The organism is Streptomyces sp. VTCC 41912, from assembly GCF_045799175.1.
Lineage (GTDB): Bacteria > Actinomycetota > Actinomycetes > Streptomycetales > Streptomycetaceae > Streptomyces > Streptomyces albulus_C.
Map to the genome: position 1 here is coordinate 279,242 of NZ_JBJMAB010000004.1, position 55,128 is coordinate 334,369.

The 55,128-nt window shown below is 73.5% G+C and carries 56 protein-coding genes and 1 pseudogene (2 of these 57 only partly in view); 31 read left to right on the plus strand and 26 right to left on the minus strand.

What is annotated here, in order from left to right:
• The 11 genes from ACJ6WD_RS08530 to ACJ6WD_RS08580 form a co-directional block, all read left to right on the plus strand.
• Positions 1-778 carry the final stretch of an amino acid adenylation domain-containing protein gene (locus ACJ6WD_RS08530; protein ID WP_407615423.1) on the plus strand. It extends 2,321 nt beyond the left edge of the window, so 778 of the gene's 3,099 nt are visible here — the last part of the coding sequence; its start codon lies off the left edge, out of view; its stop codon occupies positions 776-778.
• On the plus strand, positions 775-1,095 hold the full coding sequence (locus ACJ6WD_RS08535; RefSeq protein WP_233655593.1) for a hypothetical protein: 321 nt from the start codon (positions 775-777) through the stop codon (positions 1,093-1,095). Before ACJ6WD_RS08530 ends, ACJ6WD_RS08535 begins: the two co-directional genes overlap by 4 nt.
• A gap of 20 nt (positions 1,096-1,115) precedes the next feature.
• Positions 1,116-2,315, plus strand: coding sequence for a lactate 2-monooxygenase (locus ACJ6WD_RS08540; RefSeq protein WP_407615424.1), 1,200 nt, complete (start codon positions 1,116-1,118; stop codon positions 2,313-2,315).
• Positions 2,312-4,285, plus strand: a complete 1,974-nt coding sequence (locus ACJ6WD_RS08545) for a CocE/NonD family hydrolase (RefSeq protein ID WP_407615425.1) — start codon at positions 2,312-2,314, stop codon at positions 4,283-4,285. Before ACJ6WD_RS08540 ends, ACJ6WD_RS08545 begins: the two co-directional genes overlap by 4 nt.
• 68 nt (positions 4,286-4,353) lie before the next feature.
• Positions 4,354-5,316, plus strand: coding sequence for a GNAT family N-acetyltransferase (locus ACJ6WD_RS08550; protein WP_376446008.1), 963 nt, complete (start codon positions 4,354-4,356; stop codon positions 5,314-5,316).
• 238 nt (positions 5,317-5,554) lie between these two features.
• Entirely contained in the window at positions 5,555-5,998 is a 444-nt protein-coding gene (locus ACJ6WD_RS08555; RefSeq protein ID WP_233655589.1) for a hypothetical protein, read from the plus strand.
• A 108-nt stretch (positions 5,999-6,106) separates the two neighbouring features.
• Complete coding sequence (locus ACJ6WD_RS08560; protein WP_233655588.1) at positions 6,107-6,463, plus strand: hypothetical protein; 357 nt, start codon at positions 6,107-6,109, stop codon at positions 6,461-6,463.
• Positions 6,464-6,745: 282 nt separating this feature from the next.
• Positions 6,746-8,599: a protein kinase domain-containing protein gene (locus ACJ6WD_RS08565; protein WP_407615426.1), complete on the plus strand. Its 1,854-nt coding sequence runs from the start codon at positions 6,746-6,748 to the stop codon at positions 8,597-8,599.
• A gap of 278 nt (positions 8,600-8,877) precedes the next feature.
• The gene (locus tag ACJ6WD_RS08570) at positions 8,878-11,373 is read left to right on the plus strand and encodes a hypothetical protein (RefSeq protein ID WP_407615427.1); all 2,496 of its coding nucleotides are present in this window, start codon (positions 8,878-8,880) and stop codon (positions 11,371-11,373) included.
• Between the two features lie 152 nt (positions 11,374-11,525).
• Entirely contained in the window at positions 11,526-11,897 is a 372-nt protein-coding gene (locus ACJ6WD_RS08575) for a VOC family protein (protein ID WP_275467125.1), read from the plus strand.
• A 194-nt stretch (positions 11,898-12,091) separates the two neighbouring features.
• Positions 12,092-12,181 (plus strand): K(+)-transporting ATPase subunit F, encoded by a 90-nt coding sequence (locus ACJ6WD_RS08580; protein WP_233655584.1) that lies wholly within the window; start codon positions 12,092-12,094, stop codon positions 12,179-12,181.
• Positions 12,182-12,202: 21 nt separating this feature from the next.
• Here the strand turns inward: ACJ6WD_RS08580 and ACJ6WD_RS08585 are convergent, their stop codons facing one another.
• The 5 genes from ACJ6WD_RS08585 to ACJ6WD_RS08605 form a co-directional block, all read right to left on the minus strand.
• The gene (locus ACJ6WD_RS08585) at positions 12,203-13,771 is read right to left on the minus strand and encodes a Na+/H+ antiporter (RefSeq protein WP_233655583.1); all 1,569 of its coding nucleotides are present in this window, start codon (positions 13,769-13,771) and stop codon (positions 12,203-12,205) included.
• Positions 13,772-13,941: 170 nt separating this feature from the next.
• A complete protein-coding gene (locus ACJ6WD_RS08590) occupies positions 13,942-14,367 on the minus strand; it encodes a DUF3592 domain-containing protein (protein WP_331248286.1) in 426 nt (141 codons plus the stop codon).
• Between the two features lie 86 nt (positions 14,368-14,453).
• Positions 14,454-16,994: an ATP-binding protein gene (locus ACJ6WD_RS08595; RefSeq protein ID WP_233655581.1), complete on the minus strand. Its 2,541-nt coding sequence runs from the start codon at positions 16,992-16,994 to the stop codon at positions 14,454-14,456.
• A 199-nt stretch (positions 16,995-17,193) separates the two neighbouring features.
• Complete coding sequence (locus ACJ6WD_RS08600; RefSeq protein ID WP_233655580.1) at positions 17,194-17,424, minus strand: hypothetical protein; 231 nt, start codon at positions 17,422-17,424, stop codon at positions 17,194-17,196.
• Positions 17,421-18,218 (minus strand): hypothetical protein, encoded by a 798-nt coding sequence (locus ACJ6WD_RS08605; RefSeq protein ID WP_376437053.1) that lies wholly within the window; start codon positions 18,216-18,218, stop codon positions 17,421-17,423. Before ACJ6WD_RS08605 ends, ACJ6WD_RS08600 begins: the two co-directional genes overlap by 4 nt.
• A 197-nt stretch (positions 18,219-18,415) precedes the next feature.
• Here ACJ6WD_RS08605 and ACJ6WD_RS08610 point away from each other — a divergent pair, with 197 nt between their 5' ends.
• Positions 18,416-19,162: a DUF4118 domain-containing protein gene (locus tag ACJ6WD_RS08610; protein WP_233655578.1), complete on the plus strand. Its 747-nt coding sequence runs from the start codon at positions 18,416-18,418 to the stop codon at positions 19,160-19,162.
• Here ACJ6WD_RS08610 and kdpC read toward each other — a convergent pair.
• The 6 genes from kdpC to ACJ6WD_RS08640 form a co-directional block, all read right to left on the minus strand.
• Positions 19,143-19,811 (minus strand): potassium-transporting ATPase subunit KdpC, encoded by a 669-nt coding sequence (gene kdpC, locus ACJ6WD_RS08615; RefSeq protein WP_331248284.1) that lies wholly within the window; start codon positions 19,809-19,811, stop codon positions 19,143-19,145. The genes ACJ6WD_RS08610 and kdpC overlap by 20 nt on opposite strands.
• Before the next feature lie 27 nt (positions 19,812-19,838).
• A complete protein-coding gene (kdpB, locus tag ACJ6WD_RS08620; protein WP_407615428.1) occupies positions 19,839-21,968 on the minus strand; it encodes a potassium-transporting ATPase subunit KdpB in 2,130 nt (709 codons plus the stop codon).
• Complete coding sequence (gene kdpA, locus ACJ6WD_RS08625) at positions 21,968-23,632, minus strand: potassium-transporting ATPase subunit KdpA (RefSeq protein ID WP_407615429.1); 1,665 nt, start codon at positions 23,630-23,632, stop codon at positions 21,968-21,970. Before kdpA ends, kdpB begins: the two co-directional genes overlap by 1 nt.
• 12 nt (positions 23,633-23,644) lie before the next feature.
• Entirely contained in the window at positions 23,645-23,734 is a 90-nt protein-coding gene (gene kdpF, locus ACJ6WD_RS08630) for a K(+)-transporting ATPase subunit F (RefSeq protein WP_233655575.1), read from the minus strand.
• Positions 23,731-23,880, minus strand: coding sequence for a hypothetical protein (locus ACJ6WD_RS08635; RefSeq protein WP_233655574.1), 150 nt, complete (start codon positions 23,878-23,880; stop codon positions 23,731-23,733). The genes kdpF and ACJ6WD_RS08635 overlap by 4 nt, the downstream gene beginning before the upstream one ends.
• 88 nt (positions 23,881-23,968) lie before the next feature.
• A complete protein-coding gene (locus ACJ6WD_RS08640; RefSeq protein ID WP_374206733.1) occupies positions 23,969-24,454 on the minus strand; it encodes a DUF2000 family protein in 486 nt (161 codons plus the stop codon).
• On the opposite strand from ACJ6WD_RS08640, the gene ACJ6WD_RS08645 reads away from it, so the two are divergent.
• Positions 24,453-25,289 carry an AraC family transcriptional regulator gene (locus ACJ6WD_RS08645; RefSeq protein WP_407615430.1) on the plus strand — a complete coding sequence of 279 codons (837 nt, stop codon included), beginning with the start codon at positions 24,453-24,455 and terminating at the stop codon, positions 25,287-25,289. The genes ACJ6WD_RS08640 and ACJ6WD_RS08645 overlap by 2 nt on opposite strands.
• Positions 25,290-25,307: 18 nt before the next feature.
• Here ACJ6WD_RS08645 and ACJ6WD_RS08650 read toward each other — a convergent pair whose 3' ends face one another.
• The 3 genes from ACJ6WD_RS08650 to ACJ6WD_RS08660 are packed head-to-tail and all read right to left on the minus strand — an operon-like array spanning position 25,308 to position 28,959.
• Complete coding sequence (locus tag ACJ6WD_RS08650; protein ID WP_233655572.1) at positions 25,308-25,697, minus strand: hypothetical protein; 390 nt, start codon at positions 25,695-25,697, stop codon at positions 25,308-25,310.
• 53 nt (positions 25,698-25,750) lie between these two features.
• A complete protein-coding gene (locus ACJ6WD_RS08655; RefSeq protein WP_407615431.1) occupies positions 25,751-27,904 on the minus strand; it encodes an HAD-IIB family hydrolase in 2,154 nt (717 codons plus the stop codon).
• A 56-nt stretch (positions 27,905-27,960) separates the two neighbouring features.
• Complete coding sequence (locus ACJ6WD_RS08660) at positions 27,961-28,959, minus strand: carbohydrate kinase family protein (RefSeq protein WP_376440071.1); 999 nt, start codon at positions 28,957-28,959, stop codon at positions 27,961-27,963.
• A gap of 161 nt (positions 28,960-29,120) precedes the next feature.
• On the opposite strand from ACJ6WD_RS08660, the gene ACJ6WD_RS08665 reads away from it, so the two are divergent.
• Together ACJ6WD_RS08665 and ACJ6WD_RS08670 are read left to right on the plus strand one after the other, a co-directional pair.
• Positions 29,121-29,315: a CsbD family protein gene (locus tag ACJ6WD_RS08665; RefSeq protein WP_233655569.1), complete on the plus strand. Its 195-nt coding sequence runs from the start codon at positions 29,121-29,123 to the stop codon at positions 29,313-29,315.
• A gap of 201 nt (positions 29,316-29,516) precedes the next feature.
• The gene (locus tag ACJ6WD_RS08670; RefSeq protein WP_233655568.1) at positions 29,517-30,014 is read left to right on the plus strand and encodes a hypothetical protein; all 498 of its coding nucleotides are present in this window, start codon (positions 29,517-29,519) and stop codon (positions 30,012-30,014) included.
• 55 nt (positions 30,015-30,069) lie between these two features.
• Here ACJ6WD_RS08670 and ACJ6WD_RS08675 read toward each other — a convergent pair whose 3' ends face one another.
• Positions 30,070-31,014, minus strand: coding sequence for an MBL fold metallo-hydrolase (locus tag ACJ6WD_RS08675; RefSeq protein WP_407615432.1), 945 nt, complete (start codon positions 31,012-31,014; stop codon positions 30,070-30,072).
• A gap of 197 nt (positions 31,015-31,211) precedes the next feature.
• Here ACJ6WD_RS08675 and ACJ6WD_RS08680 point away from each other — a divergent pair, with 197 nt between their 5' ends.
• The 5 genes from ACJ6WD_RS08680 (at position 31,212) to ACJ6WD_RS08700 (ending at position 36,059) form a co-directional block, all read left to right on the plus strand.
• Positions 31,212-31,427 carry a hypothetical protein gene (locus ACJ6WD_RS08680; RefSeq protein ID WP_038516431.1) on the plus strand — a complete coding sequence of 72 codons (216 nt, stop codon included), beginning with the start codon at positions 31,212-31,214 and terminating at the stop codon, positions 31,425-31,427.
• Positions 31,414-32,805, plus strand: a complete 1,392-nt coding sequence (locus ACJ6WD_RS08685) for an amidase (protein ID WP_331248271.1) — start codon at positions 31,414-31,416, stop codon at positions 32,803-32,805. The genes ACJ6WD_RS08680 and ACJ6WD_RS08685 overlap by 14 nt, the downstream gene beginning before the upstream one ends.
• Positions 32,806-32,881: 76 nt before the next feature.
• Complete coding sequence (locus ACJ6WD_RS08690; RefSeq protein ID WP_376437239.1) at positions 32,882-33,457, plus strand: TetR/AcrR family transcriptional regulator; 576 nt, start codon at positions 32,882-32,884, stop codon at positions 33,455-33,457.
• Positions 33,458-33,820: 363 nt separating this feature from the next.
• Positions 33,821-34,852 carry a zinc-dependent alcohol dehydrogenase family protein gene (locus ACJ6WD_RS08695; RefSeq protein ID WP_331248269.1) on the plus strand — a complete coding sequence of 344 codons (1,032 nt, stop codon included), beginning with the start codon at positions 33,821-33,823 and terminating at the stop codon, positions 34,850-34,852.
• An 838-nt stretch (positions 34,853-35,690) separates the two neighbouring features.
• Complete coding sequence (locus ACJ6WD_RS08700) at positions 35,691-36,059, plus strand: hypothetical protein (RefSeq protein WP_376437014.1); 369 nt, start codon at positions 35,691-35,693, stop codon at positions 36,057-36,059.
• Positions 36,060-36,267: 208 nt separating this feature from the next.
• Here ACJ6WD_RS08700 and ACJ6WD_RS08705 read toward each other — a convergent pair whose 3' ends face one another.
• Positions 36,268-36,720, minus strand: a complete 453-nt coding sequence (locus ACJ6WD_RS08705) for a MarR family winged helix-turn-helix transcriptional regulator (RefSeq protein ID WP_407615433.1) — start codon at positions 36,718-36,720, stop codon at positions 36,268-36,270.
• Positions 36,721-36,928: 208 nt separating this feature from the next.
• Between ACJ6WD_RS08705 and ACJ6WD_RS08710 the strand changes: the two genes are divergently transcribed.
• Positions 36,929-38,143: an FAD-dependent oxidoreductase gene (locus ACJ6WD_RS08710; RefSeq protein ID WP_407615434.1), complete on the plus strand. Its 1,215-nt coding sequence runs from the start codon at positions 36,929-36,931 to the stop codon at positions 38,141-38,143.
• Between the two features lie 71 nt (positions 38,144-38,214).
• Here ACJ6WD_RS08710 and ACJ6WD_RS08715 read toward each other — a convergent pair whose 3' ends face one another.
• The 4 genes and pseudogenes from ACJ6WD_RS08715 to ACJ6WD_RS08730 form a co-directional block, all read right to left on the minus strand.
• A complete protein-coding gene (locus tag ACJ6WD_RS08715; RefSeq protein WP_407615435.1) occupies positions 38,215-38,835 on the minus strand; it encodes a TetR/AcrR family transcriptional regulator in 621 nt (206 codons plus the stop codon).
• 66 nt (positions 38,836-38,901) lie between these two features.
• Positions 38,902-39,390, minus strand: a complete 489-nt coding sequence (locus ACJ6WD_RS08720; RefSeq protein WP_376440086.1) for an NUDIX domain-containing protein — start codon at positions 39,388-39,390, stop codon at positions 38,902-38,904.
• 33 nt (positions 39,391-39,423) lie between these two features.
• Positions 39,424-39,791: pseudogene (locus ACJ6WD_RS08725) on the minus strand (VOC family protein).
• A gap of 141 nt (positions 39,792-39,932) precedes the next feature.
• Positions 39,933-40,091 (minus strand): hypothetical protein, encoded by a 159-nt coding sequence (locus tag ACJ6WD_RS08730; RefSeq protein WP_233655561.1) that lies wholly within the window; start codon positions 40,089-40,091, stop codon positions 39,933-39,935.
• 609 nt (positions 40,092-40,700) lie between these two features.
• On the opposite strand from ACJ6WD_RS08730, the gene ACJ6WD_RS08735 reads away from it, so the two are divergent.
• Positions 40,701-40,937: a hypothetical protein gene (locus tag ACJ6WD_RS08735; RefSeq protein WP_376440089.1), complete on the plus strand. Its 237-nt coding sequence runs from the start codon at positions 40,701-40,703 to the stop codon at positions 40,935-40,937.
• Between the two features lie 75 nt (positions 40,938-41,012).
• Here the strand turns inward: ACJ6WD_RS08735 and ACJ6WD_RS08740 are convergent, their stop codons facing one another.
• On the minus strand, positions 41,013-41,360 hold the full coding sequence (locus tag ACJ6WD_RS08740; protein ID WP_407615436.1) for an ArsR/SmtB family transcription factor: 348 nt from the start codon (positions 41,358-41,360) through the stop codon (positions 41,013-41,015).
• A gap of 180 nt (positions 41,361-41,540) precedes the next feature.
• Here ACJ6WD_RS08740 and ACJ6WD_RS08745 point away from each other — a divergent pair, with 180 nt between their 5' ends.
• The 6 genes from ACJ6WD_RS08745 to ACJ6WD_RS08770 all read left to right on the plus strand — a co-directional run bounded on the left by ACJ6WD_RS08745 (position 41,541) and on the right by ACJ6WD_RS08770 (position 47,332).
• Positions 41,541-42,539, plus strand: a complete 999-nt coding sequence (locus ACJ6WD_RS08745) for a zinc-dependent alcohol dehydrogenase family protein (RefSeq protein ID WP_407615437.1) — start codon at positions 41,541-41,543, stop codon at positions 42,537-42,539.
• Between the two features lie 133 nt (positions 42,540-42,672).
• Positions 42,673-43,497, plus strand: a complete 825-nt coding sequence (locus ACJ6WD_RS08750) for an LLM class F420-dependent oxidoreductase (protein WP_407615438.1) — start codon at positions 42,673-42,675, stop codon at positions 43,495-43,497.
• Positions 43,498-43,537: 40 nt separating this feature from the next.
• Positions 43,538-43,969, plus strand: coding sequence for a TIGR03668 family PPOX class F420-dependent oxidoreductase (locus tag ACJ6WD_RS08755; RefSeq protein ID WP_407615439.1), 432 nt, complete (start codon positions 43,538-43,540; stop codon positions 43,967-43,969).
• Positions 43,970-44,363: 394 nt separating this feature from the next.
• Positions 44,364-45,134, plus strand: coding sequence for a (5-formylfuran-3-yl)methyl phosphate synthase (locus ACJ6WD_RS08760; RefSeq protein WP_407615440.1), 771 nt, complete (start codon positions 44,364-44,366; stop codon positions 45,132-45,134).
• A gap of 54 nt (positions 45,135-45,188) precedes the next feature.
• A complete protein-coding gene (locus ACJ6WD_RS08765) occupies positions 45,189-46,292 on the plus strand; it encodes an NAD(P)-dependent alcohol dehydrogenase (RefSeq protein ID WP_331248292.1) in 1,104 nt (367 codons plus the stop codon).
• Positions 46,293-46,423: 131 nt separating this feature from the next.
• Entirely contained in the window at positions 46,424-47,332 is a 909-nt protein-coding gene (locus ACJ6WD_RS08770; protein ID WP_407615441.1) for a class I SAM-dependent methyltransferase, read from the plus strand.
• A 451-nt stretch (positions 47,333-47,783) separates the two neighbouring features.
• On the opposite strand, the gene ACJ6WD_RS08775 is transcribed toward ACJ6WD_RS08770, so the two are convergent.
• The 4 genes from ACJ6WD_RS08775 to ACJ6WD_RS08790 all read right to left on the minus strand — a co-directional run bounded on the left by ACJ6WD_RS08775 (position 47,784) and on the right by ACJ6WD_RS08790 (position 51,525).
• Complete coding sequence (locus ACJ6WD_RS08775) at positions 47,784-48,644, minus strand: response regulator (RefSeq protein ID WP_376440103.1); 861 nt, start codon at positions 48,642-48,644, stop codon at positions 47,784-47,786.
• Entirely contained in the window at positions 48,641-49,870 is a 1,230-nt protein-coding gene (locus ACJ6WD_RS08780; RefSeq protein ID WP_407615442.1) for a sensor histidine kinase, read from the minus strand. The genes ACJ6WD_RS08775 and ACJ6WD_RS08780 overlap by 4 nt, the downstream gene beginning before the upstream one ends.
• Positions 49,871-49,986: 116 nt before the next feature.
• Positions 49,987-50,523 carry an AAA family ATPase gene (locus ACJ6WD_RS08785; RefSeq protein WP_233655551.1) on the minus strand — a complete coding sequence of 179 codons (537 nt, stop codon included), beginning with the start codon at positions 50,521-50,523 and terminating at the stop codon, positions 49,987-49,989.
• A gap of 117 nt (positions 50,524-50,640) precedes the next feature.
• On the minus strand, positions 50,641-51,525 hold the full coding sequence (locus ACJ6WD_RS08790) for a helix-turn-helix domain-containing protein (protein WP_407615443.1): 885 nt from the start codon (positions 51,523-51,525) through the stop codon (positions 50,641-50,643).
• A gap of 126 nt (positions 51,526-51,651) precedes the next feature.
• On the opposite strand from ACJ6WD_RS08790, the gene ACJ6WD_RS08795 reads away from it, so the two are divergent.
• Positions 51,652-52,491: an SDR family oxidoreductase gene (locus ACJ6WD_RS08795; RefSeq protein ID WP_407615444.1), complete on the plus strand. Its 840-nt coding sequence runs from the start codon at positions 51,652-51,654 to the stop codon at positions 52,489-52,491.
• Positions 52,492-52,838: 347 nt separating this feature from the next.
• Positions 52,839-53,471, plus strand: a complete 633-nt coding sequence (locus ACJ6WD_RS08800; protein WP_233655548.1) for a DUF1524 domain-containing protein — start codon at positions 52,839-52,841, stop codon at positions 53,469-53,471.
• Between the two features lie 134 nt (positions 53,472-53,605).
• Here the strand turns inward: ACJ6WD_RS08800 and ACJ6WD_RS08805 are convergent, their stop codons facing one another.
• Entirely contained in the window at positions 53,606-54,520 is a 915-nt protein-coding gene (locus ACJ6WD_RS08805) for an SDR family oxidoreductase (RefSeq protein ID WP_407615445.1), read from the minus strand.
• Positions 54,521-54,643: 123 nt separating this feature from the next.
• On the opposite strand from ACJ6WD_RS08805, the gene ACJ6WD_RS08810 reads away from it, so the two are divergent.
• Positions 54,644-55,128, plus strand: the 5' portion of a protein-coding gene (locus tag ACJ6WD_RS08810; protein ID WP_233655546.1) for a TetR/AcrR family transcriptional regulator. The gene runs 82 nt beyond the window's last position; only the first 485 of its 567 coding nucleotides appear in the window; it begins with the start codon at positions 54,644-54,646; the stop codon falls past the right edge of the window.

Genomic DNA, 55,128 nt, shown 5'->3' on the forward strand with positions numbered 1-55,128 from the left:
CGCGCCGCCGCCCGCGCTGGCTGCCGTCCTCGCCGGCGCCCGGGCCCAGGTGAACGGGGCCGCGCTGGCCGAGCAGCGGGCCTTCTGGCGCGCGGAGTTGACCGGCGTGCCGCCGCTCACCGTCCCGGAATCGGCCGCCGCCGACGAGGCACCCGGGGCCGCCTTCCGGATTCCGGCCGCCGACTGGGCCGCGCTGGAGGCCCGCGCCCACGGCTGGGGCAGCACCCGCTTCGCGGTCGCGCTGGCCGCCTACGCCGAGGCGCTCGCCGCCGTCTCCGGCGACCGCGACCTGGCGATCGGCGCCCCGCTCGCCAAGCGCTACCACCCCGACACCGCCGACGCCGTCGGCTGCCTCATCGACGTCGTCTGCTTCCGGATGCGCCCGGCCGGCGACGGCACGGCGGACCGGGTGCCCGCCCTCCTGGCCGGCGTGCACGCGGCGCTGGCCGCGCAGGACGTGCCGTTCGAGGAGGTCGTGCGGCTGGCCGCCGACCCGGCCCGGGACCGCTCCCGGCACCCGCTGTTCCAGACCCTGTTCGCGGTGCAGAGCGCCCCGCCCCAGCACCTCGCGCTCGACGGCTGCCGGACGGCCTTCGTCGGGCCCCGGTCCGACCGCGCCCTGCACGAACTGGAGGTGGAGGTGTGGCCGGAGGACGACGGCGGCGCGGAAGTGCTGCTCGGACACCAACCGGGCACCCCCGCCCGGTTCGTCGCCGAGGTGGCCGCGGCCTACCGGCGACTGCTCCGGGAACTGGCCGGCGGGGCGGACCCCACATGAGCGAGCGCCCCGCCCCCGCGCGCCGCGAAGCCGCCGACCAGGACCCCGAGCGGCACGGCGAGCGCCTGCGCGAGTTGGACCGCGACATCATCAGGCTGATCCAGCTGCGCGTCCGCGAGGACCGGCTGCTCCAGGGCGCCCGCCGCACGGCCGGCCTCCCGCGCACCGACCTGGCACGGGAGAACGCCGTACTGCGCGGCTACCGCGAGGCACTGGGGCCGGCCGGTGCCCAACTGGCCCTGCTTCTGATCGGCATGACCCGCCGCCCGGACCAGACCGCGGGCGGCCGGGAGGAACGCACGTCACACGAACCCTGACGCCACATGGAGGAGCACGCATGGCAGAGTCCCGCACCGGATTCGCGGACTACCAGTTCGAGATCTACCTGAGGGGGCTTCAGGACCAGGTCCCGCCGTTCACCACGGACCTGTCGGCCCTGGAGGAGGTGGCCCGCGACCGGATGGGCCCCCAGCCCCACGGGTACGTCGCCGGAGCGGCCGGTACCGGGGCCACCGCCCGCGCCAACCGCGCCGCGTTCGACGGCCACCGCCTCGTTCCGCGCATGCTCCGCGACGCCACCGAACGCGACCTGCGCACCACCGTGCTCGGCAGCGAACTGGCCGCCCCGGTACTGCTGGCCCCCATCGGGGTGCAGACCGTCGTGCACCCGGACGGCGAGTTGGCCACCGCCCGGGCGGCGCAGGCCACGGGCGTCCCGATGGTGTTGAGCACCGCCTCCTCGCACACCATCGAGGAGGCCGCCCGGGCCAACGGAGACGGCCAGCGCTGGTTCCAGCTGTACTGGCCGCACGACGACGAGGTGACCGCCAGCATCCTGGCGCGGGCCCGCGCCGCGGGTTACACCACCCTCGTCGTCACGCTGGACACCTGGCAGTTGGCGTGGCGCCCGCGCGACCTGGACCAGGCGTACCTGCCGTTCATCCGCGGCAACGGCGTGGCCATCCCGTTGTCCGACCCGGTCTTCCGCTCCCGGCTCGACCGCCCGGCCGAGGAGGACCCGCAGGCGGCGGCCCTGCAATGGCTGCCGATCTTCAGCGGCAAGGCGCACACCTGGGACGAACTGGGCTTCCTCCGCGAGCACTGGGACGGCCCGATCGTCCTCAAGGGCATCGTGCACCCGCAGGACGCCCGCCGGGCCGTGGCCGCGGGCATGGACGGCGTGCTGGTCTCCAACCACGGCGGGCGCCAGGTCGACGGCGCGGTCGCCGCCCTCGACGCGCTCGTCGACGTGGTGGCCGAGGTCGGCGACGAGACGGAGGTGCTCTTCGACTCCGGCGTCCGCAGCGGCGCGGACGTCGTCAAGGCGCTGGCGCTTGGCGCCCGGGCCGTCCTGCTCGGCCGCCCCTACGTCTACGGGCTGGGCCTCGGCGGGGCCGACGGCGTCCAGCACGTCGTGCGCAGCCTGCTCGCCGACCTCGACCTGACGATGGGCCTCGTCGGCTGCACCCGGGTGGCGGAGATCGGCCCGGACCTGCTGCACCGGCCCGCCCCGGCGACCGGGGGGAGCCGACGGTGAAGCGCCGCTTAACCCGCTCCCGCCGGCCGGCGGCGACCGCCACCGCCGCCCTCGCGCTGGCCCTGACCCCGCTGCTCCTCGCCGCCCCCGCCGCCCCGGCCGACGCCGCCCGCTCCGCGAGCCGCACCACCACCGGCGCGCCCGCCGCCGCGACCACGACCGGCCAGTGGCCCCCGTCTACCGGCCGGGGCCCGTGCCCGGTCCGCAAGACCACCGACGTCGGCGCCACCATGCGGGACGGCACCGTCCTGCGCGCGGACGTCTACCGGCCGGTCACCGGCGACAAGGTCCCGGTCATCCTGATGCGGACCCAGTACGGCAAGGCCGAAGCCGAGGTGCAGCCGTCGAGTTACCAGTCGCCGGAGTGGTTCGCCTCGCACTGCTACCTCGTGGTGATCCAGGACGTCCGCGGCCAGTACGCGTCGGACGGCGACTTCTACGAGTTCGCCAACGAGGGCCACGACGGCTACGACAGCGTGGAGTGGGCCGCCCGGCTGCCCGGCTCCAACGGCCGGGTGGGCATGTACGGCTCCTCCTATGTCGGGGCCACCCAGTGGCTCGCCGCCCAGGAGCGCCCGCCGCACCTGAAGACCATCGTGCCGGCGCTGACCTCCGACGACTACTACGAGGGCTGGAACTACGAGGGCGGCGCGTTCCGGCTGAACTTCGTCATCCCGTGGGCGATGCGCAAGATCGTCCCGTCGGCCGCCGCCAACCGGGGCGACCGGGCCACCTACGACCAGGTCAACCGGGACTACCAGGACGTGAGCAAGTGGCTGGCCACCGCCCCGTACGACGCCTTCCGGCCCTTCCACCCCGGTGACCCGAAGGTCGCCCCGTACTTCTTCGACTGGATCAAGCACCCCACGTACGACGACTACTGGCGCCGATGGGCCCCCAAGGAGCACTACGGCAAGGTCGACATCCCCGTCCTGAACTACGCGGGCTGGTACGACGCCTTCCTGGACGGCTCGGTGAAGAACTACCAGGGGATGGTGGCGCGGGCCGGCTCGCCCGGCGCCCGGGACAACCAGCGGCTGGTCATCGGCCCCTGGGACCACACCGGCTGGGGCCGCCCCACCAGCGCCCCCGCACCCCTGCTCAAGGCGATCGGGCCGGCCGGGAACAGCCCGATCGACGAGATGATGCTCGCCTGGTGGGACCACCACCTCAAGGGCAGGGACAACGGCGTCGGACGGCGCGGCGTCGACTACTTCGTGATGGGCGCCAACCGGTGGCGCACGTCCCCCGCCTGGCCGCTGCCGCAGACCCGGTGGCAGGACTACTACCTGGGCAGCACCGGCCACGCGGCGGGCAACACCCAGGACGGCACGCTCTCCACCGCGCCACCGAACTCCGGCGCGCCGGCCGACCACTACACCTACGACCCGCGCAACCCGGTGCCGAGCGTCGGCGGCCACTCCTGCTGCACCGCGGCGATCAGCACCCAGGGCCCGTACGACCAACAGCAGATCGAGCAGCGCCCGGACGTCGCCGTCTACACGGGCGCGCCGTTGACGCGGGACACCGAGGTCACCGGACCGATCACCGTCACGCTGTACGCCGCGACGTCGGCCCCGGACACCGACTGGACCGCCAAACTCGTCGACGTGCACCCCGACGGCACCGCCGTCAACCTCAACAGCGGCATCGTGCGCGCCAGTTACCGCGCCTCGACGAGCGACCCGCAACCCGTCGTCCCGGGCAAGGTGTACGCGTACACGATCAAGGTGTGGCCGACCAGCAACCTGTTCCGCAAGGGCCACCGCATCCGGCTCGACATCTCCTCCAGCGACTACCCGCAGTTCGACCCGAACCCCAGCACCGGCAGCTGGCTGGGCCGGTCCACGGCCCGCCGGACCGCGCACCAGACATTGCTGCACGACGCGGCGTACCCCTCCAAGGTCACGCTGCCGGTGATCCCGGACGGCGGCGCGGCCGTGGGCAGCACCACGCCGCCGCAAAAGTAGAGTCGGCGCCGACCGCGCCGCCGCAGACGGAACCCACGACGACGACCGCACCGACGGAAAGGCAGGGCATGTACCACGTACGCCGGGCCCGCACGGCCGACCACTCCACGCTCGTGGAGTGCGTCCAGAAGTGGTGGGGCGATTCCCGCACCCCCGAACAGGCGCGGGAGCTGTCGCTCCTGCTCCCGCGGCTGTTCCTCCAGCACTTCGCCGGGACCAGTCTGATCCTGGAGGACGAGACCGGGATCCGGGCGTTCCTGGTCGGCTTCCACTCCGCCGACGACGGGCACCGGGCGTACGTCCACTTCGTCGGCGTGGACCCGCAGTTGCGCCAGCAGGGCATCGCCCGCCGGCTCTACACCCGCTTCTTCGAGCGGGCCGCCGCGGCCGGCCGCACCGAGGTGTCCGCCATCACCTCACCGCACAACACCGGCTCCATCGCCTTCCACAAGGCCATGGGGTTCGAGCTGGACCCCGGTGACCACGAGGTCGACGGTGTGCCCGTGCACCGCGACTACGACGGGCCCGAGCAGCACCGGGTGGTCTTCCGCAAGAAGCTCGACGCTCCGACCGCGGCGGTCCTGGAGCCGTTCACGACCCGCGCGGCGAAGCCGGAGGACTTCGACGCCCTCGTCGGTGTGGTCGACGACTGGTGGGGCCGCCCCGCCTCCCGCGACCTGACGCGGGTCTTCGTCAGCCACTTCTTCGAGACCAGCCTGATCGCCGAGCGGGACGGCGAACTGGCCGGATTCGTCATCGGATTCCTCTCCCCGTCCAAGCCCGAGGAGGCGTACATCCACTTCACCGGCGTCGCCCCCGCATGGCGCCGCACCGGCCTCGGCCGCCACCTCTACGAACGCTTCTTCGAGCGGGCGCGTGCCGACGGCCGCACCCTCGTCAAGGCGATCACCTCGCCCCAGAACGCCCGCTCCATCGCCTTCCACAACGCCATGGGCTTCACCAACTCCGCCCCGATCGCGGACTACGACGGCCCCGAGCTGGACCGGGTCACCTTCACCCGCCCGCTCTGAACGAGCGTTCCGGGCCCGCCGGGCCCCGCCGAGCAGCACCTGTGACGTGCCGCTCCGCGGGGCCCGGCGGCGCGTTCCGGACGGGAGCGGCGCAGCGGCGGTTCCCTCCCGTTGGCATGGGGTCACACATACGACCCATAGCCGGAACGAGTGGAATAACGGATACTTTCCCCTCTCTCCCGAATGTCCCGATCTCTCCCAGGGGATCCCTTCCCCGGAAGAGCGTTGGGAGATCCGCATGCGTGACACCGCCAGCACCGGCCGCTCAGCGGCGACCGGCGGCTGCCGCATGCTCCTCCTCCTGGCGCTGCTGGCCCTGCTCTTCACCGCCCTGGCCGCCGGCTACGCCGACGCCACGGCGTCCGGAGCCGGCGCCTGTCCCACGCGGATCAGCGCCCCGGCTCCCGAGGACGCCGCGGAGCGGACCTGCGACACCACGGGCCACGTACTGGCGCCGTCGCGGGGCGACGCGCACCACCCGCCGGGCAACGGCTTCCGGCGGTTGTGCCACGCCACCGCCTGCCATCTGCGCCCGCACGTCCCGACCGGAGCGAACGGCAAGGCCCTGCGGGAATCGTCGGCCGCGGAGTGTCTGGACGCGCCGGGCCAGGCCGGCCCTTGGGCCGTGCTCCCGGCCGCAGCCACCGGCCTGCCCACGCGGATGACCGTGCTGCGCTGCTGAGCGGACCTGGTCGCGCACCCCACCCCGACCTCCCCGCAATGCGGCGGACGGGGCACGCGCGGCCCGTCGCACCAGCATCCACGCCATCCGCACCGCAGGAGTTCCGGCATGCCCGTCGACGTCTTCGCCGCCCTCAGCGCGCTCGTGCGCGCCGAGGCCCGCCGCAACACACCCCGACCCCAGCCCCACCCGCCGACCCCGTCCGCACCGGCCGACGAGCCGGAGCCGCCGGGCCCGGCGGCCCCCGTCCCCCCGCAACACGCCACCCCGCCCGCCCGGCCGCACCCCGAGCCCACCGCCCCCACCCCGCTCCGCGCAGCCTCGCCCTCCGTACCCGAAGCCGACCTGTCCGCGGCGGGGCCACCGCGCCCCAAGCTGCTGCGCAAGCTGTTGGCCCTCGTCGCCGCGTGGGTCCGCCGTCGCCGGAACGGTTCCGCCGAGCGTCGCCCGGCGCCCGAATCCTGACGGACCGGCGCGCCCGCCACGCGGGCGCGCACCGCGCCGGATGAGTGCCGGCGCGGCGGGACGGACGTCCGGTGTCCCGGTCGCCGAACCGCCGCGCCCCCGGCCCGCCCCCGTCACCGTGAGACGGTGCAGACCTGGCCGAGCGGAGTAAATCCGCTGCAATCAGGGGGAGTTGTCCGGTCCGCTCGCAGCTCCGTCCGGGCCGGACCTCCCCGTGGGGCGTGCCGCGACGGCCGTGACCGGGGGCGTTCCGTCGCTCCGTCGTTCGATAGCCTTCCGGGCATGACCAACAAGGGGGAGGGGTTCGACCTCGACGGCAGCGGCGCGGAGCCGCTGGGCGAGGCGGACCCGCAACGGATCGGCACCATCCGACTGGTGGGCAAGCTCGGCTCCGGCGGGATGGGCCGGGTGTACCTGGGGTTGCTGGACGGGCGCTACGCGGCCGTCAAACAGGTCCTGCCGCTGCTCGCCGAAGACGAGGCGTTCCTGCGGCACTTCGGGCACGAGTTGGACAACCTTTCGCGGCTGCCGGCGGAGGCGACGGCGCCCCTGCTCGCGAGCGACCGCGACGCCCGACCGCCGTGGTTCGCCACCGCGTACGTCCCGGGGCTCACCCTGAGCGAGGCGGTCGAGCGGCACGGCGGCCGACTGCCCGCCGACGCCCTGTGGCGGCTGCTGCGTGCGGCGGCCGTCGGCCTGAAGAGCGTCCAGACCCACGAGATGGTGCACCGGGACCTCAAGCCGTCGAACGTCATGCTGACCCTCGACGGGGTCACGCTCATCGACTTCGGGGTCGCCCGGGCCGTCGACCAGAGCCGGTTGACGCAGACCGGCATGATCGTGGGCACGCCCGCCTACATGTCGCCCGAACAAGCCTCGGGCAAGCGGCGGTTGACCGGTGCGACGGACGTGTTCGCGCTCGGGTCGCTGCTCGCGTTCGCGGCCAGCGGCAACCCGCCCTTCGGGGACGGGGCCGGTCTGGGCACGCTGTACCGCATCGTGCACGACGAGCCGGACCTCGACCCGGTGCGGGACCTGGACCCGGAACTGGCCCGCGTCGTCGCCTCCTGCCTGGACAAGGATCCCGAGGCACGCCCCACGGCGGCCGAGCTCCACCAGCTGGCCGTGGAACGGCAGGCGTCCGGGGCCGCCTGGCCGTCGTCGGTCGCGGAACGACTGGCCGAACGTGCCGCCTTCGCGGCCGCGGTGCCCCGGATCGAGGACGCCGAGACCCCGGCCGAGGACGCCCGGACCACCGTCCTCGCGGCACCCGGCAGGCCCGCGGGGACCGTGCCCGCCGCGCCGCCGGAGCCGGTGGTGCAGGGCCCGCACACCCCGCCGGCGGCGTCCACCCCGCCCCGACCCGTCCGCGAGCGGCGACGCAAACGCCTCCTGCTCGCCGTCGTTCCGGTCATCGTCGTGGGCGGCGGGACCACCCTCGCCCTGCAACTCCTGCCGAACGCGTCGACGCTGCACGACGACGGCCGGCCGGCGCCGTCCCCGTCGGTCTCCGCCCAGCTCCACCCGACGGCCCCCTCCTCGGGGGCCGGCCGAGCCGGCGGCCCTTCGGGTCGGCCCACGCCGGGGCAGTCTTCGCAACCCGGCGGATCGGACGGGACCACCGGGGCCGCCGGCCCAGGAGGCGACCAGGGCGCCTCGTCGGGTTCCCGGCAGGACCCGGGTGGCGGCGGTGGTGCGACGGGCGGTGCCGGGGGATCGGCCGGTGCCGGCGGGACGGCGACCGGGCAGCCGTCGCAGGCCCCCGCGCCGGCCGGGTACCAGCGGCTCAAGAACGGCGGCAACGGCCGGTGCCTGATCGAGACGGCCTACGGCAACACCCCGGCCATCGGCGACTGCACGGGCGACCCGTCCGCCTCGTGGACGTACCACCGCGCATCGGCCGGCACGTTCACCGTGGTCAACCGGCGCACCGGCGACTGCCTGACGGCGGGGATGCCCGGCAACAACGCCCTGTCGGTGACCTGCGGCGGAGCCGGCCAGGTGTGGCGCACCGGCGCCGGAGGGTCGCTGTACAGCGTGTCCAACGACCAGTGCCTCGACATCGTCTTCGGCGGCGGCGTGGCGACAGCGGCCTGCGAGCCCGGGAAGACGTCGCAGCGTTGGGGCGCTGCGTAGGCCGGTCCTCGGGCCCGGCCTGCCACTGCTGCGCCGACCGGGACGAGGCGCTCACGCACGCCGGCGACCGCGTGCACGAGCGGTCGGGCCGGGAGAGGCGTCAGTGGCGCCTCTCCCGTGGGCCGGAACTCCCCGTGACGGCAGGGGCGTTGCCTCGGCGCGGCCACTGTCAGTGGGCCGTGCCACGATCAAGAGCGACAGGGCCGGCGCGTACGGGGACCGATCCGTGCGGCGTGCGTTGCCGCGCCGGCCGTAGCCCCGCCGTGAAGGGACCGACCGTGAGCGACAGCTCCCGCTCCGCGCTCCGCCTGGCGCTCGGCCTGGCCGAGCCGGCCACCGCCGACGCGCTCGCCGAGCGCCTGCAGCGACACCTGCTCGCCCTCCTCTCCGACCGGTTGGGACTGCCCGCGGAGATCGTGGACGACCTGATGGGCGGGGACGCCGCGCGGATGCGTGCCGCGCTGGAGGCGGACCCCGTGGAGTGGCTCGCCGCGGCGGCCCGGACCGGTGATCCGTCGGTCGGCCGGGCGCTGTGGAACGCCGAGTACCGCGCCGACGACGGCAGTGCGGTGCGCGCGCTGGTGGACGCCCCCGGACTGCTGCCCGTCCTCCTGGACGCCGCCGACTTCTGGGACGCCCGTTGGTACGCCGACGACGGCATGCTGAAGATGGCCTACGACGCCGACGGCCCCCTCATGTCCCTCGCGTTGGCGCACGGGTTCGCGGGGCTGTCCGTCCTCGGCCTGGGCGCCTTCAACGCCTACCTCCCGCCACCCGCCGTCGTCGACGCCTGCCTGGACCTCCTCGGCCTCTGGGGCACCGTCGAACCCTTCGCCGACTTCCTCCAACTGCACGACCAGGCACCCACGATGAGCGCCTGCCACCCCTGGCTGCCGGACCTGCTGCGGGCGGCCCTGACCGCCCCCGACCCCGAGGCGCTGCTGCGGCGGCACCGGCCCACCGACGAGTGGGCCGACCCCGAGCACCGCTCCGCCCTGGCGGCGCTGCGCTGCGGATACGACGCGTTCCCGACCAAACCGGACGGCCTGGACTGGGAGCTGATCCGGCGCGAACACGCGCGCCTGCCGTTCTGCCGCGCCAACCTCCCCACCCACGACCAGTGGGCCGAGGATCCGCTGCTCCTGCTCGTCCGGTGGGAGGGCTGCCCGACCGAGCTCCTGGAGGAGAGCCTCCGCAACGACCCGACGGAGACCGCGCGGTGCGCCGCCGAGCTGCCGTTCGAGGTGTTCACCAGGCCCTGGGAGGGCGACGAGCGCAAGGCGCTGTTCCTCTACGGCCTGGAGCCCGGAATCCGTGCCGGCCGGCTGTCCGTCGAGCGGGTACTGGCCGAGGTCGGCCCGGCCGAAGCGGTGCTGACCTACCTGCCGCTCGACCACGAGCCGACCCGCAAGGCATTGGCGCACCACCTCGACGCGCTCGGTGCCGACCCGGCCAACTGGCTGACGTTCTACGCCCGTTTGAGCACCGCCCGCGGCAGCGTCACCGAGCTCATCGCCGACGCCACCGCGCCACACGGGCCCCGGAAGCGCCACACCACCTGGCCGCGAGCGGTCCCGGCGCAGTTCCCGCCCGAGGCGCCCGCGCACGCCCGGCCCACCTTCTTGAAGGCGTTCGCTTCCGTGCCCGAGGAAGTCCAGTGCGCGGTCGTCCCGCACTTCGACGCGCGGGCCGTCCAACAGCTCCTCGTCTTCCACGATCCGTCACCGACCGTCCGGGCCGCCGCGGTCTCCGCCCACGGCACGTCCGCGCAGGTGGCGATGGCCGCTTGGTACGCCCTTGCCGACGAGAAGCTCCAGTACCTCCTCGACCTCGACGACCCCGCGGTGGACGCGACGTTGTTCCGGTACGGCCGGCTCGACCGGGCCGAGAGCGCACGGATCCTGTCCGGTCGGCTCCGGTCCGGCGGCAGCCGGCCGGTCCCCGCAGAACTGCTCGCGGCCCTCGACGACCCCGACGCCGACCACGCCCGGACACGGTTGACGGCCGGCCTGGGCTCGGGCGACGTCCGTGTGGCCCGGCGGATCCTGGGCCGGCTCCGGACCCTGCACCTCCCGGCGTCCCGACTCCGGGTCCTGGTCGCCGTCTGGGAACACGGCGGTCCCGAGGCCGTCCGTGAGCTCCTGGCGACGGGCCACCTCCCGGTGACCCTCCGCCGCCGCACGCAGAAGCTGCTGGACGAGCCCGACGGCCTGGAGCGACTGCGCGCCGAACTCGCCGCGGCGGAGTCCCCGGCGGCCCTGCTGGCGTACCTCGGCGAGCCGACCGCCCGGCCCGGGGATCGGTTGCGGCGGCTGCGCAGCGAGGGCCTGGCACCGCCCTGGGGCGCCCTCGTCGCGGCGCGGGCCGCCGGCACCCTCGACGGTGCGTTGCTGGCCGCCCTGTTGCCGGCACCGGATTGCCCCCGCCCGCTGCTCCTGGCAGGGCTGGAAACCACCCCGGTCCACGGAGCGGACTGGCTGCGGCACGCGCTGGGCGATGGCCGCCTCACCCACACCGACCTCCTGACCAGGTCCGCACCGGCCCGCGCCGCCCTGCACAACCTCCAGCAGTACGCCGACCTCCACCGCCCCGACGAGCCCTCCGACGAGCCCTCCGGCGAGCCGCGGCGGCCCGTGTGCGCCCGGGCCGCGGACCTCACCCAGGAGCATCTGGGCGCGCACGTCGACGCCTGGGCCGGCTGCCTCCAGTTGCTGCCGACCTTCGCCGGGACGCTCCCCGAACTCCTCGTGAAGGCAGGTGAGTTGACCGGGTAGTCGCGGTGCCACCGCGCGCCGCCGCGCCGGTCCGCGGGCCGCCGGGTGGCGTCACGCGCTGGGGTGCCGGACCGCGACGGCCCCTTGGTCCCTGCTCGCGCGCACGAGGAATCCGCTGGACAGGGGCCCGGGACTGACCGATAGTCCGCCGCATGGCATCTCTCGTGCGACACCTCACCATCGACTGCTCCGACGCCTACCGCCTGGGACGGTTCTGGGCCGCGGTCCTCGACGGCTCGCTGGCCGACGACGACTTTCCGGGGGACCCCGAGGCGTTGGTCACCGCTCCCGGCTCCGCGTTGCTGTTCGTCACGGTGCCGGAGGCCAAGGCCGTCAAGAACCGGCTCCACGTGGACCTGCAGCCCGAAGACCGCTCGCGGGACGAGGAGGTGGAGCGGATCCTCGCCCTGGGCGCCTCGCTGGTGGGTGATCACCGCCGGCCCGACGGAACCGGCTGGGTGACCCTGGCCGACCCCGAGGGCAACGAGTTCTGCGTCGAACGCAGCGCCGCCGAACGGGCCTGACGCGGCGACGCCCGTCGTGCGACCGACGCCGTCGGCCGGGTCGCCGGCCGCGCCGTTCGGATTCCGTTAGGGAACGGGCGCCGGCCTGCACACCGGGCGGCGCCGGCCGCCACCGTGGAGCGGACCGCATCGGACGAACGCACGAGGAGACCCGTGGTGCAGAGCCGTGGTGGGACCGGGCCGGGGGTGGCGTGGTGAGCGCGGAGCGAATCGTGGGGGTGTTGGTGGCAGTGGCACTGGTGGGGTTGTTGGTGCTCGGCGTCAAGTTCCCGGACCGGTTCTGAGGTTCGCCCCGTTCGAGCGGGTCAGTCCTCGCCGAGTCCGGCCTCTTCGAGGTCCAGGCTCCGTTGCAGCCGACGCCGGGTGGTGTCGCTGATCTGGTGGTCCGCGTACAACCGCTGGAGCTGCGCGGATTCCGCGGCTATCACCGTGCGGCGCAGCGCCCGATAGGTGCTGGCCGAGGCCCAGGAGGACGGCGTGGCCTCGTCGTCCTGGCCGGCGTCGGCCTGGTCCAGGCGGGCCAGCAGCCCGCGGCGCAACTGGTCGACGAGCACGGCGGGTGCCGCCTCGGCCGCGTCGAGGCCGTCCAGGCACTCCAGTCCGGCCTTGGCGAGGCCGGCGCGGGCCCGGGCCTCTTCCCGGGCGGTGTGTTCCGGCTCCAGCGCGATCCCGGACCGGCGCACCACCGACGCGAGGGTGAAGCCCTGCAGCACGAGGGTGAACACGACCACGCCGGTGGTCAGGACGAGCACCAGGGGGCGGTGCGGCAGCGGACTGCCGTCATCGGCGGCCAACGGGATGGACAGCGCCGCCGCCAGGGGCATCACACCGCGGGTACCGGCCCAGGAGACCACCGCGGGAATGCGCCAGGTGACGGTGCCGTCGCCGCGGCGGCGCTGCATGACGGCGGAGAGCGGCAGCACCCCCAGCATCCGCACGGCGATCACGGTGCCGGCCACCGCGAGCACGCCCCACGGCCAACCGCGGTCTTCGGCACTCAACTGCCGTACCAGCGCCGGGAGTTCCAGACCGATCAGGGCGAACACCACACTCTCCAGGAGGAAGACCACCGTGCCGTAGACGGCGTGCACCTGGAGGCGGACGGCGGCAGTGGTCAGTTTGTGCCCGGTGCTGCCGAGGACCACCCCGGCGACCACGACCGCGGTGACGCCGGAGGCATGGACGTCCTCGGCGAGCACGTACGCGGCGTACGGCGTGACGAGGGCCACCACCGTCTCCAGGACCGGGTCCGCGGTCCGGCGCCGGATCAGCGCCACCACGGTGGCCACGGCGCCGCCGACCAATGCCCCGCCCCCGCCCAGGACCAGGAACTGGCCGCCGGCAGCGCTCCAGGAGACGGCGTGCGCCGCCACGGCCGTGCCCACCGCCACCTTGAACAGCACCAGGCTGGTGGCGTCGTTGAACAGGCTCTCGGACTGGACCAGGGCCTGTATCCGCGGCGGCAGCGCGATCTTGCGTCCGAGCGCCGTGACGGCGACCGGATCGGTGCTGGCCAGCACCGCGCCGAGGACGAACGCCATGGTGGGGGAGAGCGGCGTGACCACGGAGGCCACCACCCCCACGGCCGCCGCGGTGACCAGCACCAGACCGAAGGCGAGCACCGTCACCGGCCGCCACACCCGCCGCAGTTCGCGCCACGGCACCTCCTCTGCGGACGCGTGGAGCAGCGGCGGCAGCACCACCACGCTGATCACTTCCGGCGCGACCTGGACGCCCCGGAGCCAGGGCAGCAGCCCGACGAGGAGCCCGCCGACGACCAGCAACGAGGGGGCGGGGATCCGCCAGTGGCGGGCGCCGGTGGCCACCAGCGTGGCGAACGCGACGAGGAGGAGGATGGCAGTCAGGTCGGTCACGCGGTCGTCCCTCGTTGGCTCCGGCTGTCCTTGCACCGTCGCCGACCAGACTTCCCGGCACTCCGCGAGGCAACTTACCGGGTCGGGTCGGGTCCTGCCACCGTCCGTACGCACCCCGTTGACGATTCCGCCGGCGGGTCGACCGCGCGCACCGGACGCGCGGCCGCCGCTCACCCCCGCGCGGCAGCGACCGCGACCAGCGTCAGCGACAGCAGCAGGACGACCGCCCCGCCGGCGGTGAAGGCCCGCTCCAGCCCCAGGCCCTCCCGGCCCTGCACGACGACGGAGCGCGGGTCTTCGGGGTCGTAGCGCAGAAGCACCCGGTCACCGTCGTCGAGCCGGTGGCGGGCGGTCGGCGTCACGGGGCAGACGACCTCCACGACCCGGCCGTCCTCGGTCTCGAACTGGAGCAGCGGGCGAGGCCGGGGCGGCTCGACGGCACCCCGGCCCGGGGGCCGTTTGACCAGCGCCGCCACGCATGCCCCGGTCCGCTGCACCCGTCGCACCTGCCGGAGCCCGTGGATGCCGGCGAGCATCCCCAACAGACCGCCGAACGCGGCGATTCCCGCCAGTACGGCCACGGCGCCCGTGCCCATCGACCCGCCTCCTGTGGTCGGCCTTCCGTCTGGTGTTCCGTCGTGCGCCCGACCGGCGCGCCCGCCGGCCGGGCTAGTCGGCCGCCCTAGTCGGCCTCGACCGCTTCCACCGCGTCCCCCGCCGTCGCGGCGCGCAGCGAGAGGACCATGGTCAGTCCGCCGCCCGGGGTGTCTTCGGGGCTCAGGGTGCCGCCCATCGCCTCCGCCAGGCCGCGGGAGAGCGCCAGGCCCAGTCCCAGGCCGCTGGTGTTGTCGCGGTCGCCCAGCCGTTGGAAGGGCACGAAGATCCGGTCGCGGTCCTCCGGGCGCAGTCCGGGTCCCCGGTCGATGACCCGCAGCTCCACCCGCGGGCCCATCGCGCTGGCGGTGATCAGCACCGACTCCGCCGCGCCGGAGTGGCGCACCGCGTTGGTGACGAGGTTGGCGATGACCCGTTCCAGCAGCGGCGGGTCGGCGAGGACGTCGCAGACCTCCGCCAGGCCGCGGGAGGCGATCCGCACCGGCGCGGCGGCCAGGGTGGCCAGGGACAGCGGCAGTACGTCGGCGAAGGCGGTGGGCTGGAGGTGCAGCGAAAGGGCGCCGGCCCGGAGCCGGCTCATGTCGAGCAGGTTGTCCACCAGGCGGTTGAGTTCGATGAGCGAGTCCTCGGCGGTGGCCAGCAGTTCGCCGCGCTCCGCGGCGGTGAAGGCCACGTCGGTGCTGCGCAGCGAGCTGATCGCGGCCCGGCCGCTGGCCAGCGGAGTGCGCAGGTCGTGGCTGACCGCGGCCAGCAGCGCGGTGCGCAGGCGGTCCGCCGCCTTGACGGGTTCGACCTCGGCGGCGGCCTCCATCAGGCGTGCGTGGTCGAGGGCGGCGGCGAGGTGGGCGGCGAAGGCGGTCAGCACGCGGTGTTCGGAGGCCGGCAGGCGGCGGCCGCGCAGGACGAGGAGGCGATCCGGTCCCGCGGGCACCTTCACCAGCCCTTCGGCCTCCTCCTCCGCCTCGGTCCCGGGCTCCTGTTCGGCGCGCGGTACGAGTTCGGCCGACGCCATGCCGAACGTCTCCCGGGTGCGTTCCAGCAGTACCGAGACCCCCTGGTCGCCGCGGAGGATGGTGCCGGCCATGGAGGACAGCGTCTCGGCCTCCGCGGTGGCGCTGGCGGCGCGCCGGGACAGCCGCAGGGAGCGGTCCACCAGGGCCGCCACGGTGACGGCCACCAGTGCGAAGACCGCGAGTGCCAGCGCGTTGTTGGCCTCGGTGATGGTGAATTCGCGGCTGGGCGGGATGAAGTAGTAGTTGAGCAGCAGTGAGGCGGTGAGGGAGGCGAGCAGCGCGGAGACCACACCGCCCAGACAGGCCACGCCGACGACCGTGGCCAGGAAGAGCAGGGCCTCGCTGGTCAGGTTGAGCGGGCCCCGGATGTGGGTGAGGACGGCGGTCAGCACGAAGGGCAGGACCAGGCCGGCGACCGGGCCGGCGATGCGGCGGGCGTGCGGGAGCTGGCGGCCGGGGATCGACAGGCGCTGGCCGCGGCCGGCCCGCTCGTGGGTGACCATGTGGACGTCGATGTCGCCGGACAGTTCGACGGTGTCCTCCCCGATGCCGCGCGGCGCCACCAGCCGGGAGAACCAGCTGCGGCGGCTGGTGCCCAGTACGAGTTGGGTGGCGTTCTCGGCGCGTGCGAAGTCCAGCAGCGCGGTGGGCACGTGGTCGCCGACCACCGAGTGGTAGCTGCCGCCCAGGCTCTCGACCAGGGCGCGTTGTTTGGCGAGTGCGGCGGGGGAGGCGTAGGCCAGGCCGTCGCTGCGGGCGACGTGCACGGCGAGCAGGTCGCCGCCGGACGAGCGGTCCGCGATCCGCTCCGCGCGGCGGATCAGGGTCTCGCCCTCGGGGCCGCCGGTCAGCGCCACCACGACGCGTTCGCGGGTTTCCCAGACGGTGCCGATGCCGTGCTCGGAACGGTACTTCTGGAGGGTCTCGTCGACCCGTCCCGCGACCCACAGCAGAGCGAGTTCCCTCAGGGCCGTCAGGTTGCCGATGCGGAAGTAGTGCGCGAGCGCGGCGTCCACCTTCTCCGGTTGGTAGATGTTGCCGTGCGCCATCCGCCGGCGGAGCGCCTCGGCGGGCATGTCCACCAGCTCGATCTGATCGGCGCGGCGGACCACCTCGTCGGGCACCGTCTCCCGCTGCGGCACGCCGGTGATCTTCTCGACCACGTCGTTGAGCGATTCCAGGTGCTGCACGTTGACGGTGGTGACCACGTCGATGCCGGCGGCCAGCAGTTCGTCGATGTCCTGCCAGCGCTTGGCGTTGCGGCCGCCGGGCACGTTGGTGTGCGGCAGTTCGTCGACGAGGGCGACCGCGGGGCCGCGGGCGAGGACGGCGTCCAGGTCCAGTTCGCTGAAGGTGCTGCCGCGGTAGGCGCGGTGCAGTCTGGGCACCACCTCCAGCCCGTCGAGCATCTCCTCGGTGTGCTGCCGGCCGTGGCACTCGGCGTAGGCCACCACCACGTCGGTGCCGCGCCGGAGACGGCGGCGTCCCTCGTCCAACATCCGGTACGTCTTGCCGACCCCGGGGGCGGCGCCGAGGAAGACCTTGAGCTTCCCCTGTCGTTCGCCCGCTGCCTCGGCCGTTACTCTCGGCGCCACTGAAGGCCCCTCCCTCACCCTGCCTGCACGGCCCCACGACGCCTGGTTCGGCGAGGGGGACCTCGGGCGGCCCAGCGGACATGGGTTGTCCGACATGGTCACACCGTGCCGGACGGAGCACGGTGGAACGCGGCGATGTTGACGTTTTCCTGATTCGGCCGCGTGGACGGGCCGGCTGGGGAGGCTCGGTGACGGTCCGTCAACGACGGTTGCGGCGCGCCACGTCGAGCAGCAGGACGGCGCCGAAGCCGGCCATCAGCAGCAGACCGAGCAGGACGGCCAGCCATCCGCCGGGCGCGGCGCCGGCGCACAGCGCCACGGCACCGACGAGGAGCACCGACACCACGGACGCGGCGATCTTCCAGTCGTCACCGATGAGGAAGGCGTACCAGAAGCGGGCGAAGCCCTTGACGAGCCGCAGGACGCTCACGGTGCCTCCTCGATGCCGTTCGGCCCGGTGCGGTCGGGGCGGCGGGCGAGGGCGGGCGCGATCCGGATCAGCAGCCGGGTGACAACGAACCAGGCCGCGATCAGCACGGGGATCGCCCAGTCCCGGCCGAACCACGCGAGGCTCGTCCCGCCGGCCGTGAAGACGCCGAGCCCCGCCACCGCCCAGTAGGTGCCGAAGCTCGCCAGCAGCAGCCCGACGCCGTACTTGAGGGTGTTCTCCGGCACCCGGGAGAGCGGGCGGTGGGCGAAGAACCCGGCGACCGCCACGCAGACCGCGGCGGCGGCCGCGGTGCCGGCCGCCACCGGCACGTCGTGGGCGCTGGTCCCGAAGGTGATCACGATGAAGACGATCTCCACGCCCTCCAGGAAGACGCCCTTGAGCGAGACCGTGAAGGCGAACCAGTCCAGTCCGAGGCGGGTGGCCGGCCCGGCGCCGCGGGCCGCGGAGGTCTGCTCGGCGAAGGCGGCCTCCTCGTCGTGCCGCGGCTTGAGCCCGGCGCCGCGCAGGACCGCCTTGCGCAGCCATTGCAGGCCGAAGACCAGCAGCAGGGCGCCGACGGTCAGTTGCAGGGCGGCCTTGGGCAGCCAGGTGGCGAGCGCGTAGCCCGCCGCCGCGGTGAAGGCCGCGAGCGCCACCGCGGCCGCGGCGGTACCGGCCCAGGCGGACCGCCAGCCCCGGGTCATGCCCATCGCCATGACGATGGTCAGCGCCTCCACCGCCTCGACCACCGAGGCCAGGAAGACCGCCACCACCATTCCGTACGTCGCGCCCATCCAGGCACCTCTTCCCGCGGGACGTGCCCGCCCAGAATGCCGGAATGCGGCCGGGCCGCGCAGCGGTCCGCGCGGCGCGCCGGCCGAAGTGCACCGCGCCGCCCGTCACGGGGCCCGTCAAGGCCGCGTCAAAGCCGGACCGCGACCGGTCCGGAACCGGCGGCCGGCGCTTACACCTGAGGTGGAGGTGAGCTTCCATGGTGCGCTACCTCAGCCGCGACCGGGTCGCCCTCGCTGCCGCCCTCGTGCTCCCACCGGCCGGCTGTGCACTGCTGCTGCCGTTCCGCGGTTGGCTGTCCAACACCAACGCGGCCCTGCTGCTGGTCGTCGTGGTGGTGGCGGTCGCCGTGCTGGGCCACCGGCTCGCCGGTGCGCTGGCGGCGCTGTCCGCCGCGGTGTGGTTCGACTTCTTCCTGACCCGGCCCTACGAACGGTTCGCGATCACCAAGTCCGCCGACCTCGCCACCGCGGTGCTGCTCCTCGTGGTCGGCGTCGCGGTCTCCCAGCTGGCCGCCCGCACCCGGGAACTGACGGTGATCGCGATCACCGACGACGACTACCTGGCGCAGATCCACCACACCGCCCGGCTCGTGGAGAGCGCCGCCGGCCCGGACGCCGTCGTCGACCACGTGCGGCACCAGTTGGTGGGACTGCTGGGGCTGAGCGGCTGCCGGTTCGAGTACGGCACGCTCATCGGGCACCCGCCGCGGCTCCTGGAGGACGGTTCGCTCACGTGGGGCCGCCGCCGCTGGGACGCCGACCGGGACGGCCTGCCGGCGGAGGAGGTGGAGTTGCGGGTGAGCCGCGGGGGACGCTTCCACGGCCGGTTCATGCTGCGGGGCGCCCCGGGCAGCGTGCCGCCGCTGGCCGCGCGGCTGGTCGCGGTCACCTTGGCCAACCAGGTCGGGGCGGCCTTCGAAGCCGTCACCCCCGCGCGCTCCTGAGCCCGGCGCCGCCCCGACCGGCCGCGTCGGCCAGCGCCTGGTTGAGCGACACGACGTTGACGTACGGCTGCCCCAGGAATCCCAGGTCGCGCCCGTGCAGGTGACGGCCGACCAGGCGCCGGACCAGGGCGGGGGAGAGCTGCCTGGCACGGGCCACCCGCGGGACCTGCTGGTACGCGTATGCCGGGGAGACCGCCGGGTCCAGGCCGGAGCCGCTGCCCGTGACGGCGTCCGCGGGGACGGCCGCCGAGGGCACCCCGTCGAAGACGGCGACCGCCGCCCGGCGGGCCCGGACCGTCGCGGTCAGTACGGGGTTGGTCGGGCCGAGGTTGGTGGCGCCCGAGTTGCCGGCGTCGTAGCCGCTGGCGGAGGGCCGGGGCTGGAACCAGCGGGGGTCGGGCAGCGGGCCCCGCCGCCCCGTGCGGGGGATGCGCTGGCGCAGGGAGAAGTCCTGGCCGAGCAGGCGCGAGCCCACCACCGTGCCGTGCGCCGTCAGCAACGACCCGTTGGCCCGGTCGGCCAGCCCGGCCTGTGCGATGCCGGTGACGAGGAGGGGGTAGCCGATGCCGGTGAGCACGGTGAACACCAGCAGCATCCGCAGCGCCGCCAGGTGGTGGCGGAGCACGACGGGAAGGGCGGTGCGCGCCACGTCCGTTCTCCTCTCCTCGCCGGCCGCTCAGCGCAGGCCGGGGACGAACTGGATGACCAGATCGAGCAGTTTGATGCCGACGAACGGCAGGACGAGGCCCCCGAGGCCGTAGATCCAGATGTTGCGGCTGAGGAGTTCGGCGGCGGAGGACGGGCGGTAGCGCACCCCGCGCAGCGCGAGCGGGATCAGCGCGACGATGATCAGCGCGTTGAAGACGATCGCGGACGTGATGGCCGATGCCGGGCTGTGCAGCCGCATGACGTTGAGCCGGTCCAGGCCCGGGTAGACGCTCGCGAACATCGCGGGGATGATCGCGAAGTACTTCGCCACGTCGTTGGCGATCGAGAAGGTGGTCAACGCGCCGCGGGTGATGAGGAGTTGCTTGCCGATCTCGACGATCTCGATGAGCTTCGTCGGGTTGGAGTCCAGGTCCACCATGTTCCCGGCCTCCTTGGCGGCCGAGGTGCCGGTGTTCATGGCCACGCCCACGTCGGCCTGGGCCAGCGCCGGGGCGTCGTTGGTGCCGTCGCCGGTCATCGCCACCAGCTTCCCGCCCTCCTGCTCGCGTCGGATCAGCGCCATCTTGTCCTCGGGCGCGGCCTCGGCGAGGACGTCGTCCACGCCGGCCTCCTGGGCGATGGCGTGGGCGGTGAGCGGATTGTCCCCGGTGATCATGACGGTCCTGATGCCCATCCGGCGCAGCTGGTCGAACCGGTCGCGCATCCCCTCCTTGACCACGTCCTTGAGGTGGACGACACCGAGCACCCGGGCGTCCGACGCACCCCCGCGTCGCGTCACCTGACCGACGACCAGCGGGGTCCCGCCGCTGGCCGAGATGGCGTCGACGATGTGCCCGACGTCATCCGTGGGGTGCCCGCCGTTGTCGCGGACCCAGCGCATCACCGCGGTCGCCGCGCCCTTGCGCAGCGCACGATGCTCCTGCGGGTCGTCGAGGTCGACGCCGCTCATCCGGCTCTGCGCGGTGAACGGCACGAAGCCGGCGCCCGCCAGCTCCCCTTCGCTCCGCCCGCGCAGTGCGTGCTGCTCCTTGGCGAGGACCACGATGGAGCGGCCCTCGGGCGTCTCGTCGGCGATCGAGGACAACTGCGCGGCGTCGGCGAGTTCCTCGGCGGACACCCCGGGCACCGGCAGGAACGCGGTGGCCTGCCGGTTGCCGAGGGTGATCGTGCCGGTCTTGTCCAACAGCAGGGTGTTGACGTCGCCCGCCGCCTCCACCGCCCGCCCGGACATCGCCAGCACGTTGCGCTGGACGAGCCGGTCCATGCCGGCGATGCCGATGGCCGGCAGCAGCGCGCCGATCGTGGTCGGGATGAGCGCCACGACCAGGGCGACGAGGATGACCAGGGCCTGCTCGGCGCCGGCGAAGACGGCGAACGGCTGGAGGGTCACCACGGCGACCAGGAAGACGATCGTCAGCGACGCGAGCAGGATGGTGAGCGCGATCTCGTTGGGGGTCTTCTGCCGGGCCGCCCCCTCCACCAGGGCGATCATCCGGTCGAGGAAGGTCTCCCCGGGCCGGGCGGTGATCTTGACCACGATCCGGTCCGAGAGCACCTTCGTGCCGCCGGTGACCGCCGACCGGTCGCCGCCCGACTCGCGGATCACCGGCGCCGATTCGCCGGTGATGGCCGATTCGTCGACGCTCGCGATGCCCTCCACCACGTCGCCGTCGCCGGGAATGGGCTGCCCCGCCTCGACGACCACGTGGTCGCCCGGGCGCAGGTCGACACCGGGCACCTCCTCCTCGACGAGGGCGGTCGCCCCGGGGTGCCAGTCGAGGAGCCGCCGCGCGCCCACCGCGGTCTTGGCCCGGCGCAGGGCCGCCGCCTGCGCCTTGCCGCGGCCCTCCGCCACCGCCTCGGCGAGGTTGGCGAAGACCACCGTCAGCCACAGCCAGGCGGCGATCACCCAGGCGAAGACGCTCGGCGTGCGGAGCGCCGACAGGACGGTCAGCGTCGCACCCACCTCCACCACGAACATCACCGGACTGTGCACCATCACCCGCGGATCGAGCTTGCGCAGCGCGTCGGGCAGGGAGCGCACCAGCTGACGGGGGTCCAGCAGCCCGCCCGAGACCCGCCGCGCCGGGCGGTCGGCGTCGGGCGGGATGGCGGCCGGCGGGGTGGTCGAGGACATCAGCGCAGCGCCTCCGCCAGCGGGCCCAGCGCCAGCGCCGGGAAGTACGTCAGACCGACGACGATGAGGATCACGCCGGTCAGCAGGCCGACGAACTGCGGCCGGTGGGTGGGCAGGGTGCCCGCGGTGACCGGCACCCGCTGTTGCCCGGCGAGCGAACCGGCCAGCGCCAGGACGAACACCATCGGCAGGAACCGCCCCAGCAGCATCACCACGCCGAGGACCGTGTTGTACCAGACGGTGTCGGCGCTCAGCCCGGCGAACGCCGATCCGTTGTTGTTGGCGGCCGAGGTGAGCGCGTAGAGCACTTCGGAGAAGCCGTGCGGCCCCGGGTTGAGCATGGCCGCCCGCTCGCCGGGGAACGCCATGGCCAGCCCCGCGCCGACCAGGACGAGCGCGGGCGTGGTGAGGAGGTACAGCGAGGCGTACCGCATCTCCCGGCCGCGCAGCTTCTTGCCCAGGTACTCGGGGGTGCGGCCGACCATCAGCCCGGCGACGAAGACCGCCACCACCGCCAGGATCAGGATCCCGTAGAGCCCTGAGCCGGTGCCGCCCGGCGCGATCTCCCCCAGCATCATGTTGAAGAGCGTCATGCCGCCGCCGCCCGGGGTGTACGAATCGTGGGCGGAGTTGGTCGCGCCGCAGGACGTCAGGGTGGTGGAGACCGCGAACAGCGCCGAGGCCCAGATGCCGAACCGGGTCTCCTTGCCCTCCAGCATCGCCCCTGCCGCGTGCCCGGCCGGACTGCTGATGCGGTGCAGCTCGTTGACGGTCACCAGGGCGACCGAGGCGGCCCAGAGCACCACCATCACCGCGACGACGGCGTAGCCCTGCCGGTGGTCGCCGACCATCGCGCCGAAGGTCCGCGGCAGCGCGAACGGGATAACCAGCATCAGGTAGATCTCGATCAGGTTGGTCAGCCCGCTGGGGTTCTCGAAGGGGTGGGCGGAGTTGGCGTTGAAGAAGCCGCCGCCGTTGGTGCCCAGCTCCTTGATGGACTCCTGCGAGGCGACCGGCCCGCCCGGCAGGCTCTGGTGGCCGCCGGCGACGGAGACGAGGTCGTGGGCGCCGTGGAGGTTCTGGATGACGCCGGCGGCCACCAGCACCAGCGCGAAGACGAAGGCGATCGGCAGCAGCACCCGCAGCACCAGCCGGGTCAGGTCCGCCCAGAAGTTCCCCACCTGCTGCGTCCGCTGCCGGGTGAAGCCGCGGAGCAACGCCGCCACCACGGCGATGCCCATCGCCGCGGAGACGAAGTTCTGCACGGCCAGCCCCGCCATCTGCACGAGGTGCCCCATCGTCGACTCGCCCGAGTACGCCTGCCAGTTGGTGTTGGTGACGAACGACGCCGCGGTGTTGAACGCCAGGTCCGCCGGCACCGGCTCGTGCCCCAGCGAGAGCAGCAGGTGGTCCTGCAGTCGCAGGAACGCGTAGAGGAACAGCACCGAGACCAGCCCGAAGGCGAGCAGACCGCGCAGGTAGACCGGCCACCGCTGGTCGACGTCGGCGTTCACGCCGCCCGCCCGGTAGACCAGGCGCTCCACCCGCCAGTGGCGCTCGGTGGTCAGCACGTGCGCCAGACCGTCGCCCAGCGGACGGTACGACAGCCCCAACGCCACCACCAGCGCGGTCACCTGGAGCCAACCGGCCGCCGTGTCACCCATGCCGGCCGCTCCCTAGAACTTCTCCGGAAAGAGCAGGCAGAGGACGAGGTAGATCACCAGCGCGGCGGCGACGATCAGGCCGACGACGTTCTCCACGCTCACCTGCGCCCGACCCCCTTGGCGGCCAGGCCGAGGAGGGCGAACACCACGGCCGTCAGGCCGACGTAGGCGACGTCCGACATGGGTGTGACACCCCGCAAGTCATCGGGGACGGGGGAGGGGACCGTCCGGTCGGGCGGCTGCAACACGATTTCTGACGCTACATCAGATCGTGGGGACGAGCCGCCTGCCGCGCCGCGGGCGGCCGACGGGCGCCGGGCCGCCCGACCGGCCGCCTCACGGATGCATCCGCGCGCCCTTGATCACCTTGTCGACGGCGTTCCGCGGCCCGTACACGGCCAGGCCCACCAGATCCAGCTGGTCGCCCGGCACGGCCCGCACCGCCGCGCGGTTGTCCCGGTCGTTGCCGGTGGCGAACAGGTCGGAGGTGAACAGCGAACGGGGCAGGGCACGGCTCAGCGCGCGGCCGTGCGCAGCCGTCAGCGTCTCCTTGCCGGCCTCGAAGACCAGGACGGGCTGGCGGAACATGGGCAGGTACGCGGTGTCGTCGGCGTCCGCGTACGGCTCGCCGATCACCTCGGGCAGCTCCGTACCCAGACCGCTGACCAGGAAGGCGGTCACGTTCAGCCGCTGCCAGGGTTCCAGGTCGTCGCGGAGCAAAACGGCAATCTTGGTGTCGAAACGTACGGGGGCCGGCTCGTGAGAAGTCATGACCCCAGGCTGCCGACCGGCCCGCCGCGCCGTCTTGTACGTTCTTTGCATGGTCGCCCAGCAGCAGGTTTCCGCCTGGCGCCCGCAGGTTCCGGGCGTCGTGGAGGTCTTCCACGCCCACTTCACCGAGCACACCTACCCGATGCACGTGCACGACGCGTGGACCCTGCTCATCGTGGACGACGGCGCCGTCCGCTACGACCTGGACCGCCACCAGCGCGGCACCCCGCACGACACCGTGTCCCTGCTCCCGCCGCACGTACCGCACAACGGCTCGCCCACCACCGCGGACGGATTCCGCAAACGGGTGCTCTACCTGGACCTGACACAGCTGGACAAGAGCTACATCGGGGCCGCCGTGGACGGCCCCGACCTGGCCGACCCCCTGCTGCGCCACCGCGTCGGGCAACTGCACGCCGCGCTGGCCCACCGCGGCGACGAACTGGAGGCCGAGAGCCGGCTCGCCCTGATCGGCGCGCACCTGCGCAGCCACCTGCGCCCCAGGCTGACCGTCCCGCCCCCACCGGCGACCCGGGGCGTGGCCCACGCCCTGCGGGACCTCCTCGACGCACGACTGCGCCAGGGGCTGACCCTGGACGAGGCCGCCGGCCTGCTGCACGCCCACCCCACGCACCTGGTGCGCGCGTTCGGCGCGGCGTTCGGCATCCCGCCGCACCAGTACGTGATGGCCCGCCGGGTGGAGCACGCCCGCCGCCTGCTGCTCGACGGCCGGCCACCGACGACCGTGGCGACCGCGGCCGGCTTCTACGACCAGTCGCACCTGACCCGGCACTTCAAGCGGATCCTGGGCGTCACACCCGGGCGCTACGCCCGCCCGGACCGCACCCGCGACGGCCGCAACGCGACGGCCCCGACACCGCAGTGAGCGGCCCGGAAACGTCCCTCACCCGGCGCCCGCCGCCCCGACGAGCGTCCAGGTCGCCACCGCCCGCAACGAGAGCGCGCTCAGCAGGCCCACCACCAGGCGGACCGTCGCCGCCGGCCCGCCGGCACCCCACACGGCCCCGCCGGCCACCCCTGCGGTGACCAGCAGGGCCGCCGGCACCCGCAACCGCCGCTGCTCGAACACCGCGACCAGCGGCAGGAAGTGCAGCCCCACGACCACCGCGACCAGCGGGCCGACCAACACCGGCACCCCGGTGCGCACGCACACCACCACGACGGCGCCGATCAACAGCCACTGCACGACGTTGACCTGGCGGAACCGTCGTCGGCGGGCCGCGGGCAGGGCGCCGCGGCCCGGCGCGGGCGGGACGCGCCGCGCGGCGAGCATCAGCCATGCTCCGTGACCCTACCGAAGCCGAACGACTGGGCCCGGTGCCCGGCTCACCCGGTGTCCGCGGCGGGCCCGGCGACCGGGCCGCGGATCTCCGCGACGATGGTGCGGGCCCAGTCGGCAGGGGAGTGGTCGCCGAGCAGCGCGGCCAGCGCCGCGGTGTGGGCGGTGCGCTGTCCGGCGGTCAGGGACAGCGCCCGGTGCAGCGTGTCGACCAGGTCCCGGGGGGAGTGCGGGTCCGTCAGCAGGGCCACGGCGGCGAGCTGTTCGGCGGCGCCCGCATGGCGGGACAGCACGAGGACGCCCGGCCGGCCGGTGGCGGCCCGGGCCGTGACGTACTCCTTGGCGGCGAGGTTCATGCCGTCCGCCACGGAGGTCACCCAGAACACGTCGGCGGCCAGGTACTCGTCGACCACCTGCGGGAACGGCAACGCCTGCGGAAGGTAGTCGACGGGCTCCCAACCACCGGTGCGCCAGCGGTCGTTGACGGCGGCCACGGCCGCTTCGAGGGCGGTGCGGGTGGCGTCGTAGGCGTGGATGCCCGGTTCGGGGGGCGGGCACACCAGGCGGAACCGCAGCCGGCCCCGCCATCGGGGTTCCCGTTCCAGGAGCGCGTCGACGGCACGGACCTTGTGGACGGGCGCCTTGGCGTAGTCCAGGCGCTCGACGGACAGGACCAGCCGGGACGGCGCCCCCGCGGTGCGGTGCGCGGCGCCGGCGCCGACCCGCTCCCGGGCCAGGAGGGAGACGGTCGTGCGGTCGATGCCCAGCGGATGGACGCCGGTGCGCGGGACGGGGCCCGAACCGGCCAGCAGCCGACGGAAGTTGTCCGCGAAGGCCGCGGTGTGGAAGCCCGCCCAGTCCAGTCGGGCCAGGGAGCCGATCAGCTGCTCGGCGTCCGGGAGCCGCCGGAAGACGTCCGGCGAGGGGAACGGGGTGTGGTGGAACAGGCCGATGCGCAGGTCCGGCCGCCGGGCGCTGAGCAGGCCGGGGACCAGCCAGAGGTTGTAGTCGTGCAGCCACACCGTCGCGCCGTCCGCGGCGTGCGCGTCGAGGTGCCGGGCGAAGGCGGCGTTGACCGCTTCGTAGTCGGCCCAGTGGGACGGCGCCCGACGGATCAGCTGCGGCTGGGACATCAGCGCCGGCCACAGCGTCTCCTTGCAGGCGCCGTGGAAGTAGCCGGCCCACCGCTCGGGCGTCACGGGCAGCAGGGCGAGCGGAAGCCCGGTGGCGGGGGCCGAGCGGTGCGAGCCGGGAGCTCCGGGAGCCTCCTCGACGAGGGCGGCGGCCCACGTCGCGTCGAGGCCGCCGGTGGCGTCGCCGAGCACGGACGTCAGCGTGGGCAGGATCCCGTTCGGGCTGACGGGCCGGCGCCACCGCCCCTGTGACCAGTGCACCGGCGGCCGGTGGTAGCCGACGACGACGGACCTGGGGGGCCGTGCCCAACCCACCCGCTCCAGGGCGTCCAGGATCGCCGCCGCGCCCTCCAGTGGTGGGCGGTGGACCAGCGCGCTGTGCGGCACCCGGTCGAGGAGCGCGGGTTCGGCGTTGCCCATGATCACGCCGTGCGCACCGAGCTGGAAGAGGGAGAGGTCGTTGAGCGAGTCGCCGGCGACCAGCAACCCGGACGCCGGCCATTGGAGCTTGTCCGCCAACCGCTGGAGGGCCTCGCCCTTGCCGGCGTGCGGTGGCAGTACGTCGAAGAAGCGTCCCGCGGAGTAGGTCCAGGAGCAGCCCAACCGGGCCACGGCCGCGGTGATTTCGGGCGACAGGTGCTCGGGGGCCAGGAAGAAGGAGCAGCGACCGTCCTGCGGCACGCCGTCCTGGTGGACGAGCGCGGGAAAGGGGCGCAGGGCCGCCCGGACGCGCTCCGCGCCGGGCCATCCGGTGCGCAACTCCGCCTCCAGCGCGTCGACGTGGGCCATACCGGCGGCGTCGATGACGCTGGCGCCGACGTCCGCGATGATCCAGCGCGGCCGGGGGAGCAGCGGATCGCGGGCCAGTCGGGTCCGGATCGACGGCAGGCCGCGCCCGGTGGCGAAGACCACGGTGATCTCCGGGTGCCGGTCCAGGGCCCGGCGCAGCCGCTGCCGCGCGGCCCGGTCGCCGCCGAGCAGGGTGCCGTCCAGATCTGTCACCAGGACCCGCAGGTCCGGGCTCGGTGGTCGTGCCACCACCGCGTCGTCCCACGTGCGTTCGGACATCTCGCTCCTTCGCCGCCGCCGAAACCACGCTCGCCATGTCTGCCGCGTCGCCGGCTTCAGGCCGGGAGGCGGGCGAGCCGGGCCCGCAGCCCGGCGGAGTCCAGCGCGGCGCTGGATCCGGGGCCGGTGACCGCGGCCGCGCCGCAGACCACCCCCGCGGCCAGGCAGGCGTCGAGCGAGCCGCCCGCCAGCCGCTCGTGCAGGAATCCCACGTTGAAGCAGTCGCCGGCTCCGGTGGTGTCCACCACCGGCACCGGCAGCGCGGCCCGTGCGGCCCGTCGCCCGCCCTCGGCGGCCACCGCTCCGTCGCCGCCCCGCTTGATGACGGCGACGGGCACCACGTCCGCCAGCACCTCCAGAGCCTCCGCCGCACTGGTCGTCCCGGTGATCCGCAGGGCCTCCGCCTCGTTGGGCGCGAAGACCTGCACCTGGGAGAGTGCCTTGGCCACGTCGGGCATCCCGAGGTGACCGGCGTAGTCCTGACAGTCCATGAAGACCTCGGCGCCGTGCCGGGCGGCCACGTCGAGCGCCTCCGAGACCTCGGGACCGAACCGGAGGTACGGCAGCATGACCACGGTCGGCCGGTGGGTTTCGATCAGCTCCGCCAACGGCCGGGCCGGGATCGGGTCCTCGTACGCGATCATCGCCCGGTCCTGCGGGCCGGACAGTGCGACCGTCACGTTCCGCACGGGTTGCGGATGGTGCCGGAACCCGTGTTCGTCGATCCCCTCGGCGCGCGCGGCGGCCAGCACCTCACGGCTGAACACGTCGGATCCGAAATCGGCCGCCCACACCACGTCACGACCCAGCCGACGCAGCCCCATCGCCAGGGTGAACGCGCCGCCGGGCACCATGCCCAGTCCACCGGCCCACACCTCGGAGCCGAACGCGACCTGACCGGCCAGTTCCCGGAACACCAGGTCCACCGCATAGGCCCCGACGACCAGCACGTGGGCCCCGGTCCGCGGCGCGGTCCGGTCGGCCCGCCCGGCCAGCGGTTCCACCAGCGATGCGTCGTGTCTGGGCGCCTGCGGAACGCCGTGCGGGTGAGCCATGCGGGGAACTGTAAGCGGACGCCCGACGCGGGAGCCCGTCATCGTCACGGCCTGTCCGAAAGTTGTTGCTGACGGTGGCGGAACGAGGTGTTTTGGGCGGCGACATCCGGGCACGCGATCGTGCGTCGAGGAACCACACCAACGAGAGAAGGAGTGCGACCGTGACTGCCCATCAGAAGATGACTGCCAAGACCGAGCAGGCCAGGGGCGCCGCCAAGGAGGCCGTGGGCCGGGCACTGGGCAACGAACGCATGACTGGCGAAGGGCGCCTGGAGCGAGCCAAGGGCGATCTGCGCGCGGCGGTCGCGCGCGGCGGCGAAGCCGTGGCGAAGGGCAAGGACACCCTCCAACGGTGAGGGCGGGCCGCGGCTCGGCGGCCGGGAGCCGTCGGGTGCGCGGAGCGGGTGCCGGCGGTCCGGAGTCCTGCTCCGGGCCACCCGCCCCCGCAGACACCACCGCGCTGCCGCACCGGCCGAACGCGACGGTTGCCCGTCCTGGTCCGTGGACCCGGCTGGCGCCGCGCACCACCGCACTCGTACAGGAGGAGAACCACAGTCATGACCCACGGCTACGAGGAGTGGCGGGCCCAGGAGGTCCGGCGCCCCGGTGACATACCGCCGGCGACCCCGCTGGCTTGGCTGGCGGAACGGCACTCCGCGCACGGCCAACGGCTGGCGGACCGCCACCTGCCCGAGGACTTTCCGGGGCCGGTCGCCCGCGGTGACGCGGGTGACGCCCTGGCCCAACTCGCGCTCGGCACGCAGCTCGCCCGCAGTGCGGCCGCCGGCCAACCGGGCGCGGTGCTGGAAGCCCTCCAACTGGGCGCCACCTGGCGGCAGATCGCCACCGCCTTGGACACCAGTCCCGATCGGGCCCGCACGTTGCTCCGCGACCACGCGGACGCCCAGTTGCGGCTGCACGAGGGGGATCACGACGCCGGTGCCGGGCTGTTGGGATGGGATCCCGCCCAGCGCGACACGGTGCGGGCGCTGACCCTCCTCGGCGATGACGAGCCGGCCGACGCCGTGGGGACATCGGCGCCGGGCGCGACGTGAGCGCGGCACCGGGCGACCGGCCGATCCTCCCGTCCGGGCGGCCCTGCCGGGACGGTCACGATGCTCGGTGCGCGGCGGACGGGGCGACTGCGGGGACGGGCCGGAGTCGGTAGGCGTCCCCGTCCGTGACCACGCGACCGCCGGTGGGCGGCGGGAAGTGCGTGCCGAGCAGCAGCGTTTCGCCGTCGGCGAGCTCCGACAACAGCGCGCGGCGGGTGGCTCGGGCCTGCTCGGGATCGATGTCCACGCAGCTGCCGAGCGTCGGGTGGGCGAGCTGGACGGGGTGGTGGAGGCAGTCGCCGGTGATGAGCGCCGTGGCGTCGCCGCTGCTGATCTCGACCGCGAGGTGCCCCGGGGTGTGGCCGGGCGTCGGGACCAACCGCAGTCCGGCGGCGAGTTCGGTGCCCTCCGAGGCCACGTCCACCAGGTCGAGCAGGCCGGCGTCCTCGACGGGGTGCACCGAGTCGCGGAACATCTGGCGGCGCGGTTCGTCCATGGCGTAGCCCGCCCAGAACTCGCGCTCGGCCCGGGACGTCACGTAGCGGGCGTTGGGGAAGGTGGGGACCCACGCGCCGCCGTGCTCCCGGGTGTTCCAGCCCACATGGTCGGCGTGGAGGTGCGTCAGGACCACCACGTCGACGAGGTGCGGGGCGAAGCCCGCGGCGGTGAGGCGCTGGAGGTAGTCGGTCCGCAGGTCGTGCCAGGCGGGGTTGGCCCGGGTCTTGCCGTTGCCGATGCCGGTGTCGACCAGGACACGGAGGCCGCCGACGGAGAGCGCGAAGCTCTGACTGGCGAGGTGCAGCACGCCCGCGCCGTCCGCGAAGTGGGGTTGCAACCAGCGATGTTGGGCGACGGTGTCCGGGGTGGCGCCGGGCAGCAGCCAGGGGCCGGTCTCCGGCGGCAGGGGGACCTCGTCGATGCGGTGGACGGTGACGTCGCCCACGGTCCAGGAGGGGGCGGCGGGGCTGGTGGACTGAGCGGTTGACGTGGAGCTCGACATCGATCGTCGTTCCTTCGTGCGGTGCGGTGGACAGTGGGCGACGAGGCGGACGGGTGAGGGGTGCGGGGAATCGCTAAAGCAATCCGTTTGCGTTAGCTCGATCGTAGGACCTATTCTCGACTAACGCAATCGATTAGCTTTTGGCTTCCGATGGGTGCACCGCCCCACCGCCACGGCCCAGATCAGGAGACACCCCCATGCCCCTCCCCGACACCGCCCTCACGCCCCAGGAGGCCGCCCGCTGGGCCGAGCGCTCCGGGCTCACCCTGCCGGCGGACCGGCACCCCGCAGTGGCGGCCACCGCGGAGCACATCCTGTCCGTCGTCTCGGTCCTGCGGGAGCTGGACTTCGGCGACACCCCGCCCGCCACCGCCTACCACGCGGGGGAGGCCAAGTCCGATGCAGCCGTATGAGCTCTCCGTGGCCGCCGCAGCCGAGGGGTTGCGCGCCGGCCAGCTGTCCCCCGTCGAACTGGTCGACTCGGTGCTGGACCGCATCGGACAGGTCGAACCGCACCTGCGCGCCTACGTGGCCGTCACCGCGGACCGCGCCCGTCAGGAGGCCCGCGCCGCCGCGCGCGAAACCGCCGACGGGCAGTTCCGCGGGCCGCTGCACGGCATCCCCATGGCGCTGAAGGACCTGATCGACGTCGCCGGCACCGCGACCACCGCCAGCTCCCAGGTTCGCGCCGACCACCGCGCGGAGGCCGACAGCACCGTCGCCGCCCGCCTGGGGGCCGCCGGCGCGGTGCTCGTCGGCAAGACGCACACCCACGAGTTCGCCTACGGACTCCTCACCCCCCAGACCCACAACGCCTGGGACCGGCAGCGCATCGCCGGCGGCTCCAGCGGCGGATCGGCCGTCGCCGTGGCCGCCGGAGCCGCAAGCTTCGCCCTGGGCACCGACACCGGCGGATCGATCCGCGTGCCCGCCGCGCTCAACGGCGTCGTCGGGCTCAAGCCGACGTACGGCCTCGTCCCCCGACACGGCATCACCTCGCTGTCCTGGTCGCTGGACCACGTCGGCCCCCTGACCCGCACCGTCGAGGACGCCGCCCTGGTCCTGTCCGCCCTGGCCGGACACGACCCGCGCGACCCCGCCTCCCTGATCACCGACCCCACGGACCACCGACCACCGCGCGGCGGCGACCTCACGGGACTGCGCGTCGGCGTGCCCCGCAACTACTACTTCGACCGGATCGCCCCGGACGTCGAGGCGGCGGTCCGGGGCGCCATCGACCAGTTGGAGGAGCTCGGCGCGCGGCTCGTCGAGGTCGAGATCCCCATGACGCGCTACCTCCAGGCCACCCACTGGGGCCTGATGGTCCCCGAGGCGACCGCCTACCACGAGCGCACCCTGCGCACGGTCCCCGACCGTTACGGGGACGACGTCCGGATCCTCCTCGAAGCGGGTGAACTCATGCCCGCCGGCGACTACATACGCGCCCAACGCGCGCGCACGCTGATGCGCCAGGCGTGGTCGCGGCTGTTCGACGAGGTGGACGTGATCGCCGCCCCGACCGTCCCCACGGTCGCCGTACCGGCCGGCCAGGAGACCCTCACCTGGCCCGACGGCACCACGGAGGGCGTCCCGGACGCCTACGTCCGCCTCTCCGCGCCCGCCAACGTCACGGGACTGCCGGCCCTGACCGTCCCGGTGGGCCACGACGGGGCGGGCCTGCCGATCGGCATGCAGTTGATGGGCCGGCCCCTCGGCGAGTCCGTGCTCCTGCGCGTGGGCCACGCCTACGAGCAGACCGCACCCGCCCGGGCGCTCGCGCCGGTGGCCTGAGGCCGGGGCACTGCCACCACACTAGAAGCAAGGTCTTTGCGTTAAGGCTTAGGGTGGTGGCATGAGTCCCCGACCGATGGCGCGCCCGGGTGGGCGCAGCGCCCGCGTTCAGGAGGCGGTGCACGGCGCCGTGCGCGAGCTGGAGGCCGAGGTGGGCCGCGACGCCTTGACGGTGCCGCTGGTCGCGGCGCGCGCCGGCGTCACCCCGTCGACGGTCTACCGCCGCTGGGGCGACCTGCGGGAACTGCTCTCGGACGTCGCCGTCGAGCGCCTGCGCCCGGAGGCGCCGCCGGAGGACCACGGCGCGCTGGCCACCGATCTGACCACCTGGGCCGAGCAGTTCCTCGACGAGATGACCTCGCCCCCCGGCCGCGCCTACCTCCGCGACGCACTGCTCGGCGACCCGGACGGCAACAACGCCGGCCGCTGCTCCGCCTACGCGGCCGACCAGATCGACGTCATCCTCGCCCGCGCCACCGACCGGGGTGAGCCGGCGCCCGACGTCGAAACGGTGATCGACCACGTGGTGTCGCCGATGATGTACCGCATCCTGTTCCGCCCCAGCCCCCTCGACGCCGACTACGCCCACCACCTGGTGGCGGGACTCCTCGACGGCCCGGCCGGCGCCGCTTCCGACGGGACGGACGCCTGACGTCACGCCCGTGCCGCACGGGTGGCCGGAGGGCGACCTGCTCCCCGTGCCGCCCGACGAAATCGACAACCGAAACGGCTTGGCGGAGCCCGCCCGGTGAGAGCAGGCCCCGCGTCGTGCAGTAACGGACGCGGTCCCTCGCGCCCCCGGTCGCCCAGGGCCGGCACCAGGCCGTCGTGCCCGACGGGGACGCCCTCGCGCCCGACCCCGACCACCCGGCCGGTCTCCCGGCGGAACTGGCGTACCGTACGCACCGGTTCGAGTGATCAAGACCGTGTGGGGGAGTGCGGGGCCGGTGGGACGGTCGCCCTCCGTCGCCCCACGACCGGACGGACCGTGACCAGCGAGACGAGGAGTGCGAGCGTGCGGGCAGCAGTGATGTTCGGGGCGGGGGACGTACGGGTGTGCCAGGTGCCGGACGCCCGAGTCGTGCAGCCGACCGACGCCGTGGTGCGGGTCACCCACGCCGCGATCTGCGGCAGCGACCTGTGGCGCTACCGGAAGTTGCCGCCGTCCACGGCCGGCGTGCGGATCGGCCACGAGTTCATCGGCGTGGTCGAGGAGGTGGGCGCCGAGGTCACCGCCGTACGTCGCGGCGACCTCGTCCTCGCGCCCTTCAAGTGGTCCGACGGCACCTGCGAGTTCTGCCGCGACGGCCTGCCCAACTGCTGCCCGAACGGCGGTTTCTGGGGTGGCGAACTGGACGGCGGGCAGGGCGAGGCGGTGCGGGTGCCGCAGGCGGACGGCACGCTCGTGCCCCTGCCCATGGGACCGGACGACCCTCGCCTGCCCGCGGTGTTGGCCCTGTCGGACGTGCTGTGCACGGGGCACCACGCCGCGCTCGCGGCGCGCGTGCGCCCCGGGGCCACGGTCGCGGTGGTGGGTGACGGCGCGGTCGGCCTGTGCGGCGTACTGGCCGCGGCCCGGCTGGGCGCGGAACGCATCGTCATCCTGGGGCGGCACGCCCGACGGACGGAACTGGCGCGCCGGTTCGGGGCCGTCGAGGTGGTACCGGAGCGCGGCGCGGCGGCCGTGGAGCGGGTCAGGGAGCTCACCGGCGGCCACGGGGCGCACGCGGTCCTGGAGTGCGTCGGCACCGGCGAGGCACTACGGGATGCCTTGGACATGGCGCGTCCCGGTGGCGCCGTCGGCTACGTCGGGGTGCCGCAGGACGGCGAGGGCGTCGACGTGCGCCGGTTCTACCGCCGCAACGTCACCCTCGCCGGCGGCACCGCCCCGGCCCGCGCCCACGCGCCCGAACTCCTGCCGGACGTGCTGTCCGGGCGCCTCGACGCCTCCGCGGTCTTCGACCGCACCATCGGGCTGGACGACGTCCCGGACGGCTACCGGGCCATGGCCGAGCGCGAGGCCCTGAAGGTACTCGTCCGCCCCTGAACTCCCAGCGCCGGTCAGCGTTCGTCCCCCGCCTCCTACCGCGGGACGAACGACGGCCGGTCGTCGATGCCCCGTGGCGTCCGTTGCGTAGCGGGTGTCGCTTCAGGCATGGAAGCTGTCCCGGCGAGCGTTGTCGCTGTTGTGGGCACTCTTCCGGGCGCGTGCGTGTTGCACTCCTTCCAGCGGCGGTCCGGGGACTGTGCGGATCGGATGCGGGGGCGTGGCCGGCTTCGCCGGGAGTGCTCGACAGCGCCGTGCAGGTCATGAACGGAACGCAGCCAGCGCCGGATCGCGGCGACCGTGACGGTGCTCCGCTCGGCGAACCAGGATCATCCCGTGACGGCTTCGGGGCTCACCGGGAGTGGACCGGAGGCCAAGTCGGGTGTGCACGCTGCGCTAACGACGTCCACGTGGGACTTCGGCGATCGTTGACATCACGGATTCCGGTGCCTCTCGGAGGGAGAGGGCATCGTCGGGCTGGTCGGTCCAAAGTTGATGTCCATGTGGTCCGTTGGTGACTCCGTGACGACCAACGGGAGGCTGGCCGGTTTGGTGCCCTCGCTCGTGGCGGCGTTGAATTCCTCCCAGAGGCGTCACGGCCCGTGTTGGGAGACGCGGAACTGCTCGTTCCGCCGGCCGTCGTAGTCGACGGCGGCACATGAGGCGGCTTGTCCATCCGTGAGCTGAAGCCGGTTCTGGGCTGCGTCGGTCTCGGTGTCCCAGGAGTGCCACACGTCGGGGACGCGGAGGGCGATGGCGAAGCAGGCGCCGAGGCCCGTCGCCAGTGACGCCTCAGGGCGCGAGGGCGGTGCTGGACTGATGAGGGAGAACAGGAACGATGACGACCGCGGAAGGCGAACCCGAAGGCCGTGGCCTCCTGGTCCAGGTCTACGAGATCTGCCCGCTGTGTGAATTCTTGAACGTTCCCTCGCGGGAGTACACGAAGCTGGAGGCTGCGACGTCGCGCCTTTGCCCGACCCGGTGTGGGGCGACCCTCGATGTGGTCATCGTGCAGGCGCGGCAAGCCACGTCGGAGACGGACAGGCTCGTTGTCGCGTTCCATGACGTACTGGCTGGCACTGACTGGCCCCCGAACGCCGACGACTTGGCCCTGTTGGCATACGACTTCGAACCGGGACAACGGCTCTGGAACTCCACGGCGGAGGGCCCTCACCCCACTGATGCTGACAGCGCTGAGGATGCCTGAGCCGCACCAGAGCGGACAGACCGAAGGCTGCCACCCTTAAGGGTGTTCCGAACGGCTCCCAGCGCGAGATGGTGACCCCCGACCTCGGACCCGACCTCCATGGTCGGATCGACCCGGGGACCATGGGTGCGATCGGGTTGCGGTCGAACTCGCCGTGGTCCGTGGTCCGTGGTGCGCCGCGGCGCCTGGAGGTGTGCGGGGCGGCCGGTCATGACCGGGCCACCTCGTCCAACAGGGCCATCGCCGCACTGATCGTGCGGAGTTCCTGTTCGGTGCACCGTTCCTGGAGTGACTGGGCGAGCCATTCCTGGCGGGCCCACCGGTCGCCCTGGCGCCGGCCGCGGCCGACGACGGTGAGTGTGATCAGTTGCCTGCGGCCGTCGAGCGGGTCGGGGTGGCGGACGACCAGATCGGCCCGCACCAACGCCTCGACGGTCTTCGCCATGGACTGTGGACTGACCCGCTCCCCGGTCGCCAGTTCACTGGCCGATGCCGATCCCCGTGCGTCCAGGCGTGCCAGGACCGATGCCTGTGCGGGGGTGAGGTCCTCGTCGGTGGCCCGTTCCTTCAACCGCCGTTTCAGACGACTGAACGCGATCCGCACGTCGGCGGCCGCCCGGACCGCCGACTCCGCAAGGAGGGCGTCGATGCTCTCGCTCATGCTCCGACGCTAAATATATTCAAGCTGGACTGTCAATATCAATTGATCAGTTGAAGTTGTTGGTTGTGTCGATTCAAAAGTTGACCGGTTGCACTTTGTGAGTCGTTGCGCTTACTGTGGAGAGGCGGGCGGATCGGTGCGATCGACCACGGGGGCGCGCTGGCAGTGCCTCCCTGCGGGCCCGCGGCACCCGAGGGAAGGACCCACCATGAAGACCGATCCCCGCATCGCGATCATCGGCGGCGGGCCGGGCGGCCTGCTCTGCGCCCGCGTCCTCCAGGGCCACGGCATCGCCGCCACCGTCTACGACGCCGATGCCGCCGTCGACTCCCGCGACCCGGGCGGCACGCTCGACCTGCACGCCGACTCCGGCCAGATCGCCCTCGAAGACGCCGGCCTCATGGACGCCTTCACGGCCCTGGCCCGGCCGGAGGGGCAGGCCAAGACCCGCCGGGACCACCACGGCACCGTCCTCGCCGCGTTCGTCCCCGCCGAGGGCGATGAGACCGCCCCCGAGGTCGACCGCGGCCAACTACGCGCGATGCTCCACGACAGCCTGCTGCCGGGCACCGTCCGATGGGGACACGAACTCCTCGGGGCGACACCCACGGGCGGTGGCGCGCACCACCTCGCCTTCGCCAACGGCGCCAGCGCCGAAGCGGACCTCGTCATCGGCGCCGACGGCGCCCGGTCCAGGGTGCGTTCCCTGCTCACCGACGCCACGCCGGAGTACTTGGGCGTCGCCTTCCTCGACGTCCGTTTCGACGACGTCGACGTCCGACACCCCGAGGTCGCCGCGCTCGTCGGCGAGGGGCACCTGTTCGCCAGCGACGGCGACGGCCGCGCGGTGATCGTCCAGCGCAACAGCAACGGCGTGGTCCGCGGCTACCTGGCCTTCCGCGCCGGGCCCGACTGGCACATCGAGGCCGACCTCGACCTCACCGACCGGGCGGCCGTCCGCTCCCACCTGCTGCGGGAGTTCGGCGGTTGGTCCGCGGACCTGCGCCCGCTGCTCACCGACAACGACAGCGCCCACGTCCCGCGTTCCTTCTGGGCCCTGCCCGCCCCGCTGACGTGGGACCCGGTGCCCGGCGCCACCCTGATCGGCGACGCCGCGCACCTCATGGCCCCGTTCGGCGGCCACGGAGCCAACCTCGCCCTGCTCGACGGTGCGGAACTCGCGCGCGCCGTGGCCAAGGAGGCCACCGTCGACGAGGCCGTCGCGCGCTACGAGGCGGCGATGTTCCCCCGTTCCGGAGAGCTCGCGGCAGGGGCGAACGAAGGGCTCAGGCGGTTCTTCGCGACCACGCCACCGGACGCGCCGCACCTCCCCCCGAACCACGCCCGGGAGCACGAGAACTACCTGACCAGGGCCGCCGAATACCGCCGTCGTCGGGCCGCGGAGGAGGCGACCGCGGGGTGAGCGCCCTCGGTGGTGTGCCGCGTGGGGGGAGGGCTGCCGCACGGCAGGAAGGGGCGCGGGCGGGCCAGGGGTCAGTCCTGCTCGGCGGGAGCGTCGGGCCGCCCGGCCCAGCCCTGTTCGAGCAGGTCGAAGGCGCGCGCGATGGCGGCGTCGGGGTCCGGAGTGCCGTGGCCGAGGTCCCGGGCCTCCAAGGCGAAGCGCGCCAGCGCCCGGCACGTCGGGTCGCCCTCGGGCACACCGCTCTCGTCGGCGATCGCCGCCGCCAGGTCGACCTCGTGCTGGAGCCACATCCGGCGGGCGTAGTCGCGCAGCGCGGGGGTGTCGTCGATGAGTTCGAGGAACCGGGCGAACTGCGGATCGGCGTCGGTCCCCTTGCGGAGCCGGGCGTGCAGTACGTGGTCGCGCAGGGCGCCCGGGATGGACTGGCCGGTCGGGCGGTGCCGCACCGCGGCGAGCAGGTCTGCCCTGATCTCCTCGCCCTCGTCGAAGACGAGCGCCTCCTTGCTGGGGAAGTGCTTGAACAGCGTGGTGGTGGACACGTCGGCGGCCTCGGCGACGTCCCGGATGCCCACCTGGTCGTAACCGCGCTCGACGAAGAGCTGCAGGGCCGCGTCGGCCAGCGCCTTGCGCGTGGCGGCCTTCTTGCGCTCGCGCCGGCCGAGCGGCGCGCGGTCACTGGTGGCATCGGTCATGGCGCCATCATACGTTCGGGGTGACCGGCCCAAAAAGTTGTACGGGTCCACCCATGGTCCGGTCGCTCAGAGTCCGAGCAGCAGCGGCTCGTCGGGGACGCCCGTGCCGAGCAGCTCCCGCAGCGGGGTGCCGAGTTCTCGGGGAGAGAACAGGTCGGGCCCGCGGTAGGCGGAGATCTCCGCCGGCGTCCACCACTTCACGCCCACGATGCACTCCGCCGCCAGCTCCGCCGCGGTCAGCGCACCGCACGGCGTGAACCCGGCCGTCCGTACGAGGAAGTAGTCGTTGACCACGCCGTCGTGCCCGACCGCGTACCCGGCGCCGACGACTTCCTGGTGCCACACGTGCGGCGGGTCGTGCTGCACCACGAGGCCCACCTCCTCGCGCAGTTCACGCCGCAGCGCGGTCAGCGGATCCTCGTGCGGAGCGATACGGCCGCCGGGGGCGGCCCAGACCGCTGCCCCCTGCTCGCGGAGCGTGTGTCTGCACAGCAGGAGGCGATCGAGGTCGTCGAGTACGAGCGCGCGGGCCGAACGACGCAGACGCAACGGCATCCGGTCAGGCTAGCCCCGCGATACCTGGGACGGTCAACCGTGCCCGGTGTCGATGACGCAGAAGCGGTTGCCCTCGGTGTCGGCGAGCACGACGAAGTCGGCGTCGTCCGGGTAGTCATCCCACTCGACGGGCCGGGCGCCCAGTGCCAGCAAGCGCTCGACCTCGGCGGCCTGATCGGCGGCGTCCCGCGCGTACAGGTCGAGGTGGACCCGCGGGCGCGGCTGGACGGGAGACTCGCTCAGTCCGAGGGACAACTGCGTCCCGACCCGTTCTCGGGCACCAGGACCACCCAGTCGTCCGTCATCTCCTCCCGTGGGACGTACCCCAGCGCAGCCCTCCAGAACGCGGCCGCACGGGGCACGTCCGCCACACCCAACACCACGGAACCGACCTTCAGCATGGGCCGATTCTGCCCGATGCCGGCGAACTCAGGTGGCACCGGGTGGTGTTGGGGGACACGGAGCTCCAACGGTGTGCGGGCGCGGCGCGGGTCGGCTGCGCCGGGGGCGGTCGGCGGTGTCGGTCGTCCGGGTGTGGCCGGTCAGCGGTTCTGGGCCCACCAGACCGCGAAGCCGATGACGCCGGTGCCGCACGCGTAGGACGCGCCGCGCAAGAAGTTCGTGGCGACGAGCCGACCGTAGCGGCGCCACGGGTGTGGGAATCGGCGGGGTGTCTGCGGGCGGCCCTCCAGGGTCTGCATAGGAAGCCCCTCTCGTGAACGCGGAGAACAGCGACGGTTCCACCTGGGGAGTCCCGAGCGGGCGGCATCGGCCGCCGCACCGTTGGGTCCGAGCTCCCTAGCGTTGAGTAAGAGCTTACGAGGTTGTGCGCTTGTGAAGCCGTCGTGCTCCCGGCGCGTCCTCAAGGGATTTGGGGCGGGAAGCGCGAACCCGCCTGGATGCACCGCCGGATGGCCCGCCTGGCGAACGGGGTGTCGGTCCGTGCCGGTGTTCCGTTCCGCTGCCCGAGGGCCGGCGTTGGAAAGGCGGCGTGAACGGGGGAGCGACTTCAAGAACCCCTCCCCTGGGCGGACTTGAAGCCGTGGGGCGTTCCGGTGGCGGTTCCGGTGGCGGAGGCCGTGCCCGGCTCGGGACCCTGCGCGACACCGTGCCGCCTTCGCCGCCAACCTCGACGAACCGGCCGGTGGTCTGAACGAGTGCGCCATGCGCGGTGGGCTGCCAGGCCGTTGGGGGGCGGCTGCCGGTCTACGAGGAGGCGTTGACCCCCCACCGCGTGCTGGCCGAGGCCGAGGGCGGCGCGCACCATGCCGGACCGGCCGTGAGTCTGGTCGGCATCTCTCTGCCGCTGGGTGAGTCTGGTCGGCTGCCGACTGTCGGATGCGGTGGCGTGCCAGGAGGGCGCGGTCGCACTCTCCCCCGTGTTGGCCGACGACGACCCCGGCGCCTGCCTGCTGCGGCTCGCTCGGACGCGCTGGAACCTCGCCGTCGATCTTCGGGAGTTGGGCCGGTGCCGCGCGGACGTCGAGGGGGAGGGCGAACGCCTCCGGGAGCGGATCCGCGCCGAGGGGCGCGCCCCAGGGGGCTGAGCCCCGCCGCTGCTCGCGGCGTGCGCCGCCGGGTCACTCACGACGGGCGGGTGGGGTGCCCGGGGTGCTCTTCCCTCACGCGCCGGGGGCGACGTCGCGCTGCGCCAGGAGTGCCGGGAGGAGTCCGGGGAAGGCCCGGTCGAACTCCTCCAGGCGCAGGGCGTTCATGCGGGAGGTGCCGGCGTAGTACTGGCGGATCAGGCCGGCCTCGCGGAGCACGTGGAAGTGGTGGGTGGCGGTCGACTTGCTCACCGGCAGGTCGATCGTGCCGCAGGCGACGTCGTGGCTGGCGGCGTGGAGGTGCCTGACGATGCAGCGGCGCACCGGATCGACCAGTGCCTCCAGTACCTGCTGGAGGGTGATCGTGGCGAGGTCCGGGTGCGGCGGGGTGCGGTCCCTGCCGGCTCGCTCTGCTGCCGTCATCGCCCGTGACCTCCCGATCGTCCGTTGGCCTCCCGCACACATGGTACGACACGCGTCGAACTTTGATGACCATCAAGGTTTGATGCATGTCGAAGTTTGACACTGGTCGAACTTTTGGTTTGGGTAAGGCACGGCGACCCGGATCGGCGTCGCCGTCACCGAACGGAAGGACGAGGCGTCATGGCCAGAACGGTGCGGTTCCACGAACTCGGCGGGCCGGAAGTGCTGCGGCTGGAGGACGTGGAGATCGGCGAACCCGGGCCCGACGAGGTGGCCCTGCGCGTCGAGGCGATCGGCCTCAACCGCGCCGAGGTGCTCTTCCGCAGCGGTACCTACATCGAGCAGGTCAAGCAGTTTCCCGCCCGCCTGGGAACGGAGGCCGCCGGCGTGGTCGAGGCCGTCGGCTCCCGGGTGACCGGACTCAAGGTCGGCCAGGCGGTGAGCGTGGTGCCGGCGTTCTCGATGAACGACTACGGCGTCTACGGCGAGCGGGCGCTGGTGCCCGCGGCCGCTGTCGTGCGTCGCCCCGACGGGCTCGACGCGGTCGCCGGCGCAGCGGTCTGGATGCCCTACCTGACGGCCTACGGCGCCCTGGTGGAGGTCGGCGGCATGCGCGCCGGGGACACCGTCGTGGTGACCGCGGCCTCCAGCAGCGTCGGCCTGGCCGCGATCCAGATCGCGCTGCGCGTCGGAGCGGTGCCGATCGCCACGACCCGCACCGCGGTCAAGAAGGACGCCCTGCTCGCGGCGGGTGCGGCGGACGTGGTCGTCACCGACGAGGAGGACGTGGTGGCGCGGGTGCGTGAGCTGACCGGAGGCCGGGGTGCCGAATTCGTCTTCGACGCGATCGCCGGTCCCGGTGTGCTGGACCTGGCCAAGGTGGTCGCGCCCGGCGGCACGCTCTTCGAGTACGGCGCCCTGAGCGGCGAGGTCACGCCCTACCCGGCGTTCGAGCTGGGGATGCCCGCTCTGAACATGCGCACCTACACCCTCTTCGAGACCACCGCCGACCCGGAACGACTGCGCCGGGCCGAGGCGTTCGTCGCGTCGGGGCTGCGTACAGGGGCCTTCAAACCGGTCGTGGACCGGGTCTTCGGCCTGGAGGAGATCAGCGAGGCGCACCGCTACATGGAAGCGGGCGCACAGATCGGGAAGATCGTCGTCACCGTCGACCACTGACGGGCCGCGGGGCCGGTGCCGGGCCGGCGATCGCCCGGTTGGCGGGACGGATTGTTGCGGCGGGGCCGGTCGGGGTACCTCGGCAGAGGTCGCCGACCGGGCGCCCGAAACCCTCCGGACCGAAGGAGCCGCCGTGAGATTCGGTGTATCGACCTTCCTCACCGACCGAGGCACCGCGCCGACCGCACTGGCGCGCGCCGTGGAAGAACGCGGCCTCGACTCCCTGTTCGTCGCCGAGCACACCCACATCCCGGTGGCACGTCGTACGCCGTACCCCCGAGGCGGGGAGCTTCCCGAGATCTACTACCGCACCCTCGACCCGTTCGTCGCGCTGGCCGCGGCGGCCGCGGTCACCGACCGGATCCTGCTGGGCACCGGCATCGCGCTGGTGGTCCAACGGGATCCGATCACCACCGCCAAGGAGGTGGCCTCCCTGGACCTGGTCTCCGGCGGCCGGGCCGTCTTCGGCATCGGCGTCGGCTGGAACGAGGAGGAGATGGCCAACCACGGGACGGATCCGCGGACCAGGGGCCGCCTGGTGGACGAGCGACTGCGGGCCATCCGGGAACTGTGGACGCAGGAGAAGGCCGAGTTCCACGGCGAATTCGTGGACTTCGACCCGGTCTACTCCTGGCCCAAGCCGGTCCAACGGCCCCACCCGCCGATCTACGTGGGCGGTGGCGAGGGCGCGTTCCCCCGGGTCGCCGCCCTCGGCGACGCCTGGTTGGCCAACGGCGTGCCGCCCGGCCAACTGGGCCCGCAGATCGCACGAATGCGGAACACCGCGGGCCGCGACGTGCCGGTGACCGTCTACGGGGTGCCCGCCGACCCCGCCGTCATCGAGGAGTACGCCCGGCTCGACGTGGAACGGCTGCTGTTCTCCCTGCCCACGGTGCCGGAGGCCGAGACGCTGACCCACCTCGACCGGTTCGCCGAGGTCGCGGGGCGCTTCCGGTGACGGGAACGGGAACAGGAACGGGAACGGGAACGGAACAGCCGTGCCGGCGATGACGAGCGGGCGGGCCAGGCAGTGCTTCGCCGCCTCGCGGATCGCCCGCCTCGCCACGGCGGACACCGACGGCCACCCGCACCTGGTCCCGGTCGTCTTCGTCCTGACGGGCGACCACCTCGCCTTCGCCGTGGACCACAAGCCCAAGCGGACCGCCGAACTCAAACGACTGGCCAACATGCGGGCCCGCCCGCAGGTCTGTCTGCTCGTCGACGCCTACGACGAGGACTGGGACCGGCTGTGGTGGGCACGGGCGGACGGGACCGCCACCGTGCTGCCACCCGCGGACGCCTCCGCGCCCGCCGAACACTACGTACGCCTGTTGGCGGCGAAGTACCCCGTGCAGTACGCCGGGCGCCCACCTGCCGGGCCCGTCGTCGAAGTGGCCGTGACCCGCTGGTCCGGCTGGCACGCCACATGAGGGAGCCCGAGGCGGGGCCGGGACGGGACCGGGGGACGGCGGTGCACTGACCCGGCGCGGCGCGGGAGAACACAGCGGGGCGCACACCCCTGGAAAGTGCGGCGCGGCACCGGCCAGGCACCACCCGGCGACTGCCCTCGGCCTGAAGGCGCTGTTGGCCGGCTGACCGAGGCCAAGCCACGGTCAGCCGGCCGTCGTCCGACGGCGCGCCCCGCCCCGGCGTTCGGACCGGCGCGGACGGCGCACTGGGGTGCGCGTGGCCACGAGCTGTGGGACTCCGCGCGCCCCTACCGGGGGCGCTGGGGCACGGCAATGATGTGCACACCCCGAGCGAGCCAGGCGACTCCGCACACCTGCCCCCGGCCAGGTGCACATGCGGCGGAAGGAGTCCACGTTGTTGCTTCTCATCTCCCCGGACGGCGTCGAAGAAGCCCTCACGTGTGCGAAGGCGGCGGAGCACCTCGACATCGTCGACGTCAAGAAGCCCGACGAGGGCTCGCTCGGCGCGAACTTCCCCTGGGTCATCAGAGAGATCCGCGCCGCGGTCCCCGCGGACAAGCCGGTCTCCGCCACCGTGGGGGACGTGCCGTTCAAGCCCGGCACGGTGGCCCAGGCCGCGCTCGGCGCAGTCGTCTCCGGCGCCACGTACATCAAGGTCGGCCTCTACGGGTGCACGACGCCGGAGCAGGCCATCGAGGTCATGCGCGGGGTCGTCCGGGCCGTGAAGGACCACCGGCCGGGCGCGTGCGTCGTCGCCTCGGGCTACGCCGACGCCCACCGGATCGGCTGCGTCAACCCGCTCGCGCTGCCCGACGTCGCGCGCCGCTCCGGCGCCGACGCGGCCATGCTCGACACCGCGATCAAGGACGGGACGCGGCTGTTCGACCACGTTCCGCCGGAGGTCTGCGCGGAGTTCGTGCGGCTGGCCCACCAGGCCGGTCTGCTCGCGGCCCTCGCCGGCAGCGTCGGTCAGGCCGACCTCGGCGCACTGACCCGCATCGGCACCGACATCGTGGGGGTGCGCGGGGCGGTCTGCGAGGGGGGCGACCGCAACGCCGGAAGGATCCAGCCGCAGCTGGTGGCCGCCTTCCGCGCCGAGATGGACCGGCACGCCCGGGAGCACGCCACCACCGTCACCACCGCCCCCTCAGAGTCGGTGGGTTGAGGAACTGCGGGGGCCCGAGCCGTTCGTCGTACCCCGTCCGGAGGCGGCGTGACCATCAGGTTCAGCGCGGCGGTGCTGCGCGCGTACGAGAGTCCGTTCGCGGTCGAGGAGGTGGTCCTCACCACCGGGCCGGCCCGTGACGAGGTCCTGGTGCGGATCGCGGGCTGCGGCATGTGCCGCACCGACCTCGCCGTCCGGCGTTCGGCGGGCCGCTCACCGCTGCCTGCGGTGCTCGGCCACGAGGGGGCTGGCGTCGTCGTGCAGACGGGCGGTCCGGAGACCGGCCTGGACGTCGGCGACCACGTGGTGCTGAGCTTCGACTCCTGTGGCCGGTGCCGGAACTGCACGGGCGCGGCCCCCGCCTACTGCGACTCCTTCGCCGCGCTCAACCTCTTCGGCGGGCGCACGGAGCACGCCGCGCGGTTCACCGACGCGACCGGAGACGCCTTGGCGCCGCGGTGGTTCGGCCAGTCCGCGTTCGCCGAGTACGCGGTGGTCCCGGCCCGCAACGTCGTCCGGGTCGACCCCGCCCTCCCTCTCGCCCTGCTCGGACCGCTCGGCTGCGGCTTCTTGACCGGCGCCGGAGCGGCCCTGAACACCTTCGGCGCCGGCCCCGGAGACACCCTCGCGGTGTTCGGCGCCGGCGCGGTGGGGCTGGCCGCGGTGATGGCGGCCACCGCCGGCGGGGCGGTGACCGTGGCCGTCGACAGTCATCCTCAGCGGTTGCTCCTCGCCGAGCGGTTCGGCGCGCGCCCGCTGCACGCCGCGACGGCCGACCTGCCCGAGCGCATCCGACGCCTGACCGACGGCGGTGCCCAGTACGCACTGGACACCACGGGGTCCGCCCGGCTGATCAACGAGGCGCTGCGGGCACTGCGCCCGACCGGCCACCTGGCACTGGTCGCCCGGCTTCACACCCCGCTGCCGCTGGAACCTGGGACCCTGGACCGGGGCCGGCGGATCTCCCACCTCTGCGAGGGGGACGCCGTACCGGCACTGCTGATTCCGCGTCTGACCGGACTGTGGCAGGCCGGACGGTTCCCCTTCGACCAACTGATCCGCACGTACCCGCTCGCGGACGTCAACGAGGCCGAACGCGACTGTGACGCCGGCCGCGTGGTCAAGCCCGTCCTGCTTCCGATGACGGGGAGCGGATGAGCCGGGCGACCGCATGCCGGACGGCGGACGTTCGCGCCGTTCCACCGTCCCGTCGCGCACCGCCCGAACGGATCCTGAACGTCATGCACGTGCCGTAGTTCGTGGGCGCCCCGCGCGCCGAGGGAGGACACATGGTCAGCACGGCCCGTCGGAACACCGGTGCGGACGGCGTGGACGGAGGCGTCGGCCTCACCGCGCTCCTGGTGGCCGCGGCCCGGGCGATCGAGACGCACCGCCACGACAGCCTGGCCCGGGACGTCTACGCGGAGCACTTCGTGCGCGCCGCCCCGGCGTGCGCGGCCTGGCCGGGCCGCATCGAACACGTTGCGGACGGGGACGCGAATCCCCTCTGGGGGCGGTTCGCACGCTACTTCGGACTGCGCACCAGGGTCCTCGACGACTTCCTCCACCACGCGGTGCATGCCGGAGGCGCCCGCCAAGTGGTGCTGCTCGGCGCGGGGTTGGACACCCGGGCGTACCGCCTCGACTGGCCGCCGGACTGCGTGCTCTACGAGATCGACAGGCACGGCGTGTTGGCCTTCAAGCACGAGGTCCTCGACGGGGTGTCGGCCCGGCCGAGGACGGCGCGCGTGCCGATCCCGATCGATCTGCGCGACGACTGGGCCGGGGCGCTGCTCGACGCCGGATTCGACGCCGACGCACCGAGTGCCTGGCTGGCCGAGGGGTTGCTGTTCTACCTGCCCCGAACCGTCGAGACGTACCTGATCGACACGATCGACGGGCTGACCACGGGCGGCAGCGCCCTGGCCTACGAGGTCAAGCTGGAGCCGAACTTGCAGGCGTACCGCGACAGTCCGCTCTACACCTCGACGAAGCACCAGATCGGCATCGACCTGCTGGACCTGTTCGACGCCGAACCGCGCCCCGACTCGGCCGGCGACCTGGCGGGCAGGGGGTGGTCCACGGCGGTCCACACCCCCTTCGACTTCACCCGGCGGCACGGCCGCGGCCCGCTGCCCGAGGAGAACGACGCGCTGGCGGGGAACCGCTGGGTGTTCGCCGACAAGCCCCGCCCGTAACGCCGTGGCCTCCCCGTGCCGACCCTGTCGCCTGGCAGTTCAACGCCGGATGGGCTGGTCGCAGAGGGGGGACAGCTCGGCGTTCGTCGCGGGACGGAGCGTCGAGAGGACGCGCCGGGCGGCCGTCAAGACGGCGGGGCGGTCGGAGCGGGACACGGTGTGGACCAGGCCGCCGCGGCGCAGGCGCGGTTCCCGCCACGGGTAGAACAGCAACCGTGGTCCAGTCCGCCGGGACGAGGGACACGGCGACGAGGACCGGCACCCTCCCGCTGAACAGCGCGACCAAGATCGCGTCGAACGGGGCCGCGGTGAGCACGCAGCCGACGCACCCCACTCCGGCGAGGTGGACGGCGGGGCGCCGAGCTGTGGTTCTTCTGGCCATGTCCCTCTCACGCGGTGGGAGCGGAGTTTGTTCCGGAGGGACTCCGGCCACTCACCACCTGCCCTCCCCTCAGCAACCACTGCGTGGCGCCCCCTCCGCTGGTGACGATCGCGACAACTGCTGGGCAGCGCCGCCCAGTCGAGGCCAGCGCCTGCGTCGTCCCTCGCCGTCATCCGGCCCCGCGCTCGCGCCCGTCCCAGGCACCAGCACGCCCGTTTCGTACGCGATGACGACCGCGTGCGTGCGGTTGTCGGCGTGCAACTTCCCCAGCACGTTGCCGACATGGGTCTTGACCGTCTCCGGTCGCACCGCCATGTGCTGCGCGATCTGCTGGTTGGACAGGCCCCGCGCGATCAGCCGCAGGGTCTCCTCCTCCCGCACGGTGAGGGCGGCCGCGCCGGTGCTCCCGACGCCGCGGGCGGGCGGCGCGGGATGCTGGGCGGCGAGTCGCCGCACGGCCTCGGGGAACAGCAGGCAGTCGCCGCTCGCCACCAGTCGCACGGCCTGGACCAGTTGGGCGACGGGGGCGCGCTTGCGGATGAAGCCGTCCGCGCCGGCCAACAGTGCGTCCCAGACGTAACTGTCGTTCTCGAAGGTGGTGATCACGATGACCTTGGGAGGACGGGAGAGTTCGGCGCGCAGCAGTGTGGTGGCCGCGATGCCGTCGAGCCGGGGCATCCGCACGTCCATCAGCACCACCTGCGGATGCCACTGCCGCACCCGGGGGAGGACCTCGGTGCCGTCCGACGCCTCGCCGACGACTTCCAGTCCGGGCTGGACGGACAGCAGGGCCCGCAGGCCGGCGCGGGTCAACTCCTCGTCGTCCACCACCAGTACCGAGACCGGGGCCGCCGCGTCGGCGTCGGACGGGTCGCCCGACGGGGCGGGGGCGGGGGCGGGGGAGGCGTGCGCGGTGTGCGGGAGGTTCATGCCTGCGGTCCCGAGGGAAGGTCGGCGGTGACCTGCCAGCGGCCGTCCCCGGTGGGTCCGGCGGACAGCTCGCCGCGCAGCAACCGCACGCGTTCGGCGCACCCGGCCAGGCCGTGCCCCGCTCGGCTGCCGCGGGCGGTGGGGGACGCGGTGCGGAGCGGATTCGTCAGCTCCAACCTCAGCCGCTCGCCACGAGCGGCCACGAGCAACCGCACGTCGCCCGTCCCGCCGTGCTTGAGTGCGTTGGTGAGCCCCTCCTGGAGGAGGCGGAACGCCTCCCGGGACACCACGGTCGGTACGCGCGTCACGTCGCCCTCCCGCTCGACGGCCAGCACGGCGCCGGTCTGCCGGACCCGGTCGGCGAGCACGTCGAGGTCGGCGAGGGTGGGCTGTGGCCGGGTGGTCGGCGGCGACTCGCGCAGGATCCCGATCACGTGGTCGAGGTCGTCCATCGCGGCGCGGGAGGTCTCCTCGATGCTGCTGAGGGCGCGGCGGGCCGCCTGTGGGTCCCGGTCCAGCAACTCCCGGGCCACGGCAGCCTGGATGGTCGAGGCGGTCAGGGTGTGCCCGAGGGAGTCGTGCAGTTCCTGGGCGAGCCGGTTGCGCTGCGCCAGCGCCCGCGACCGCGCCTCGGCCGCGGCGGCCCGTTCCGCGGGACCCGGGCCGAGGAGGACGGGCGCGCAACGCCGCAGCAGCACCCGCCCGGCCTGGGCGCAGGCGCAAGCCGCCAACAGGAGCCCGGCGGCCGCCACCAGCGTCCAGGCACCCGGCAGGCCGCGCGGCACGGCGACGGCGCGCCACGGCAGCGCCACCTCGCCGCCGCCGGCCAGCCACACCGCCGGCAGGCCGACGACCGCCATCAGGCACAGCCCGGCCACGGCCAGGACCGTGCCACCGACGACCGTGTGGACCGGCAACCACGCCGCCGCCCGCAGCCGGTCACCCCACGCACGGGGCGGCCCGACCGGTCGCGGCAGCTCCGTCCCCAGCAAGGCGTTGGCCAGTCGGACAGCCGCACGCCGTACCCCGTGCGGCAGGCCCATGGCCCAGGCCGCGACGGCGAACACGGCGAGGAACACCGGCAGCCGCGCCCCGGCGAGCAGACCGGGCCGGACCGCGGCGAGCGCCAGCCCACCGGCGGGCATCCCCGCGACGGCGCCCACCCCGGCGAACAGCCACCCCCGCACCTGCACCCGCACCACCGTTCCGCCGCTCACTTCCCGCATGGGCCGCATGCTACGGACCCGCGTCGGGCCGTACCTCCCCCAATGGAGCCAGGCACGGCACCCCGTGCAGACGGGGGCGTGTGCGCGGAGTGCGGGGCCTACCCAGCGGCACCGGCTCACGTCAGCCAACCGCTGGCGCGCACCACCTCGTGTGCGATGTCGACGACGGAACGCCCGTCGGTCGCCACCCGCACCGTGTCCGCGGGGGCCCCTTCGTCCAGGAGTCGTGCCTTGAAGGCGCTGTTCTTCAGCTCCTGCGCCAGCTCCGAGCCGCGTTCCCGGCCGGTCAGCCGTTCCCCGGTGGTCGCGTCCGACGCGGTGAGCAACACCCGGACGATCCTGACGTCCGCGCCCATGGCCCGCCGGAACATGCCCTCGTTCTCCGCCAGTACGCTCACGGTGTTGGTGTAGACGAGGCGCCGGTACCCGAGCTCCGCGTAGTTCGACCAGATCGCCGCGAGATTGCGCGCGGCGAGCTCCCTCCGGTGCGGGTCCGCCTCCGGAGCGGGATGCGCCTGCGCCATGAAGTCGCCCTCGACGACGCAGTGCGCGACCGGCCCGGCGCGCAGGCGCGCCGACACCTCCCACCCCACCGTCGTCTTGCCGACCCCCGCCCGCCCGCCGATGAGCAACACCTCTGATCGATGGTCCATGCCCGCACCCTGCCACCCGACGGCCGGTGCGGGCCAACGAATTGCGTGCGGATCGGGAGCGGGGGAGAGGGGGCGGGGAGCGCGCGGAGCCGGCGGCCGCTGAGATCCCGGCGGCAGCTACTGCTCGCCCGACGCGGGCTGCCCGGACGGTGCCGGATGGTGTGCGGGCGGGTCGGCGGTCAGGCTTCCCAGCAGGGCGAGCGCCTCTTCCGAAGGGCTGCCCGGGGCGGCTTGGTAGACGACGAGCTGTTGTCCCGGCGCGCTGTTGACGGTCAACGACTCGTAGGCGAGGGTCAGCTCGCCCACCAGCGGGTGCCCGAAGCGCTTGGTCTCGTGGGTCTTCTGACGGACGTCGTGGCGGGCCCACAGGCGGCGGAACTCCGAGCTCTTGAGCGACAACTCACCAACCATCGCTATCAGTTCGGGATCATCGGGGTCGGCCCCCGCCGCGGTGCGCAGTCCGCTCACGGTGTTGGCCGCCACGCGTTCCCAGTCCGGATAGAACACCCGGGCGTCCGGGTCGAGGAACACCAGCCGCACCAGATCACCGCTGTGGGTGTGGCCGGCGAACAGCGCCCGGCCCAGGGAGTTGTGGGCCAGCACCGTCAGCCGTCGCCCCAGGACGACGGCCGGTGTGCGGTGCCAGCCCGCCATCAGCTGCAAGAGGACCGGACTGACCTCTTCCGACCGTGCCCGGCCGCGGCCCCGTGAACGGACCCGCGCGGGAGCCGGTGTCGCCAACCGGTGCACATGGTCCGTCGCCTCCTCGTCCAGGTGCAGGACCCGGGCGAGTGCCTCGACGACCTGCACCGAGGGGTTCCGCTCGCGGCCCTGCTCCAGTCGTACGTAGTAGTCGACGCTGACCCCGGCCAGCGTCGCGACCTCCTCCCTGCGGAGCCCCGCCACCCGGCGCCGCGGGGAGACCGGCAATCCCGCGGCGTCGGGTGTGACCAGGGCACGGCGGGCACGCAGGTACTCCCCGAGCGGGTTCGCGCTGTTCATGGACACCACCCTAGGACCGGCGGACGGGGCGGGGGCCCAGGAAGGTGGCCGTGGTACTCCTACGACGGGGACCCCTGCGAGCAGACCTGCCTGTTCACCGGAGTGCGGCCGCCGCATCGTCGAGCCATGAACGCAACTCCTCCCAGCAACAGTTCCGACAACACCATCAATACCGTCAACGCCGGTGGTGTCGGTGGCGGCAACCCCGCCCCGAACCTGTCCGGCCGGGTCGCGGTCGTCACCGGGGCGTCCAGCGGCATCGGTGCGGCCACCGCCCGCCGCCTGGCCGCCGGCGGGGCAGCCGTCGCACTCCTGGGCCGCCGCACCGACCGCCTGCGCGCGTTGGCCGACGACTTGGCACGAACCACCCCCGGGGTCGTCCTGCCGGTACCCGTCGACCTGACCGAGCCCGGGGCCGTCGACACCGCCGCCCGCACCGTCACCGCACGCCTCGGCCGTGCCGACCTCGTGGTCGCCAATGCCGGAGCGATGCTCGGCGCCCCCTTCGAGACCGCCGGCACCGACGAGTGGGACCGCATGATCGACCTCAATCTGCGCGCCGTGGTGCACACCGCCCGCGCCTTCACCGAGGACCTCCTCGCCGCCGCGGCCGCCGGCCGGCCCGCGGACCTGGTCCACGTCGGATCGGTGGCCGGCCACACCTGCTTCCCCGGCTGGTCGGTCTACTGCGCCACCAAGGCCGCGGTGGCCCACCTGACCCGCAACCTGCGCGCCGAACTGGGCCCCCGAGGCGTCCGCGTGAAGAACGTCGAACCCGGTGTCACCGTCACGGAACTCGGCAGCGACATGCGCGATGCCACCATGCAGTCCACCCTCGCCCGCATGCGGACCGACCTGAAGCCCCTGACCGCCGACGACATCGCCGACGCCCTGGCCTTCGCCGTCGGCGCGCCCCCGCACGTCAACATCGCCGAACTGGTCGTCGTCCCCGTGCAACAAGGCTGACCTCCGGCCGTCCGCCGACCGGTGAAGCGGGGCGCCGTCCCTCTTCCGCCCGGTGCCGCACCTCGGGCCGCGGAAACGGGGCGGGAGTCCGGAGGGCGCCCTGCCGCGAACGCCGGTGCTCCCCAAGGCCGTTGACATGACGTTGCACCTCCCGGGCGGGCGGTGCGCTCGAAGTCGGCGGCCTTCGGGTGGGGTTGGCGGGACGGGTCCGCGCCCCGGTGTTCAAGGGTTGGTAATGGACGGGGAAAGGTATTGTCATGTCCATTCAACGCGCGTAGCGTTCAACGCGGCAAGTGCGGTTTCCTCGAAAGGCGTCTCTCCAACCCCCCACATTTCAGGAGATCTTGATGCCTCGTGCTGCCCTCGGGCTGTCCGCCGCCGCCGTGATAGTGGTCGGCCTGGCCGCCGCCCCGGCGCTCGCCGAGCCGCCGGCACCACCGTCGACCTCCACCGCGCGCAGCGAACTGGCAGCGCTGACCGTAGGCACTCCGCACTCCATGGACGGCTACGCCCGCGACAAGTTCTCCATATGGGCCAAGCAGCCCGACGGTTGCACCACGCGTCAGGACGTCCTCGCCCGCGACGGCAAGGACGTCCAGGACAAGCCGGGCAGCTGTCAGCCGGCCAGCGGTTCGTGGTACTCCGCCTACGACGACGCCACCGTCACCGACGTCGCCCAGGCCACCATCGACCACATGGTTCCGCTCGCCGAAGCCTGGCGGTCCGGCGCCGACACCTGGACCGCCGACCAGCGCAAGGCGTTCGGCAACGACCTGAAGGACCCGCAGCTGCTCATCGCCTCGGAATCCTCGAACAGTTCCAAGAGCGACAGCGGACCCGCCGACTGGAAGCCGACCAACCACACCTTCTGGTGCACCTACGCCAAGGACTACACCCACATCAAGTCCGTCTGGAAGCTGACCAGCACCGACGACGAGAAGAAGGCGCTGGGCTCGATGCTCGACACCTGCACCGACTGACCCGATGGTGACGCGCCTCCCGCACGCGCCCAGGGGCTCCGCGCGTGCGGGAGGCGCTGCGTGCCCGCCTCTTGCCGGGCAGGGGCGGTGTCGGTGGCAGCGGCGGTCGCGTTGGACCTGCCTGAGTGCGGCCGCTACGCCACGGTGGAGCGGCGCGTGGCATCCCGGAAGTAGTGCCCCTGCTCCAGGTCCTCTATGAGCCCGTGATGCGTCGGCCGCCACCCCAGGAGCTCGCGGGTCAGTGCGCTGGAGGCCGCTGCGTCAGCCCCGAGGAAGGCCCCGAGCCAGCCGAAGTGCCGCTCCGCGTACTCGGGGGAGACGGGGAGCGCGGGCAGGTCGAGGTGTCGACCGATCGCCTCGGCGATGGTGCGGACCGGTATCCCCTGCTCGGCGACGCCGTGCAGCACGGACCCCGCCGGGGCACCCTCCAGCGCCAGCCGGAACAGTCGGGCGACGTCGCTGCGATGTGCGGCGGACCACTGGTTGGACCCGCCGCCGATGTAGCCGGAGACGCCCTTCTCGCGGGCGGTGGCGATGAGGGACGCGACCAAGCCGTGATCGCCCTCGCCGTGCACCGACGGCGGCAGCCGCAGCACCGACGAGCGGACCCCTTGCGCGGCCAGGGCGAGCGTGGTTTGCGCGGCAGCGGCCCGGGGGCTCGTGGTCGGGTCGGGGGCGTCCCGTTCGGTCGCCGGCCGCCCCTCGCTGATCCCCAGTGTGCCGGAGGCGATGACCAGGGGCCGGCCGGACCCCTCCAGGGCGGCGCCGAGGGTCTCGACGGCGCAGAGATCGGTGCGCGCCGCCTCCCGGAACTGCGAGAAGTCGTGGATGAACGCGAGATGGATGACGCCGTCCGCGGCGGCGGCGCCGGCCCGCAGGCTGTCGAGGTCCGTGAGCTCGCCGCGGTGCACCTCGGCACCGGCGTGCGTTAAGGCGTCGGCCGCGGCGTCCGAGCGGGCGAGCCCGACGACCTGGTGGCCCGCGCCGATGAGCTCGGGAACGACGGCGGAACCGATGAACCCGGAGGCGCCCGTGACGAATACGCGCATGAGGGGAACTCCTAGTGCTCTCGCCCCCGCCGAAAGAGATCGCCGAGGGTCGAACGATGTCAGTGACTGTCATCGACAGTACCACAGCGATGTCAGTCCCTGTCATCGCGTAGGATGCCGAGCATGAGTCGATGGGAGCCCAACGCACGTGGCCGACTTGAGCAGGCGGCACTGGAGCTCTACACCGAGCGCGGATACGAACAGACCACCGTGGCGGAGATCGCCAAGCGGGCGGGACTGACCGAGCGGACGTTCTTCCGGCACTTCCCCGACAAGCGCGAGGTCCTGTTCGCCGGTTCGAGCTCCCTCCAGGACCTGTTCGTGCACACCGTTTCCGAGGCGCCCGACGCCGCCGCACCGATCGACGCGGTGACCGGGGCCCTCGAAGCCGCAGCTGCGCAGTTCCAGGACCGCTTCGACCACGTCAGCCGGCGGCAGGCCGTCATCGTCGCCAACGCCGAACTCCGCGAACGCGAGCTCATCAAGCTCGCCTCGTTGTCCGGCGCGCTCACCGACACCCTGCGCCGCCGCGGCGTCGGCGAACCGACCGCGCGCCTGACGGCCGAGGCGGCCGTCGCGGTGTTCAAGGTCGCGTTCGAGCGCTGGAT

Bases quoted from the DNA above. Each gene is read 5' to 3' on its own strand.
- ACJ6WD_RS08785 (WP_233655551.1), bottom strand. From the start codon at position 50,523: ATGGACCATCGATCAGAGGTGTTGCTCATCGGCGGGCGGGCGGGGGTC.
- ACJ6WD_RS08610 (WP_233655578.1), top strand. From the start codon at position 18,416: ATGGTGCGCTACCTCAGCCGCGACCGGGTCGCCCTCGCTGCCGCCCTC.
- ACJ6WD_RS08770 (WP_407615441.1), top strand. From the start codon at position 46,424: ATGGTCAGCACGGCCCGTCGGAACACCGGTGCGGACGGCGTGGACGGA.
- ACJ6WD_RS08800 (WP_233655548.1), top strand. From the start codon at position 52,839: ATGCCTCGTGCTGCCCTCGGGCTGTCCGCCGCCGCCGTGATAGTGGTC.
- ACJ6WD_RS08715 (WP_407615435.1), bottom strand. From the start codon at position 38,835: ATGACCGATGCCACCAGTGACCGCGCGCCGCTCGGCCGGCGCGAGCGC.
- ACJ6WD_RS08790 (WP_407615443.1), bottom strand. From the start codon at position 51,525: ATGAACAGCGCGAACCCGCTCGGGGAGTACCTGCGTGCCCGCCGTGCC.
- ACJ6WD_RS08540 (WP_407615424.1), top strand. From the start codon at position 1,116: ATGGCAGAGTCCCGCACCGGATTCGCGGACTACCAGTTCGAGATCTAC.
- ACJ6WD_RS08700 (WP_376437014.1), top strand. From the start codon at position 35,691: ATGACGACCGCGGAAGGCGAACCCGAAGGCCGTGGCCTCCTGGTCCAG.
- kdpB (WP_407615428.1), bottom strand. From the start codon at position 21,968: ATGTCCTCGACCACCCCGCCGGCCGCCATCCCGCCCGACGCCGACCGC.
- ACJ6WD_RS08640 (WP_374206733.1), bottom strand. From the start codon at position 24,454: ATGCAAAGAACGTACAAGACGGCGCGGCGGGCCGGTCGGCAGCCTGGG.
- ACJ6WD_RS08670 (WP_233655568.1), top strand. From the start codon at position 29,517: ATGACCCACGGCTACGAGGAGTGGCGGGCCCAGGAGGTCCGGCGCCCC.
- ACJ6WD_RS08705 (WP_407615433.1), bottom strand. From the start codon at position 36,720: ATGAGCGAGAGCATCGACGCCCTCCTTGCGGAGTCGGCGGTCCGGGCG.
- ACJ6WD_RS08560 (WP_233655588.1), top strand. From the start codon at position 6,107: ATGCCCGTCGACGTCTTCGCCGCCCTCAGCGCGCTCGTGCGCGCCGAG.
- ACJ6WD_RS08535 (WP_233655593.1), top strand. From the start codon at position 775: ATGAGCGAGCGCCCCGCCCCCGCGCGCCGCGAAGCCGCCGACCAGGAC.
- ACJ6WD_RS08555 (WP_233655589.1), top strand. From the start codon at position 5,555: ATGCGTGACACCGCCAGCACCGGCCGCTCAGCGGCGACCGGCGGCTGC.
- ACJ6WD_RS08780 (WP_407615442.1), bottom strand. From the start codon at position 49,870: ATGCGGGAAGTGAGCGGCGGAACGGTGGTGCGGGTGCAGGTGCGGGGG.
- ACJ6WD_RS08775 (WP_376440103.1), bottom strand. From the start codon at position 48,644: ATGAACCTCCCGCACACCGCGCACGCCTCCCCCGCCCCCGCCCCCGCC.
- ACJ6WD_RS08655 (WP_407615431.1), bottom strand. From the start codon at position 27,904: ATGTCCGAACGCACGTGGGACGACGCGGTGGTGGCACGACCACCGAGC.
- ACJ6WD_RS08680 (WP_038516431.1), top strand. From the start codon at position 31,212: ATGCCCCTCCCCGACACCGCCCTCACGCCCCAGGAGGCCGCCCGCTGG.
- ACJ6WD_RS08690 (WP_376437239.1), top strand. From the start codon at position 32,882: ATGGCGCGCCCGGGTGGGCGCAGCGCCCGCGTTCAGGAGGCGGTGCAC.
- ACJ6WD_RS08605 (WP_376437053.1), bottom strand. From the start codon at position 18,218: ATGGGCGCGACGTACGGAATGGTGGTGGCGGTCTTCCTGGCCTCGGTG.
- ACJ6WD_RS08795 (WP_407615444.1), top strand. From the start codon at position 51,652: ATGAACGCAACTCCTCCCAGCAACAGTTCCGACAACACCATCAATACC.
- ACJ6WD_RS08730 (WP_233655561.1), bottom strand. From the start codon at position 40,091: ATGCAGACCCTGGAGGGCCGCCCGCAGACACCCCGCCGATTCCCACAC.
- ACJ6WD_RS08650 (WP_233655572.1), bottom strand. From the start codon at position 25,697: ATGCTCGCCGCGCGGCGCGTCCCGCCCGCGCCGGGCCGCGGCGCCCTG.
- ACJ6WD_RS08590 (WP_331248286.1), bottom strand. From the start codon at position 14,367: ATGGGCACGGGCGCCGTGGCCGTACTGGCGGGAATCGCCGCGTTCGGC.
- ACJ6WD_RS08575 (WP_275467125.1), top strand. From the start codon at position 11,526: ATGGCATCTCTCGTGCGACACCTCACCATCGACTGCTCCGACGCCTAC.
- ACJ6WD_RS08565 (WP_407615426.1), top strand. From the start codon at position 6,746: ATGACCAACAAGGGGGAGGGGTTCGACCTCGACGGCAGCGGCGCGGAG.
- ACJ6WD_RS08710 (WP_407615434.1), top strand. From the start codon at position 36,929: ATGAAGACCGATCCCCGCATCGCGATCATCGGCGGCGGGCCGGGCGGC.
- ACJ6WD_RS08740 (WP_407615436.1), bottom strand. From the start codon at position 41,360: ATGACGGCAGCAGAGCGAGCCGGCAGGGACCGCACCCCGCCGCACCCG.
- ACJ6WD_RS08745 (WP_407615437.1), top strand. From the start codon at position 41,541: ATGGCCAGAACGGTGCGGTTCCACGAACTCGGCGGGCCGGAAGTGCTG.
- ACJ6WD_RS08675 (WP_407615432.1), bottom strand. From the start codon at position 31,014: ATGTCGAGCTCCACGTCAACCGCTCAGTCCACCAGCCCCGCCGCCCCC.
- ACJ6WD_RS08660 (WP_376440071.1), bottom strand. From the start codon at position 28,959: ATGGCTCACCCGCACGGCGTTCCGCAGGCGCCCAGACACGACGCATCG.
- ACJ6WD_RS08645 (WP_407615430.1), top strand. From the start codon at position 24,453: ATGGTCGCCCAGCAGCAGGTTTCCGCCTGGCGCCCGCAGGTTCCGGGC.
- ACJ6WD_RS08805 (WP_407615445.1), bottom strand. From the start codon at position 54,520: ATGCGCGTATTCGTCACGGGCGCCTCCGGGTTCATCGGTTCCGCCGTC.
- ACJ6WD_RS08720 (WP_376440086.1), bottom strand. From the start codon at position 39,390: ATGCCGTTGCGTCTGCGTCGTTCGGCCCGCGCGCTCGTACTCGACGAC.
- ACJ6WD_RS08685 (WP_331248271.1), top strand. From the start codon at position 31,414: ATGCAGCCGTATGAGCTCTCCGTGGCCGCCGCAGCCGAGGGGTTGCGC.
- kdpA (WP_407615429.1), bottom strand. From the start codon at position 23,632: ATGGGTGACACGGCGGCCGGTTGGCTCCAGGTGACCGCGCTGGTGGTG.
- ACJ6WD_RS08550 (WP_376446008.1), top strand. From the start codon at position 4,354: ATGTACCACGTACGCCGGGCCCGCACGGCCGACCACTCCACGCTCGTG.